This window comes from Streptomyces roseolilacinus (assembly GCF_014649335.1).
In the GTDB taxonomy this organism is placed as follows: Bacteria; Actinomycetota; Actinomycetes; order Streptomycetales; family Streptomycetaceae; genus Streptomyces; species Streptomyces roseolilacinus.
Genome location: NZ_BMSV01000001.1, coordinates 797,216 through 854,592, shown reverse-complemented (window position 1 = coordinate 854,592; position 57,377 = coordinate 797,216). Strand labels below are relative to the sequence as shown.

Annotated in this window: 51 protein-coding genes (2 of these 51 running past the window's edge); 36 read left to right on the top strand and 15 right to left on the bottom strand. The window is 73.6% G+C overall.

The window, feature by feature from the left end; all coding sequences use genetic code 11:
- Positions 1-490, bottom strand: partial view of an alpha/beta hydrolase gene (locus IE106_RS03920; protein ID WP_189529788.1) — the start only. Its footprint begins 575 nt before the window's first position; the window shows 490 of its 1,065 coding nt (coding positions 1-490); its start codon is at positions 488-490; its stop codon lies beyond the left edge, outside the window.
- A gap of 206 nt (positions 491-696) precedes the next feature.
- On the opposite strand from IE106_RS03920, the gene IE106_RS03915 reads away from it, so the two are divergent.
- The 5 genes from IE106_RS03915 (at position 697) to IE106_RS30645 (ending at position 7,554) form a co-directional block, all read left to right on the top strand.
- Positions 697-2,355 carry a serine/threonine-protein kinase gene (locus tag IE106_RS03915; RefSeq protein ID WP_189529787.1) on the top strand — a complete coding sequence of 553 codons (1,659 nt, stop codon included), beginning with the start codon at positions 697-699 and terminating at the stop codon, positions 2,353-2,355.
- Positions 2,356-2,418: 63 nt separating this feature from the next.
- Positions 2,419-3,618 (top strand): cyclic dehypoxanthinyl futalosine synthase, encoded by a 1,200-nt coding sequence (mqnC, locus tag IE106_RS03910; RefSeq protein ID WP_189529786.1) that lies wholly within the window; start codon positions 2,419-2,421, stop codon positions 3,616-3,618.
- A gap of 10 nt (positions 3,619-3,628) precedes the next feature.
- Positions 3,629-4,243, top strand: coding sequence for an imidazolonepropionase-like domain-containing protein (locus IE106_RS03905; protein WP_189529785.1), 615 nt, complete (start codon positions 3,629-3,631; stop codon positions 4,241-4,243).
- A gap of 41 nt (positions 4,244-4,284) precedes the next feature.
- Entirely contained in the window at positions 4,285-4,986 is a 702-nt protein-coding gene (locus tag IE106_RS03900) for a demethylmenaquinone methyltransferase (protein WP_189529784.1), read from the top strand.
- A 69-nt stretch (positions 4,987-5,055) separates the two neighbouring features.
- Positions 5,056-7,554: a serine/threonine kinase C-terminal domain-containing protein gene (locus tag IE106_RS30645; protein WP_189529783.1), complete on the top strand. Its 2,499-nt coding sequence runs from the start codon at positions 5,056-5,058 to the stop codon at positions 7,552-7,554.
- 60 nt (positions 7,555-7,614) lie between these two features.
- Here IE106_RS30645 and IE106_RS03890 read toward each other — a convergent pair whose 3' ends face one another.
- A complete protein-coding gene (locus IE106_RS03890) occupies positions 7,615-8,163 on the bottom strand; it encodes a GNAT family N-acetyltransferase (protein WP_189529782.1) in 549 nt (182 codons plus the stop codon).
- 95 nt (positions 8,164-8,258) lie between these two features.
- Between IE106_RS03890 and IE106_RS03885 the strand changes: the two genes are divergently transcribed.
- Positions 8,259-9,545 carry a geranylgeranyl reductase family protein gene (locus IE106_RS03885; RefSeq protein ID WP_189529781.1) on the top strand — a complete coding sequence of 429 codons (1,287 nt, stop codon included), beginning with the start codon at positions 8,259-8,261 and terminating at the stop codon, positions 9,543-9,545.
- Here IE106_RS03885 and IE106_RS03880 read toward each other — a convergent pair.
- Positions 9,511-10,593 (bottom strand): GlxA family transcriptional regulator, encoded by a 1,083-nt coding sequence (locus IE106_RS03880; RefSeq protein WP_189529780.1) that lies wholly within the window; start codon positions 10,591-10,593, stop codon positions 9,511-9,513. The two genes, IE106_RS03885 and IE106_RS03880, sit on opposite strands and share 35 nt — an antisense overlap.
- A gap of 122 nt (positions 10,594-10,715) precedes the next feature.
- On the opposite strand from IE106_RS03880, the gene IE106_RS03875 reads away from it, so the two are divergent.
- Entirely contained in the window at positions 10,716-11,594 is an 879-nt protein-coding gene (locus tag IE106_RS03875) for an NAD(P)-dependent oxidoreductase (protein WP_189529779.1), read from the top strand.
- A 116-nt stretch (positions 11,595-11,710) separates the two neighbouring features.
- On the opposite strand, the gene IE106_RS03870 is transcribed toward IE106_RS03875, so the two are convergent.
- The gene (locus tag IE106_RS03870; RefSeq protein WP_189529778.1) at positions 11,711-12,553 is read right to left on the bottom strand and encodes a C40 family peptidase; all 843 of its coding nucleotides are present in this window, start codon (positions 12,551-12,553) and stop codon (positions 11,711-11,713) included.
- Between the two features lie 718 nt (positions 12,554-13,271).
- Here IE106_RS03870 and IE106_RS03865 point away from each other — a divergent pair.
- The 14 genes from IE106_RS03865 to nuoN are packed head-to-tail and all read left to right on the top strand — an operon-like array spanning position 13,272 to position 29,318.
- Positions 13,272-13,631 (top strand): NADH-quinone oxidoreductase subunit A, encoded by a 360-nt coding sequence (locus IE106_RS03865; RefSeq protein ID WP_010470881.1) that lies wholly within the window; start codon positions 13,272-13,274, stop codon positions 13,629-13,631.
- A 19-nt stretch (positions 13,632-13,650) separates the two neighbouring features.
- Positions 13,651-14,205, top strand: a complete 555-nt coding sequence (locus IE106_RS03860; protein WP_189529777.1) for a NuoB/complex I 20 kDa subunit family protein — start codon at positions 13,651-13,653, stop codon at positions 14,203-14,205.
- Entirely contained in the window at positions 14,202-14,939 is a 738-nt protein-coding gene (locus tag IE106_RS03855; protein WP_189529776.1) for an NADH-quinone oxidoreductase subunit C, read from the top strand. Before IE106_RS03860 ends, IE106_RS03855 begins: the two co-directional genes overlap by 4 nt.
- Complete coding sequence (locus IE106_RS03850) at positions 14,936-16,282, top strand: NADH-quinone oxidoreductase subunit D (RefSeq protein WP_189529775.1); 1,347 nt, start codon at positions 14,936-14,938, stop codon at positions 16,280-16,282. The genes IE106_RS03855 and IE106_RS03850 overlap by 4 nt, the downstream gene beginning before the upstream one ends.
- A gap of 17 nt (positions 16,283-16,299) precedes the next feature.
- Positions 16,300-17,139 (top strand): NADH-quinone oxidoreductase subunit NuoE, encoded by an 840-nt coding sequence (gene nuoE / locus IE106_RS03845; protein WP_189530000.1) that lies wholly within the window; start codon positions 16,300-16,302, stop codon positions 17,137-17,139.
- Positions 17,139-18,488: an NADH-quinone oxidoreductase subunit NuoF gene (gene nuoF / locus IE106_RS03840; RefSeq protein WP_189529774.1), complete on the top strand. Its 1,350-nt coding sequence runs from the start codon at positions 17,139-17,141 to the stop codon at positions 18,486-18,488. The genes nuoE and nuoF overlap by 1 nt, the downstream gene beginning before the upstream one ends.
- The gene (locus IE106_RS03835; protein WP_189529773.1) at positions 18,485-21,013 is read left to right on the top strand and encodes an NADH-quinone oxidoreductase subunit G; all 2,529 of its coding nucleotides are present in this window, start codon (positions 18,485-18,487) and stop codon (positions 21,011-21,013) included. The genes nuoF and IE106_RS03835 overlap by 4 nt, the downstream gene beginning before the upstream one ends.
- Positions 21,010-22,377 carry an NADH-quinone oxidoreductase subunit NuoH gene (gene nuoH, locus IE106_RS03830; protein ID WP_189529772.1) on the top strand — a complete coding sequence of 456 codons (1,368 nt, stop codon included), beginning with the start codon at positions 21,010-21,012 and terminating at the stop codon, positions 22,375-22,377. Before IE106_RS03835 ends, nuoH begins: the two co-directional genes overlap by 4 nt.
- Positions 22,367-23,020 (top strand): NADH-quinone oxidoreductase subunit NuoI, encoded by a 654-nt coding sequence (nuoI, locus tag IE106_RS03825; RefSeq protein WP_189529771.1) that lies wholly within the window; start codon positions 22,367-22,369, stop codon positions 23,018-23,020. The genes nuoH and nuoI overlap by 11 nt, the downstream gene beginning before the upstream one ends.
- The gene (locus IE106_RS03820) at positions 23,017-23,844 is read left to right on the top strand and encodes an NADH-quinone oxidoreductase subunit J (RefSeq protein WP_189529770.1); all 828 of its coding nucleotides are present in this window, start codon (positions 23,017-23,019) and stop codon (positions 23,842-23,844) included. Before nuoI ends, IE106_RS03820 begins: the two co-directional genes overlap by 4 nt.
- On the top strand, positions 23,841-24,140 hold the full coding sequence (nuoK, locus tag IE106_RS03815) for an NADH-quinone oxidoreductase subunit NuoK (protein ID WP_189529769.1): 300 nt from the start codon (positions 23,841-23,843) through the stop codon (positions 24,138-24,140). The genes IE106_RS03820 and nuoK (IE106_RS03815) overlap by 4 nt, the downstream gene beginning before the upstream one ends.
- Positions 24,141-24,154: 14 nt before the next feature.
- Positions 24,155-26,095, top strand: coding sequence for an NADH-quinone oxidoreductase subunit L (gene nuoL, locus IE106_RS03810; protein WP_189529768.1), 1,941 nt, complete (start codon positions 24,155-24,157; stop codon positions 26,093-26,095).
- Positions 26,096-26,100: 5 nt separating this feature from the next.
- A complete protein-coding gene (locus tag IE106_RS03805) occupies positions 26,101-27,672 on the top strand; it encodes an NADH-quinone oxidoreductase subunit M (protein WP_189529767.1) in 1,572 nt (523 codons plus the stop codon).
- Entirely contained in the window at positions 27,669-29,318 is a 1,650-nt protein-coding gene (gene nuoN / locus IE106_RS03800; protein ID WP_189529766.1) for an NADH-quinone oxidoreductase subunit NuoN, read from the top strand. Before IE106_RS03805 ends, nuoN begins: the two co-directional genes overlap by 4 nt.
- A gap of 80 nt (positions 29,319-29,398) precedes the next feature.
- Here the strand turns inward: nuoN and IE106_RS03795 are convergent, their stop codons facing one another.
- On the bottom strand, positions 29,399-29,941 hold the full coding sequence (locus IE106_RS03795) for a hypothetical protein (protein WP_189529765.1): 543 nt from the start codon (positions 29,939-29,941) through the stop codon (positions 29,399-29,401).
- Between the two features lie 256 nt (positions 29,942-30,197).
- Between IE106_RS03795 and IE106_RS03790 the strand changes: the two genes are divergently transcribed.
- Both IE106_RS03790 and IE106_RS03785 read left to right on the top strand, forming a co-directional pair.
- Positions 30,198-31,283, top strand: a complete 1,086-nt coding sequence (locus IE106_RS03790) for a helix-turn-helix transcriptional regulator (RefSeq protein ID WP_189529998.1) — start codon at positions 30,198-30,200, stop codon at positions 31,281-31,283.
- 46 nt (positions 31,284-31,329) lie between these two features.
- Entirely contained in the window at positions 31,330-32,160 is an 831-nt protein-coding gene (locus IE106_RS03785; protein ID WP_189529764.1) for a dioxygenase family protein, read from the top strand.
- A gap of 89 nt (positions 32,161-32,249) precedes the next feature.
- On the opposite strand, the gene fahA is transcribed toward IE106_RS03785, so the two are convergent.
- On the bottom strand, positions 32,250-33,485 hold the full coding sequence (gene fahA / locus IE106_RS03780) for a fumarylacetoacetase (RefSeq protein ID WP_189529763.1): 1,236 nt from the start codon (positions 33,483-33,485) through the stop codon (positions 32,250-32,252).
- A gap of 499 nt (positions 33,486-33,984) precedes the next feature.
- Here fahA and IE106_RS03775 point away from each other — a divergent pair, with 499 nt between their 5' ends.
- Entirely contained in the window at positions 33,985-34,995 is a 1,011-nt protein-coding gene (locus IE106_RS03775; RefSeq protein WP_189529762.1) for a polyprenyl synthetase family protein, read from the top strand.
- Between the two features lie 169 nt (positions 34,996-35,164).
- On the top strand, positions 35,165-36,400 hold the full coding sequence (locus IE106_RS03770) for a DUF2092 domain-containing protein (RefSeq protein ID WP_189529761.1): 1,236 nt from the start codon (positions 35,165-35,167) through the stop codon (positions 36,398-36,400).
- A gap of 222 nt (positions 36,401-36,622) precedes the next feature.
- Here IE106_RS03770 and IE106_RS03765 read toward each other — a convergent pair whose 3' ends face one another.
- From IE106_RS03765 to IE106_RS03750, 4 genes are all read right to left on the bottom strand, one after another.
- Positions 36,623-37,939: a M28 family metallopeptidase gene (locus IE106_RS03765; protein ID WP_373295894.1), complete on the bottom strand. Its 1,317-nt coding sequence runs from the start codon at positions 37,937-37,939 to the stop codon at positions 36,623-36,625.
- Positions 37,940-38,156: 217 nt separating this feature from the next.
- The gene (locus tag IE106_RS03760) at positions 38,157-38,612 is read right to left on the bottom strand and encodes a VOC family protein (RefSeq protein WP_189529759.1); all 456 of its coding nucleotides are present in this window, start codon (positions 38,610-38,612) and stop codon (positions 38,157-38,159) included.
- 101 nt (positions 38,613-38,713) lie between these two features.
- Positions 38,714-39,694 carry an EamA family transporter RarD gene (gene rarD, locus IE106_RS03755; RefSeq protein ID WP_189529758.1) on the bottom strand — a complete coding sequence of 327 codons (981 nt, stop codon included), beginning with the start codon at positions 39,692-39,694 and terminating at the stop codon, positions 38,714-38,716.
- A gap of 172 nt (positions 39,695-39,866) precedes the next feature.
- Positions 39,867-40,730 (bottom strand): SDR family oxidoreductase, encoded by an 864-nt coding sequence (locus IE106_RS03750; protein ID WP_189529757.1) that lies wholly within the window; start codon positions 40,728-40,730, stop codon positions 39,867-39,869.
- Positions 40,731-40,819: 89 nt separating this feature from the next.
- Here IE106_RS03750 and IE106_RS03745 point away from each other — a divergent pair, with 89 nt between their 5' ends.
- Complete coding sequence (locus IE106_RS03745; protein WP_189529756.1) at positions 40,820-41,269, top strand: winged helix-turn-helix transcriptional regulator; 450 nt, start codon at positions 40,820-40,822, stop codon at positions 41,267-41,269.
- Here the strand turns inward: IE106_RS03745 and IE106_RS03740 are convergent.
- The 5 genes from IE106_RS03740 to IE106_RS03720 all read right to left on the bottom strand — a co-directional run bounded on the left by IE106_RS03740 (position 41,259) and on the right by IE106_RS03720 (position 48,060).
- Positions 41,259-42,311, bottom strand: coding sequence for a 2-oxoacid:ferredoxin oxidoreductase subunit beta (locus IE106_RS03740; protein WP_189529755.1), 1,053 nt, complete (start codon positions 42,309-42,311; stop codon positions 41,259-41,261). The two genes, IE106_RS03745 and IE106_RS03740, sit on opposite strands and share 11 nt — an antisense overlap.
- Entirely contained in the window at positions 42,301-44,292 is a 1,992-nt protein-coding gene (locus IE106_RS03735) for a 2-oxoacid:acceptor oxidoreductase subunit alpha (RefSeq protein ID WP_189529754.1), read from the bottom strand. Before IE106_RS03735 ends, IE106_RS03740 begins: the two co-directional genes overlap by 11 nt.
- Positions 44,293-44,569: 277 nt before the next feature.
- Positions 44,570-45,229, bottom strand: coding sequence for a response regulator transcription factor (locus tag IE106_RS03730; protein ID WP_506004939.1), 660 nt, complete (start codon positions 45,227-45,229; stop codon positions 44,570-44,572).
- 117 nt (positions 45,230-45,346) lie between these two features.
- Positions 45,347-46,669: a sensor histidine kinase gene (locus IE106_RS03725; protein ID WP_189529752.1), complete on the bottom strand. Its 1,323-nt coding sequence runs from the start codon at positions 46,667-46,669 to the stop codon at positions 45,347-45,349.
- 209 nt (positions 46,670-46,878) lie between these two features.
- Entirely contained in the window at positions 46,879-48,060 is a 1,182-nt protein-coding gene (locus IE106_RS03720) for a sensor histidine kinase (RefSeq protein ID WP_189529751.1), read from the bottom strand.
- 190 nt (positions 48,061-48,250) lie between these two features.
- On the opposite strand from IE106_RS03720, the gene IE106_RS03715 reads away from it, so the two are divergent.
- The 10 genes in view from IE106_RS03715 to IE106_RS03670 are tightly spaced (at most 11 nt apart) and all read left to right on the top strand, a layout consistent with a single transcriptional unit that may run on beyond the window.
- Positions 48,251-48,643, top strand: coding sequence for an NADH-quinone oxidoreductase subunit A (locus IE106_RS03715; RefSeq protein WP_189529750.1), 393 nt, complete (start codon positions 48,251-48,253; stop codon positions 48,641-48,643).
- Positions 48,634-49,263 (top strand): NADH-quinone oxidoreductase subunit B, encoded by a 630-nt coding sequence (locus IE106_RS03710; RefSeq protein ID WP_189529749.1) that lies wholly within the window; start codon positions 48,634-48,636, stop codon positions 49,261-49,263. The genes IE106_RS03715 and IE106_RS03710 overlap by 10 nt, the downstream gene beginning before the upstream one ends.
- The gene (locus IE106_RS03705; protein ID WP_189529748.1) at positions 49,260-50,579 is read left to right on the top strand and encodes an NADH-quinone oxidoreductase subunit C; all 1,320 of its coding nucleotides are present in this window, start codon (positions 49,260-49,262) and stop codon (positions 50,577-50,579) included. Before IE106_RS03710 ends, IE106_RS03705 begins: the two co-directional genes overlap by 4 nt.
- Complete coding sequence (locus IE106_RS03700) at positions 50,576-51,544, top strand: complex I subunit 1/NuoH family protein (protein WP_189529747.1); 969 nt, start codon at positions 50,576-50,578, stop codon at positions 51,542-51,544. The genes IE106_RS03705 and IE106_RS03700 overlap by 4 nt, the downstream gene beginning before the upstream one ends.
- On the top strand, positions 51,544-52,212 hold the full coding sequence (locus tag IE106_RS03695) for a NuoI/complex I 23 kDa subunit family protein (protein WP_189529746.1): 669 nt from the start codon (positions 51,544-51,546) through the stop codon (positions 52,210-52,212). Before IE106_RS03700 ends, IE106_RS03695 begins: the two co-directional genes overlap by 1 nt.
- Complete coding sequence (locus tag IE106_RS03690) at positions 52,209-52,781, top strand: NADH-quinone oxidoreductase subunit J family protein (RefSeq protein WP_189529745.1); 573 nt, start codon at positions 52,209-52,211, stop codon at positions 52,779-52,781. The genes IE106_RS03695 and IE106_RS03690 overlap by 4 nt, the downstream gene beginning before the upstream one ends.
- Positions 52,781-53,146: an NADH-quinone oxidoreductase subunit NuoK gene (gene nuoK, locus IE106_RS03685; RefSeq protein ID WP_189529744.1), complete on the top strand. Its 366-nt coding sequence runs from the start codon at positions 52,781-52,783 to the stop codon at positions 53,144-53,146. Before IE106_RS03690 ends, nuoK (IE106_RS03685) begins: the two co-directional genes overlap by 1 nt.
- Positions 53,143-55,134 carry an NADH-quinone oxidoreductase subunit 5 family protein gene (locus IE106_RS03680; protein WP_189529743.1) on the top strand — a complete coding sequence of 664 codons (1,992 nt, stop codon included), beginning with the start codon at positions 53,143-53,145 and terminating at the stop codon, positions 55,132-55,134. The genes nuoK (IE106_RS03685) and IE106_RS03680 overlap by 4 nt, the downstream gene beginning before the upstream one ends.
- 3 nt (positions 55,135-55,137) lie before the next feature.
- Positions 55,138-56,715 (top strand): complex I subunit 4 family protein, encoded by a 1,578-nt coding sequence (locus IE106_RS03675; RefSeq protein WP_189529742.1) that lies wholly within the window; start codon positions 55,138-55,140, stop codon positions 56,713-56,715.
- Positions 56,716-56,726: 11 nt separating this feature from the next.
- Positions 56,727-57,377, top strand: the 5' portion of a protein-coding gene (locus IE106_RS03670; RefSeq protein WP_229840003.1) for an NADH-quinone oxidoreductase subunit N. 885 nt of this gene lie beyond the right edge of the window; 651 of the gene's 1,536 nt are visible here — the first part of the coding sequence; it begins with the start codon at positions 56,727-56,729; the stop codon falls past the right edge of the window.

Below are 57,377 nucleotides of genomic sequence, written 5' to 3'. Positions count from 1 at the left end.
GCAGGCTCTTTCCCTCCCTCGACCACCTGCTGATGCTGCTCTGCAGTTTCAGGTCGGTGCCCATCCAGTAATTCTTCGGGTAGCCGTTGCCCCCGGGCAGGGCGATCAGGACCGGGAAGCCGCTGTTCGCGTACCGGGGCTCGAAGTACTGCGGGGGCGCCCAGACCCACACCTTGCCCGTGAAGCCGGACTTGCGGCCCTCCAGGGTGGTGACGCCGATCTTCGTCCCGTCGTCGACGGTGTTCTCGGTCGTGAACTCCGCCCTCGGGCCGGTCGGCATGAGCGTCCTCGCGGCGGCCCCGCCGTCCGCCGGGGCGTCCCCGCCGCCCCGGCCGGGGTCCGGGGCCCGGTCCCGGCCGCCGGGCGCGGCGGAGGCGGCGCCGGACGCGGGCGGCGTGTCGAACGAGACCGGTTCGCCCGAGCAGCCCGCGGCCAGGGTGAGGGAGCCGAGGACGGCGGCGGCCACGAGCGACGTGAGCGGACGTTTCATGGGAGGTACTCCGGTTCGGGAAGGGGCGGTTCTCGGCGGGTCTCCGGCAGGGGCGGGGGCGTCTGCGGATGACGGCCAGGTAGATGGCGGTACGGGCGGACCGGTTGCCCCCGCCGGCACGGGCGATCCCCGTGAACCGGTCCGCCGGGCCCTCTACGCTGCTCTCGGCGCGTCGTACGGGCACGGGAGCGGGGGGAGCGGGGCGGATGCATCCGCTGGAGACGGGGGAACCGCGGGCGATCGGCCCGTACCGGCTGCTGGGCAGGCTCGGGTCGGGCGGCATGGGCCGCGTCTACCTGGCCCGCAGCGGGGGCGGCCGCACCGTGGCCGTGAAGGTCGTGCACCCGCACTTCGCGCTGGACGAGGAGTTCCGCGCCCGGTTCCGCCGGGAGGTCGAGTCCGCCCGGCGGGTCGGCGCCCGCTGGACCGCGCCCGTCCTGGACGCCGACCCGGACGCGCCGGTGCCGTGGGTCGCCACCGGGTACGTCGCCGGGCCGTCCCTCACCCAGGCCGTCACCGCCCACGGGCCGCTGCCCGAGCGGTCCGTGCGGGTGCTGGGCGCCGGACTGGCCGAGGCCCTCGACGCGGTCCACGCGCTCGGGCTGGTCCACCGCGACGTGAAGCCGTCGAACGTGCTGCTCGCCCTCGACGGGCCCCGGCTGATCGACTTCGGCATCGCCCGCGCCACGGCCGGCAGCGCGTCGCTCACCTCCACCGGGGTGTCCGTCGGCTCGCCCGGCTACATGTCGCCCGAGCAGATCCTCGGCAAGGCCGGCGGGGCCGGGGTGACCGGGGCGTCGGACGTCTTCTCGCTGGGCGCGGTCCTCGCGTACGCGGCGACCGGCGCCGCGCCGTTCTCCGGCGACTCGTCGGCCGCGCTGCTGTACAAGGTCGTCCACGAGGAGCCCGAGCTGGACCCGGCGCTGACCGGGCCGCTGCGGGACCTCGTCACCGCGTGCCTCGCCAAGGACCCGGGCGCCCGGCCCGCGCCCGCCGACCTGGCCGCCGCGCTCGTGCCGGGCGGCGCGGCCGGGGCGGCGGGCGGGTGGCTGCCGGCCGCGGTGGTCGAGGAGGCCAGCCGGGCGGCGGTGCGGCTGCTGGACCTGGAGCCGGCGGAGGCGGACGCCGGGGCGTCGGGCCCGGTGCCGTTCAGCAGCCCCGCGGTCGCGCCGCCCGTGCCGCGGGGGACGGGCGCGGCGCCGGTGGCGGACGGGGCGGACCTCGCGTACGTGCCCACCATGGACGCCGTCCCGCCGCCCCGCAGGACCCCCGTCTCCGTCTCGGTCACCGCCGGTTCGGAGCCGGCCGGGCCGTCGGGCGGGCGGCGGGTCAGCTGCACCCTCGCCCTCGCCGTCGCGGGCGCCCTCGCCGCCGTGACCGTGGGCGCGGCCGTCCTGTTCGACCTGCTGCCGGGTGGTGGCACGAACGACACCGCCAACCCGCCGAGCACCGGGGCCAAGCCGTCGGCGTCCGCCTCGGCGCCGGTCCCCGGCTCCGGCGCGACGGTGCCCAAGGCGTTCGTCGGGACGTGGAAGGGCCGGGTCACGGCCGCGGTCGGCGGCGGCGTGGACATCCCGGCGGGCACGTTCACCGTGGTCGTCGAGGGCGGCAGGGCCGGGCAGGACGTCGGCACGGTCACCCAGTACGACCTCCTCGGCAACCGCATCTGCGAGGACACCCTGGTCCTGCGCACCGCCACCGCCGACACCCTCGTCACCGACGGCTCGGCGAGCGACGGCTCCACCGGCGTGTGCACCGGCGGCACCCACACCGTGACCCTGCGCCTGGCGGGCGGGAAGCTGCGCTACGCCTCCGACGACGCCGCCGCCGGGCGCCCGCGCGCCACCCTGGACCGCGCGGAATAGCCGTCGGGGCCCTGGCGTACGCTGGTCCGGTCCGTCCGCAAGCTGGCGAAAGGTACGCACCCGGTGACCGAGAAGGCCGACCTCCAGTCCGTTCTCGACCGCGCCGCCGCCGGTGGGCGGATCACCCCGGAGGAGGCGCTCGAGCTCTACCGCTCCGCGCCCCTGCACGCGCTGGGCGCCGCCGCCGACGCCGTCCGGCGCCGCCGCTACGCCGGTACGGAGCACATCGCGACGTACATCATCGAGCGCAACATCAACTACACCAACGTCTGCGTCACGGCCTGCAAGTTCTGCGCCTTCTACGCCCCGCCGAAGGACACCGCCAAGGGCTGGACCCGCGACCTCGACGACATCCTGCGCCGCTGCGCCGAGACCGTCGAGCTGGGCGGCACGCAGATCATGTTCCAGGGCGGCCACCACCCGGACTTCGGCGTGGAGTACTACGAGAAGCACTTCGCCGCCATCAAGGAGGCGTTCCCGCAGCTCGTCATCCACTCCCTGGGCGCCTCCGAGGTCGACCACATGGCGCGGATCTCCGGCGTGACCGCCGAGGAGGCCATCCGCCGCATCCACGCCGCCGGCCTCGACTCGTTCGCCGGCGCGGGCGCCGAACTCCTGCCGGAGCGGCCGCGCAAGGCGATCGCCCCGCTCAAGGAGTCCGGCGAGCGCTGGCTGGAGATCATGGAGCTCGCCCACAACCTGGGCGTCGAGTCGACGTCCACGATGCTGATGGGCACCGGCGAGACGAACGCCGAGCGCATCGAGCACCTGCGGATGATCCGCGACGTCCAGGACCGGACGGGCGGCTTCCGCGCGTTCATCCCGTACACGTACCAGCCGGAGAACAACCACCTGAAGGGCCGCACGCAGGCCACGCTCTTCGAGTACCTGCGCATGATCGCCATCGCGCGGCTGTTCCTCGACAACGTCGCCCACATCCAGGGCTCCTGGCTCACCACGGGCAAGGAGGTCGGCCAGCTGTCGCTGCACTACGGCGCCGACGACCTCGGCTCGATCATGCTGGAGGAGAACGTCGTGTCGTCGGCCGGCGCCCGGCACCGCTCCAACCGGCTGGAGATCATCGACCTCATCCGGAAGGCGGGCCGCGTCCCGGCGCAGCGCACGACGACCTACGAGCACATCGTCGTCCACGACGACCCGGCGAACGACCCGGTCGACGACCGCGTCGTCTCGCACATCTCCTCCACGGCCATCGAGGGCGGCACGGCGCACCCCGAGCTGAAGCTGCTGAGCACCACCTGAGCGGACCGGAGTGCTGACCCTTCACGTGGCCGCCGCCACCGGTGACGCCGTGCTGGTCGAGGGGGCGCGGATCGCCGCCCTCGGGCCGTACGGGGAGCTGGCCGCCGCCCACCCGGCCGCCCGCGTGCGGCGCTGGCCCGGCGTCCTCACCCCCGGGCTGCTCAACCCGCACGGCCCCGAACTGCTGGAGCGGACCTACCACCCCGACCCCCGCGAGGCCGGCGAGCTGGGCACCGAGCCGATCACCGACCCGGCGGTGCTGGCCTCCCCGGGCATGACCGACGCCCGCCGGGGCGCCGGCGCGCGGCGCGGCGCGCAGCGCCTGCTCGCCCACGGCACGGTCGCCGTGGCCGGCGAGCTCCGGGTGCGCGCGGTGGCGGACGCGGTGCGGCGCGCGGGACTGGAGACGGTGCCCCGCCCCGGGGGGCCCGCGGACACGCGGCCCTCCCTGGACCCGTTCGCCCCGGGGTGCGGCCCGGCGGTGTGGATGCCGGACCTGCGGACCGGCGGGCCCGCCCGGTTCGCCGTCTTCGACGTGCGGGACGCGGCCGAACTGCCCGAGCGGGGAGCCGCCGCGTGCGTCGCCACGGTCCTGGGCGGGCGACTCGTCCACCGCCGGGCGTGACCGCGCGCGGACGGGGCGGGGCCGCCTGCTTGAATGGGCCGGTGACCCGAGCAACGCTGGACAAGCAGCCGCACGAAGTCGCCTCGATGTTCGACCACGTCGCGGCGAACTACGACCTCACCAACGACGTGCTCTCCCTCTTCCAGGACCGGCGCTGGCGCCGGGAGGTGGCGCGGGCCGTCGACGCCCGGCCGGGACAGCGGGTCCTCGACCTGGCGGCGGGCACCGGCACGTCCTCCATGCCGTTCGTGGAGGACGGCGCGTACGTCGTGCCGTGCGACTTCTCCCTCGGCATGCTGCGCGAGGGCAAGAAGCGCCACCCGTGGATGCCGCTGACCGCCGGCGACGCGATGCGGCTGCCGTTCCGCGACGGCGCCTTCGACGCGGTGACCATCTCCTTCGGGCTGCGCAACGTCCAGGACACGGACGCGGCGCTGCGTGAGCTGTACCGGGTGACCAGGCCGGGCGGACGCGTCGTGATCTGCGAGTTCTCGCACGCCACGTGGGCGCCGTTCCGGAAGGTGTACGAGGAGTACCTGATGCGGGCCCTGCCGCCGGTCGCCCGCGCCGTGTCGTCCAACCCGGACGCGTACGTGTACCTCGCCGAGTCCATTCGGACCTGGCCCGGGCAGCGGGAACTGGCCGGGATGCTCCAGGAGGCCGGCTGGTCGAAGGTGGCCTGGCGGAACCTGTCGGGCGGGATCGTGGCACTGCACCGGGGCGTCAAACCGCTGGAGGCGTAACGGGTTTGACGGCGCGTGCCCAACCGGGAGGATGGGGGCCCGACCCGTCCCCGGCACCCGGAGCAGCCCATGGCGTCGCACTGCCCCCACTGCGGGACCCCCTCCCCCGAGGAGGCCCGCTTCTGCATGAACTGCGGCCGGGAGCGGCCGGTGGCCGCCACCGGGCCCGCGGAACCGGCCGCGCCCCCCGTGCCCGCCGGACCGCCCGCCGCGCCCCCCGGGCCGCCCGCCGTGCCCGCGGGGCCGCCCCCCGCCGGGCCGCCCGCGTACGTGCCGGGGCAGGCGTCCGCCCACCCGCCGGGGCCCGTGCACCCGCCCGGCCCCGGGTACGCGCCCCCCGGGTACGCGCCCGGGGCCGTGGCGCCCTCGCCCGCCGCCGTGTTCCTCCGCCGGGCGTTCCGGGGTGCCTGGGCGCCCGCCCTGCGGGCCGCCGCCTGGCCGACCGGCCTGCTCCTCGCCCTCGCGGTCGCGCTCGCCGTCCCCTCGTACGGCCAGGAGCCCGGCGACGAGGTCGTCGTCGGCTGGGGCGACCGGCTGCGGATCGCGCTCACCCTGCTCCTCCAGGCGTTCGGCGGCGGCTTCGAGGTCACCGCCGCCGCGCCCGTGCCGTCCCGGTTCGGCGACGGGTACGACTCCGGCTCCGGCGGCTACCGGTACGGCTCCGGGGACGCGCTCGCCCAGGGCGGCGCGGAACTGTCCGTCGTCCCGCTCACGGTGACGTTCCTGTGGGCCGGCGCGCTGTACCTGGCCGCCCGCGCCCTTCGCGCGCGCGGAGCCGGGGTCGACGCGGCCGTGCGGGTCTCCCTCCCCGCCGCCGGGGCGGTGCTGGTGCTCGGGCTGTTCGCCCAGCCGGAGGTCGCCGGGATCGCCGTGTCCGGTTCGCCCCTGACGGCCGCGCTCGTCGCGCTGGCGCTGACCCTCGCGGTCACCGCCGGGGTGCTCCAGCGCGACGACCTCGCGCGGTGGCTGTCCGTGCGGCCGGGGACCCTGGCGGCGGTCCGCGCGCTGGGGGCCGCGACGCGTGCGCTGGGGACCGTCCTGGCGGTCTGCGCGCTGGTCGGCTTCGTGACGTACGCGAACGTCGACGGGGTGGACGGCACCGCGCTGCTGCTCGCCCTGACGATCCTGCCGAACCTCGGCGCCGCCGTCCTGGGCGTCGCCTGGGGCGCGCCGGTCGAGTACGACCTGCGGGGGCGGTTCGGGCTGCTCGGTTCCGGCGCGGAGCACGGCGGCTTCGGACTGCCCGAGATCGGCGACGAGTGGGGCGGCTGGGCGGTGACCGGGCTGCTCGCCCTGGGCGTCGTCTGCGCGCTCACGGTCGGGCTGTGGGCGGTGCGCCGCGTGCCCGGCAGGGGCGGGCAGGCGCTGGCGGGCGGGCTGTTCCTCGGGCTGTACCTGTTCGTCGCCGGGGTCGGCGGGATCGGGGTCCGCGTGGCGGGCGAGTACGACGACTTCGGCGGCGAGGGGTACTTCGAGGTGGCCCCGAGCGTCCCGGACGCGCTGCTGTTCGGGCTGCTGTGGGTGGGGGGCGCGGTCCTCGTCGCGCCGTACCTCCTGCGGTCGGCCGGCGGGGGCGCGGGCGGGGGCGGTGGCGGGGTCACACTCCCGCCGGCACCACCGCACCCGGCCCACCCGGTGGCGCCCGTGCCGCACCCGGCCGCGCCGACGACCCCCGCACCCGCACCGGGCGCCACCGGCCCCGAGCCGCCGGCCCCGCCCGCACCGGCCGCGCCCGCCCCGGGTCCGGGCCCGAACCCCGGCCCCGCCGCGGGCCCCGGCACCCACCCCGCCGGCGGGACCGGCGCGTACGTCACGGCCACCGCGCCCACCGGGGCCTCCCGGGGACGGCGGCTGCTGCTCTGGGGCGGGGCGCTCGTCGTCGCGTTCGCCGTGGGCGGCGGGGTCACCACCGGGCTGCTGATGCTGGGGGACGAGGGGCCCGGAGTGACCGTCCACCCCCGCCCGGACGCCGAGCCCGTCGCCGGCACCGACCCCACGACACCGGCGCCGAAGGCCACGCCCGCGCCCACGGCCGCCCCGAGCGGCACGGCGGACGCCCCGGCGCCCGCACCCACCGGGGTGCCCACCGGCACGGCCGCACCCGCCGGGCCGCCCTCCGTGCCCGCCGGGTACGAACTGGTCAGCGACACCGCCGGGTTCGCCTTCGCCGTGCCCTCCGGCTGGGACCGGGTGTCCGAGAAGCAGGGGCAGATCACCTACGCCGGACCCACCGGCATGAGCCACTTCCTCGTCGGCGTCGTCCGCGACGCCCCGTACACCTCCCTGGAGAACCTCACCACCCTGGAGGCCGCCTCCCGCAAGCGGAACGCCGACTACCGGCGGGTGCGGCTGGAGGCCAACACCTTCCAGGGCCGGCCCGGCGCCATCTGGGAGTACACCTACACGGACGAGGCGGGCGAGACGGTCCACGCCGTCGACCAGGCGTACGTCGCCGACGACGGCACGGAGTACGCCGTCTACTTCACCGCGCGGGAGCGTGACTGGTCCGAGGCCCGCAGGACCTTCGACGTCGCGCTCTCCACCTGGATGCTCAACGACGTGGACTAGGTCGTGTCTTCACAGTCCCGTCTGCCGGGCGGGCGAACGACGCCACTTTGAAGGCACTCCCTAGGCCCCCCGCAGCTCCAGGCCGAAGCGGTGGCCCAGTTCGTCCTCCCGGCCGGGGATCGGCAGGGTGCCCTGGAGCGCCATGCCCAGGCGGCGGGTCACCGCGACGGACCGCTCGTTGCGCGCGTTCACCATGGCGACGACGCGCTCGACGCCCGCCGCCCGCACGCGTTCCAGCGTCTCGCGGGCGGCGGCCGTCGCGTACCCCCTGCCCCACGCCGGGCGGGCCAGGCGCCAGCCGATCTCGACCTCGCCCACGGGGCCCCACGGGTGCGGCCACGGCTGGGCGCCGGTGAAGCCGACGACCTCGTCCGCCTCGTCCAGCAGCGTCCACAGGCAGAAGCCGAGCTCGGCGTCGTGGCGCCGCTGCCGGGCGGTGAACTCCTGGTAGACGGACAGCTCGGCGGACCGGCCGCCGTGGAACTCCATCACCTCGGGGTCGTCGAAGACGCGGTGCCACGCGTACGCGTCCTCCTCCGTGGGCACGCGCAGGCGGAAGGCCGGCCCGCCGGCGGGCCGGTCCGCGGCGGCGTGGAGCAGCTCGGTCATCAGGGGTGCCCTTCGGATCGGTGGACGGCGGTCCCCATAGACTGCCCACGTCCCGTGCTTTCGGCACGCCATTTCGAGCCCCGGGAGAACTCGCCGTGACCGAGACCCCCTCCGAACACACCGCAGATGTGATCGTCGTCGGGGCGGGCCCGGCGGGCTCCACCACCGCGTACTACCTCGCGAAGGCGGGCCTCGACGTCCTGCTGCTGGAGAAGACCGCCTTCCCGCGCGAGAAGGTGTGCGGCGACGGGCTCACCCCGCGCGCCACCAAGCAGCTCGTCGCGATGGGGATCGACGTCTCCGAGGAGGCGGGCTGGCTGCGCAACAAGGGCCTGCGCATCATCGGCGGCGGCGTCCGGCTCCAGCTCGACTGGCCGGAGCTGGCCTCGTACCCGGACTACGGACTGGTCCGCAAGCGCGACGACTTCGACGAGCAACTCGCCCGGCAGGCACAGAAGGCCGGCGCCCGGCTGTACGAGCGGTGCAACGTCGGGGAGCCGATCACCGACCCCGGCACGGGCCGGATCACCGGCGTCCACGCCAAGCTGGGCGAGGAGAAGACGCCGGTCACGTTCCGCGCCCCGCTCGTCGTCGCCGCCGACGGCAACTCCAGCCGGCTGTCCCTCGCGATGGGGCTGCACCGGCGCGAGGACCGGCCGATGGGCGTCGCCGTCCGCACGTACTTCACGTCGCCCCGCCACGACGACGACTACCTGGAGTCCTGGCTGGAGCTGTGGGACCGCCGCGGCCCCGGCCCGGACCGCCTGCTGCCCGGCTACGGCTGGATCTTCGGGATGGGCGACGGCACGTCCAACGTCGGCCTGGGCATCCTCAACTCCTCCTCCGCCTTCCGCGAGCTGGACTGGCGCGAGGTCCTCAAGGCGTGGTGCGCGTCCATGCCGGAGGACTGGGGCTTCACGCCGGACAACATGACGACGCCGATCCGGGGCGCGGCCCTGCCGATGGCGTTCAACCGGCAGCCGCACTACACGCGCGGGCTGCTGCTCGTCGGCGACGCGGGCGGCCTGGTCAACCCGTTCAACGGCGAGGGCATCGCGTACGCCATGGAGTCCGGGCAGATCGCCGCCGACGTGATCGTCCAGGCGCACGCCCGCTCCACGCGGGACCAGCGCGAGCGGGCCCTCCACGCCTACCCCGCGATCCTCAAGGACACCTACGGCGGCTACTACACGCTGGGCCGCGCCTTCGTGAAGCTGATCGGCAACCCGAAGGTCATGAAGATCGCCGCGCAGCGCGGCCTGACGCACCCGGTGCTGATGCGCTTCACGCTGAAGATGCTCGCCAACCTGACGGACCCGACCGGCGGCGACGCCATGGACCGGATCATCAACGGCCTGTCGAAGGTCGCCCCGAAGGCCTGATCGCGCCGGCCACCCTCCCGCCGCGGGCCGGCCCGGCGGGCACGGCCCGCGGGAACGACCTGCGGTAGGCCGTGGGGGAGACCCCCACGGTCCGGGTGAAGTGGCGCCGCAGGTTCGCCGCCGTGCCCAGGCCGCTGCGCTCCCCGACCTGCTCGACCGGCAGGTCGGTGGACTCCAGCAGGCTCTGGGCCCGCGCGATGCGCTGCTGGAGCAGCCACCGCATCGGCGTCGTACCGGTGGCCTCCTGGAGCCGCCGGTGGAAGGTGCGCGGGCTCATCCGCGCGCGGCGGGCCAGGTCGTCGACGGTGAGCGGCTCCGCCAGGTGCTCGACCGCCCACTGGAGGACCGGGCCCAGGCCCTCCTCGCCGGTCGGCGGGAGCGGCGCGTCGACGAACTGCGCCTGCCCGCCGGCGCGGTGCGCGTGGACGACGAGCCGGCGCGCCAGCTGGTTGGCGACGTGCGCGCCGAGGTCGCGGCGGACCAAGTGGAGGCACAGGTCGAGGGCCGCGGTGGCGCCGGCGCTGGTGAGGACGTCGCCGTCGTCGGTGTAGAGGACGGAGTCGTCGACGATCACGTCCGGGTGGCGGGCGGCCAGCTCGGCGGTGTGCTGCCAGTGCGCGGTGGCGCGCCTGCCGTCGAGCAGCCCGGCCGCCGCGAGCGCGAACGCGCCGGTGCACAGCGACACCATGCGGGCCCCCGAGGCGGCCGCCTCGCGCAGCGCCGCGACCAGGTCGGCGGGGACGTCCCGGCCGTCGTCGACGCACGCCTCGGGCACGGACGGCACGATGACCGTGTCGGCGCCGACGAGCCCGTCGAGGCCGTGCTCGGTGCGGAGGGAGAGGCCCGGCCCGTACGGGCCGGGTGCCGCGGAGCCCCCGCCGTCCGGGTCCCGCGGCCCGTCGGAGCAGAGGCGGAGCCGGTACCAGGGGTCGGCGAGGTCCTCGTGCGGGATGCCGAACACCGCCAGCGCGATCGACAGTTCGTACATCTCCCACGCGGACATTCCGGCGTCCTGGAGGACGGCCACGGCGACGGTTCCGGCTCCCATGCCCCGGAGCGTACGGCAGGAACCTTGCGCACGCGGGCAGTCCCGCCCCTGTCCGCGCCCGGCGTCCGCTGCGAGGGTTGATCACGCACAGGCAATCCGTACGCAGAGGGAGAAACAAGGCGATGAGCCGTGAAAGCGTCACCGTGCTCGGACTGGGACAGATGGGATCGGCCCTGGCCGGGGCGTTCCTGGCGGCCGGTCACCCGACGACCGTCTGGAACCGCACCCCCGCCAGGGCGGACGCCCTGGTCGGCCGGGGCGCGCGCCGGGCCGGGACGGTCGCGGAGGCGGTGGGGGCGAGCGACCTGGTCGTGGTGTGCGTCCTGGACGACGCGGCCGTGCGGGAGCTGCTCGGCCCGGTCGCCGGGCGGCTGGCGGGCCGGACGCTGGTCAACGTGACGTCCGGGTCGCCGGAGCAGGCGCGGGAGACGGCCGGGTGGGCGGCCGGCCACGGGGCGCGGTACCTGGACGGCGGGATCATGACGACGCCGCCCGGGGTCGGGAGCGCGGCCAGCATGTTCCTCTACAGCGGCTCGCCCGAGGCGTTCGCGGCGCACCGGGAGACGCTCGCCGTGCTGGGCGACCCGATCGACCTAGGCCCGGACGCGGGGCTGGCCTCCCTGTACGACACGGGGCTGCTGGGGCTGATGTGGTCGGTGTTCGGGGGCTGGCTGCACGCCACGGCGCTGGTCGGCGCGGACGGGGTGGCGGCGGGGGAGTTCACCCCGGTCGCGGTGCGCTGGCTGTCGACGGTCGCGCTGTTCATGGAGCGGTACGCGGGGCAGATCGACGAGGGCCGCTACCCGGGCGACGACGCCACCATCGACGTGCAGGTGGCGGCCGTCGAGCACCTGCTGCACGCGGGCCGGGCGCGGGGCGTCGACGGCAGGCTCCCGGAGCTGCACCGGGAGCTGATGGCGAAGGCGGTCGCGGACGGGCACGGCGGGGACAGCTACGGGCGGCTCGTCGAGGTCTTCCGCGGCGCCGGCCGACCGGCGTAGGCGTGGGACGAGAGCCGGGCCGGGTGTAGGGCGAGGGCCGGCGCAGGCGTACGGCGAGGGCCGCCGCTCCCACCCCGAGGGGGGAGCGGCGGCCCTTCAGGCACGGGTCGGCCGCGTCAGAGGATGCGGACGGCGCCGGAGGGCGCGTCCCAGTCCATGGACTGCTCGACGACGCCGCTGCTGGGGTTCTGCGCCCCGACGAACTTGCCGCCGCCGACGTAGATGGCGACGTGGTACGAGCCGCTGCGGCTGCCCCAGTAGAGGATGTCGCCCGGCTGGAGGTTGTCCAGCGAGACGGAGGTGCCCATGCTCGACTGCGAGCTGGAGACGCGCGGCAGGTCGATGCCCGCCTGGCGGTAGGCGGCCTGGACGAGGCCGGAGCAGTCCCAGGCGTTGGGGCCGGTGGCGCCCCTGACGTACGCGTCGCCGACCTGGGCGCGGGCGAAGGCCACGATGGCGGCGGCCGAACCGGTCGCCGTGGAGTCGCCGTAGGAGCTCTCGGAGGAGCCGCCGCCGTCCTGGGACGACGACGACGCGGACAGGGAGGTGCGCTCGGAGGACCGGGAGGCGCGCTCCTGGGCCTCGGCGAGGGCCTTCTCCTCGGCCTCCTTGGCCTTGCGCTCGGCCTCGGCCTTGCGCTCCGCCTCTTCCTTGGCCTTCTTGGCGTCCTTGGCCGCCTTGGCGGCCGCCGCGTCCTCCTGCACCCGCAGGTCCTGGGCGAGGGCGTCCTGCTCGGTCGCCTCCGCGGAGGCGGCGACGGCGGTGGACAGCGCGCCCGACAGGTCCACGTTGGTGAGCGTGGGCATCTCGATGGTCTCGGTCACCGGCTCGGCCTGAGCCGGCGACGCGGCCACCGCGATGGTGCTGAGGACGCCACCGGCAACTCCGGCGCGCAGCGCGAGCTTCGACGAGCTGCGGCGCGGCTTCCGGTGGCTGGGTATGTGAGCGGTGTGGGACATGGGACAACCGCTATCAGGGCTCGCCGGTTCCCTTCAAGAAACGTGTGTTGCGCCACAGTTACGCCCGGAAGCGCCGAATCCGGTTCCTGAGGGCCCTTATTGACGCCGTAACGGACATTTCAGGCTCAGGTGATCACGCCGTGATCATGGGTTTTCCGCGAAACGTCCGAATTGCCGTTCACTTACCACTGGTTGACACAGTTGGCCAACCCCGCTTTTCCGGCCGCCCGTGGGGAGTGGTGCAGGTCACACGGGGACGCCCGTGCCTTGCGGTCCGCGTTCGTGAACGGGTGCACGCGTCCACCTCCGTCCCGCCGGACCCCCCGCACGGGTGGGGTGAGCTCCTTTATCACCCGGACGCGTCCAACTCGAATTTGCGTGTACGTGCCAGGATTTGATAGTGCAAGACCCCTCCGACCAGCGATGACCGGCACTGATGTCACATATCGTGGCTACTCGATCACGTCTGGTGTGAAGATCGGCGTTCATCCGTGTTCATGATCGTTCGCCAGGTGGTGGAGATCACAAAGTCGTTGTCGTACCCCGTGTCGCAGATCACAGATCGACGGGCATAGGATGCGTTGCAGTCGGGCTTGTGAACTGCCTCACATGTAAGCGATCTTCCGGGGGTCCCCGATCACCCGGGACTCCTTCGAGGCGGCGAGACGAATGCCCGGTGCGGTCCAACGGTCAAGGACGACTGGAAGGAGCGAGGAGCGTGAATGCGTACACGCCCATCCTCGTGCTCGGCGCCCTCGGGGCAGCGTTTGCGATCTTCTCCGTGGTCATGGCCACGCTCATCGGCCCGAGGAAGTACAACCGGGCGAAGCTCGAGGCGTACGAGTGCGGCATCGAGCCGACCCCGACGCCGGCCGGAGGTGGCCGCTTCCCGATCAAGTACTACCTGACGGCGATGCTCTTCATCGTCTTCGACATCGAGATCGTCTTCCTCTACCCCTGGGCGGTCACGTTCGACGCGCTGGGGCTTTTCGGGCTCGTGGAGATGCTCCTCTTCGTGCTCACGGTCTTCGTCGCCTACGCGTACGTGTGGCGGCGCGGCGGCCTGGAATGGGACTGAGGGGCTGAAGGGCACAGTCATGGGACTCGAAGAGAAGCTGCCGAGCGGATTTCTGCTGACGACGGTCGAACAGGCCGCGGGATGGGTGCGCAAGTCGTCCGTCTTCCCCGCGACCTTCGGCCTCGCCTGCTGCGCCATCGAGATGATGACCACCGGCGCCGGCCGGTACGACCTGGCGCGGTTCGGGATGGAGGTCTTCCGCGGCTCGCCGCGCCAGGCCGACCTGATGATCGTGGCCGGCCGGGTCAGCCAGAAGATGGCCCCGGTGCTGCGCCAGGTCTACGACCAGATGCCCAACCCGAAGTGGGTGATCTCCATGGGCGTCTGCGCCTCCTCCGGAGGCATGTTCAACAACTACGCGATCGTGCAGGGCGTCGACCACGTCGTACCGGTCGACATCTACCTGCCCGGCTGCCCGCCCCGCCCCGAGATGCTGCTGGACGCGATCCTCAAGCTCCACCAGAAGATCCAGTCGTCCAAGCTCGGCGTCAACGCGCGCGAAGCGGCCCGCGAGGCGGAGGAGGCGGCGCTCAAGGCCCTCCCGACGATCGAGATGAAGGGGCTGCTCCGGTGACCGACCAGTCGAGCCAGCCGAACCCCGAGAAGGACCTCAGCGCGCAGAACCTCCCCGGGCAGCGCGGCGACCACGGGGAGGAGATCCGCGTCCAGCGCGGCATGTTCGGCGCCGCGCACGGCGGGGACACCACCGGCTACGGCGGCCTCGTCCGCTCCGTCCGCCTCCCCGGACCGTCCACCCGGCCGTACGGGGGCTACTTCGACGAGGTCGCCGACGAGCTGGAGGGCGCCCTGGAGGAGCAGGGGGTCGTCCCCGGCAACGCCATCGAGAAGACGGTCGTCGACCGGGGCGAACTCACCTTCCACATCGCGCGCGAGCACCTCGTCCGCGTCGCCCGCACCCTGCGCGACGACCCGGCCCTGCGCTTCGAGCTGTGCACGGGCGTCAGCGGCGTCCACTACCCGGGCGACCGGGGCCGCGAGCTGCACGCGGTCTACCACCTGCGCTCGCTCACCCACGGGCGGCGCCTGCGCCTGGAGGTCGGCGCGCCCGACGACGACCCGCACGTCCCGTCGCTCGTCGCCGTCTACCCGACCAACGACTGGCACGAGCGCGAGACGTACGACTTCTTCGGGCTGGTCTTCGACGGCCACCCCGCCCTCACCCGGATCATGATGCCGGACGACTGGCAGGGCCACCCGCAGCGCAAGGACTACCCCCTCGGCGGCATCCCCGTCGAGTACAAGGGCGCCCAGATCCCGGCTCCGGACCAGCGGAGGTCGTACTCGTGACCACCCCCCACGCACCCCTCTCCGACGCGGCCGAGGCCGAGGCCCGCGAGACGACCGAGGGCACCGTCTACACCGTCACCGGCGGCGACTGGGACGAGGTCGTCCAGTCCGCGGCCAAGGCCGACGACGAGCGGATCGTCGTCAACATGGGCCCCCAGCACCCGTCCACCCACGGCGTGCTGCGGCTCATCCTGGAGATCGACGGCGAGACCGTCACCGAGGCCCGCTGCGGCATCGGCTACCTCCACACCGGCATCGAGAAGAACCTCGAGTACCGGACCTGGACGCAGGGCACCACCTTCGTCACGCGCATGGACTACCTGACGCCGTTCTTCAACGAGACGGCGTACTGCCTCGGCGTGGAGAAGCTGCTCGGCGTCGAGGACCAGATCCCCGACCGGGCCACCGTCATCCGGGTCCTGCTCATGGAGCTCAACCGGCTCTCCTCGCACCTGGTGTGCATCGCCACCGGCGGCATGGAGCTCGGCGCCACCACGATCATGATCTACGGGTTCCGGGACCGCGAGATGATCCTGGACCTCTACGAGCTGATCACCGGCCTGCGCATGAACCACGCGTTCATCCGCCCCGGCGGCCTCGCCCAGGACCTGCCGCCCGGGGCCGTCGAGCAGATCCGCGAGTTCGTCAGGACGATGCGGAAGAACCTGCCGGAGTACGACAAGCTCGCCACCGGCAACCCCATCTTCAAGGCCCGCATGCAGGACATCGGCTACCTGGACCTCGCCGGCTGCATGGCCCTCGGCGCCACCGGGCCCGTCCTGCGCTCCGCCGGGCTCCCGCACGACCTGCGCCGGGCCGAGCCGTACTGCGGCTACGAGACGTACGAGTTCGACGTGCCGACCGCCGACACGTGCGACGCCTACGGCCGGTTCCTGATCCGGCTGGAGGAGATGCGCCAGTCGCTGCGCATCGTCGAGCAGTGCCTCGACCGGCTCGCCCCCGGCCCCGTCATGGTCGCCGACAAGAAGATCGCCTGGCCCGCCCAGCTGGCCCTCGGCCCGGACGGCCTCGGCAACTCCCTCGACCACATCAAGAAGATCATGGGCACCTCCATGGAGGCCCTGATCCACCACTTCAAGCTGGTCACCGAGGGTTTCCGGGTCCCGCCCGGCCAGGCGTACGCCGCGGTCGAGTCCCCCAAGGGCGAGCTGGGCGCACACGTCGTCTCCGACGGCGGCACCCGCCCGTACCGGGTCCACTTCCGCGACCCGTCCTTCACCAACCTCCAGGCCATGGCGGCGATGTGCGAAGGCGGCCAGGTCGCCGACGTCATCGTCGCCGTCGCGTCCATCGACCCCGTGATGGGAGGCGTCGACCGGTGACCGACGTCCAGCTGGGGATGCCCGAGCTCCCCGCCCCCGACTACCCCGCCGACGTGCGCGCCCGGCTCGAAGCGGACGCCCGGGAGGTGATCGCCCGCTACCCGGACTCGCGCTCCGCGCTGCTGCCGCTGCTGCACCTGGTGCAGTCCGAGGAGGGGCACGTCACCCGCACCGGCATGCGCTTCTGCGCCGAGGTGCTGGGGCTGACCACCGCCGAGGTCACCGCCGTCGCCACCTTCTACACGATGTACCGGCGCAAGCCGAGCGGCGACTACCAGGTCGGCGTCTGCACCAACACGCTCTGCGCCGTCATGGGCGGCGACGCCATCTTCGAGGAGCTCAAGCAGCACCTCGGCGTCGGGAACAAGGAGACCACCGAGGACGGCAAGGTCACCCTCGAACACATCGAGTGCAACGCCGCCTGCGACTTCGCGCCCGTCGTGATGGTCAACTGGGAGTTCTTCGACAACCAGACGCCCGAGAGCGCCAAGCGCCTCGTGGACGACCTGCGCGCCGGCCGCCCCGTCACCCCGACCCGCGGCGCCCCCCTGTGCACGTTCCGGGAGACCGCCCGCATCCTCGCCGGCTTCCCCGACACGAGGCCCGGCGCGGTCGAGGCCGGCGGCGGCGCGGGACCGGCCTCCCTCATCGGCCTGAAGCTCGCCAAGGGCGAGGCCCTCCCGCCGCGCGTCGTCCACCCGCGCGGCGAGACGGCCGAGGAGCCCCCCCGGGACCGGGCGCCCCACGACCGGCCCATCGCGGGCTCCGGCCACCTCAGCTCGCACGACGCACCACAACAGACCTCCGCGTCCGACCCGAAGCACCCAGCGGGCCCGGTCAGTGAGGAGGGGGAGTGATGACCTTGGCACCCGCCATCGGGGAGACCAGCCCCGAGAAGCTGCTCTCACCGGTCCTGTCGGCCTTCTGGGACGACCCCCGTCCCTGGAGCCTGGACACCTACCGGCGCCACGAGGGGTACGAAGGGCTGCGCAAGGCCCTCGCGATGACGCCCGACGAGGTCATCGCGTACGTCAAGGAGTCCGGCCTGCGCGGCCGCGGCGGCGCGGGCTTCCCCACCGGGATGAAGTGGCAGTTCATCCCGCAGGGCGACGGCAAGCCGCACTACCTCGTGGTCAACGCCGACGAGTCGGAGCCCGGCACCTGCAAGGACATCCCCCTCCTCTTCGCCAACCCGCACGCGCTCATCGAGGGCATCGTGATCGCCTGCTACGCGATCAGGTCCTCGCACGCCTTCGTCTACCTGCGCGGCGAGGTCGTCCCCGTCCTGCGCCGCCTCCACGAGGCCGTCCGCGAGGCGTACGAGGCGGGCTACCTCGGCCGGGACGTCCTCGGCAGCGGGCTGGACCTCGAACTGACCGTGCACGCCGGAGCCGGCGCGTACATCTGCGGCGAGGAGACCGCCCTGCTCGACTCGCTGGAGGGCCGCCGCGGCCAGCCCCGGCTGCGGCCCCCCTTCCCCGCCGTCGCCGGCCTGTACGCCTGCCCCACCGTGGTGAACAACGTCGAGTCCATCGCGTCGGTCCCCGCCATCCTCCACCGGGGCAAGGACTGGTTCCGTTCGATGGGCAGCGAGAAGTCCCCCGGCTTCACGCTGTACTCGCTGAGCGGGCACGTCGCCGCCCCCGGCCAGTACGAGGCCCCCCTCGGCATCACGCTGCGCCAGCTGCTCGACATGAGCGGCGGCATGCGGCCCGGCCACCGCCTCAAGTTCTGGACGCCGGGCGGCTCGTCGACGCCGATGTTCACCGACGAGCACCTCGACGTGCCCCTCGACTACGAGGGCGTCGGCGCCGCCGGGTCCATGCTCGGCACCAAGGCGCTCCAGTGCTTCGACGAGACGACCTGCGTGGTGCGCGCCGTGACCCGCTGGACCGAGTTCTACGCCCACGAGTCCTGCGGCAAGTGCACCCCCTGCCGCGAGGGCACGTACTGGCTGGTGCAGCTGCTGCGCGACATCGAGGCGGGCAAGGGCAGGCCCTCCGACCTCGACAAGCTCGCCGACATCGCCGACAACATCAACGGCAAGTCGTTCTGCGCCCTCGGCGACGGCGCCGCCTCGCCGATCTTCTCCTCCCTGAAGTACTTCCGCGAGGAGTACGAGGAGCACATCACCGGCAGGGGCTGCCCCTTCGACCCGGCCAGGTCGACCGCCTGGGCGGACAACCACGTGGAGGTGACGGCATGACCGTCATGGCATCGAACCCCGCCGGCGGCGGGGCCGCCCCGGTGCCGCCGGAGGACCTGGTCACGCTGACCGTCGACGGCATCGAGGTCTCCGTCCCCAAGGGGACGCTGGTCATCCGGGCCGCCGAGCAGCTCGGCATCGAGATCCCCCGGTTCTGCGACCACCCCCTCCTCGACCCGGCCGGCGCCTGCCGCCAGTGCATCGTCGAGGTCGAGGGCCAGCGCAAGCCGATGGCCTCGTGCACGATCACGTGCACGGACGGCATGGTGGTGAGGACCCAGCTCACCTCCCCGGTCGCCGAGAAGGCCCAGGTCGGGGTGATGGAGCTGCTGCTCATCAACCACCCCCTGGACTGCCCCGTCTGCGACAAGGGCGGCGAGTGCCCGCTGCAGAACCAGGCCGTCTCGCACGGCCGGGCCGAGTCCCGCTTCGAGGGCCGCAAGCGCACCTACGAGAAGCCCGTCCCGATCTCCACGCAGGTCCTCCTCGACCGCGAGCGGTGCGTGCTGTGCGCCCGCTGCACCCGCTTCTCCCAGCAGATCGCCGGCGACCCGATGATCGAGCTGGTCGAGCGCGGCGCCCTCCAGCAGGTCGGCACCGGCGAGGGCGACCCGTTCGAGTCGTACTTCTCCGGCAACACCATCCAGATCTGCCCGGTCGGCGCGCTCACCTCCGCCGCGTACCGGTTCCGCTCCCGCCCCTTCGACCTGGTCTCCAGCCCGTCCGTGTGCGAGCACTGCGCCGGCGGCTGCGCCACCCGCACCGACCACCGGCGCGGCAAGGTCATGCGGCGGCTCGCCGCCAACGACCCGGAGGTCAACGAGGAGTGGCTGTGCGACAAGGGGCGCTTCGCGTTCCGGTACGCGCAGCAGCGGGACCGCCTCACCACGCCCCTCGTGCGCGGCGGCGACGGCGCCCTGCGGCCCGCGTCGTGGCCGGAGGCGCTCCAGGCGGCGGCGCGCGGCCTGGTCCGGGGCCGCACCGGCGTCCTCACCGGCGGCCGGCTCACGGTGGAGGACGCCTACGCGTACGCCAAGTTCGCGCGCGTGGCGCTCGACACCAACGACGTCGACTTCCGCGCGCGGGTGCACAGCGGCGAGGAGGCCGACTTCCTGGCCGCCCGGGTCGCCGGCCACGGCCGCGACCTGGACGGCGGCGGCGTCACGTACGGCACGCTGGAGAAGGCGCCCGCGGTGCTGCTCGTCGGGTTCGAGGCCGAGGAGGAGGCGCCCGGCGTCTTCCTGCGGCTGCGCAAGGCGTGGCGCAAGCACGGCCAGCGCACCTACGCCGTCGCCCCGTACGCCACCCGCGGCCTGGAGAAGGCGGGCGGCACGCTGCTGCCCGCCGCGCCCGGCACGGAGACCGAGTGGCTGGACGCCCTCGCGGCCGGCACCGACCTCGACGGTCCGGGCGCGGCGGCGGCCCAGGCCCTGCGCGCGCAGGGTGCCGTCATCCTCGTCGGCGAGCGCCTCGCGGGCGTGCCGGGCGCGCTGACCGCCGCCGTACGGGCCGCCACCGCGACCGGCGCCCACCTGGTGTGGATCCCGCGCCGGGCCGGCGAGCGCGGCGCGGCCTGGGCGGGCGCCCTCCCGTCGCTGCTGCCCGGCGGCCGCCCGGCCACCGACCCGCGGGCCCGCGAGGAGACGGCGACGGCCTGGGGCGTGCGGGAACTGCCGCACCGCTACGGGCGCGACACCGGCCAGATCGTGGAGGCCGCCGCGACCGGCGAGCTGGGCGCGCTGCTCGTCGGCGGCGTCGACGTGGCGGACCTGCCGGACCCGCAGCGCGCGCGTGAGGCGCTCGACGCGGCGTTCGTGGTGTCGCTGGAGCTGCGGCCCGGCGAGGTCACCGAGCGGGCCGACGTGGTCCTCCCGGTCGCGGCGGTCGCGGAGAAGGCCGGCACGTTCCTCGACTGGGAGGGGCGGGTCCGGATGTTCGAGGCGGCGCTGAAGCCCGAGCACATGACGAAGGCGCTGCCGCCGGCCGACGCGCGCGTCCTGCACATGCTCGCGGACGCCATGGACGTGCACCTCGGCCTGCCCGACCTGCGGACCGTGCGGCGCGAGATGGACCGGCTCGGCGCCTGGGACGGCGAGCGGGCCGCCGACCCCGCCGAGGCCCGGCTGCCGCTGCCCCGCGCCGGTGAGGGCGAGGCCGTCCTGGCCGGCCACCGGATGCTGCTCGACCTGGGCCGCCTCCAGGAGGGCGACGAGGCGCTCGCCGGCACCCGGCACGCCGCGCTCGCCCGGCTGTCGCCCGCCACGGCCGCGGAGACCGGCGTCAAGGACGGCGACCTGCTCAGGGTCACCGGCCCGGCCGGGTCCGTGCGGCTGCCGCTGCGGGTGACCGAGATGCCCGACCGGGTGGTGTGGCTGCCGCTCCACTCGACCGGCGGCGGCGTCCTGTCCGACCTGGGCACGCTCCCCGGCCGCCTGGTCCGCATCGCCCCGGAGGCCGGCTCCCCGGCCGCGCCGGCCGCCCCCCACTCACCGGACTCGACGGACCCCTCGGAGGTGCGCGCATGAACCCGGCCCTCCTCGCGGCCGAGGACCTCTCCATGTTCGGCCGCGACCCCTGGTGGCTCGTGGTGCTCAAGGCGGTCTTCTGCTTCGCCTTCCTCATGGTCACCGTGCTGGTCTCCATCGTGATGGAGCGCAAGGTCGTCGCGTGGATGCAGCTGCGCATCGGCCCGAACCGGCACGGCCCCTGGGGCCTCCTCCAGTCCCTCGCGGACGGCGTCAAGCTGATGCTGAAGGAGGACGTCGTCGTCAAGCGGGCGGACAAGGTCGTCTACGTCCTCGCCCCGATCGTCGCCGCCGTCCCCGCCTTCATGGCGATCGCCGTGATCCCCTTCGGGCCGGCGGGCAACGAGGTCTCGATCCTCGGCCAGCGCACCACGATGCAGCTGACCGACCTGCCGATCGCGATGCTGTACATCCTCGCGGTCGCCTCCGTCGGCATCTACGGCATCGTCCTCGCCGGCTGGTCGTCCGGCTCGACGTACCCGCTGCTCGGCGGGCTCCGCGCGTGCGCGCAGATGATCTCGTACGAGATCGCGATGGGCGCGGCCTTCGCCTCCGTCTTCCTCTACTCCGGGTCCATGTCGACCTCGGCGATCGTCGACGCGCAGGCGGACCGCTGGTTCGTGGTGCTGCTGCCGGTGTCGTTCCTGATCTACATGGTGACGATGGTCGGCGAGACCAACCGGGCCCCGTTCGACATGCCGGAGTCCGAGGGCGACCTGGTCGGCGGCTTCAACACCGAGTACAGCTCGATCAAGTTCGCGATGTTCATGCTGGCCGAGTACATCAACATGGTCACCGTCTCGGTCGTCTCGGTCACCCTCTTCCTGGGCGGCTGGCGCGCCCCGTACCCGATCTCGGGGCTGTGGGAGGGCGCCAACCACGGCTGGTGGCCGATGCTCTGGTTCGTCGGCAAGGTCGTGGCCCTGCTGTTCCTCTTCGTGTGGCTGCGCGGCACGCTGCCCCGGGTCCGCTACGACCAGCTGATGAAGCTCGGCTGGAAGGTCCTCATCCCCGTCTCGGTCGTCTGGCTGATGCTCGTCGCGACCGTGCGGGCCCTGCGCAACGAGAACGTCGCGTTCCAGTCGATCGTGCTGTACGTCGCCGCCGCGGTCCTGGCGGTGCTGCTGCTGTCCTTCGTCGCCGACATGTTCCGCGAGCGGCGGGCGGAGGCCGAGGAGGGCTCCGGGGACGACGCGGAGGCCGGCCGGTTCGACCCGATGGCCGGCGGGTTCCCGGTGCCGCCGCTGCCCGGGCAGACCCTCCCGCCGGTACCCCGGCGACGGCCGCGCGGTGAGCGCGAGTTGATTGCCAGCGGCCCGGCGGACACGGCGGGCGACGGAAAGGAGACGGACGGTGTCTACTGAGTCATCCCGGGGGGACACCCCACGGACCCCCTTCCAGAACCCGGTGGCCGGCTTCGGCGTGACCTTCAAGGCCATGTTCAAGAAGCGGCTGACGGAGCAGTACCCGGAGCAGCGGAAGACGACGGCGCCCCGCTTCCACGGCAGGCACCAGCTCAACCGCCACCCGGACGGGCTGGAGAAGTGCGTCGGCTGCGAGCTGTGCGCCTGGGCGTGTCCCGCCGACGCCATCTACGTGGAGGGCGCGGACAACACCGACGAGGAGCGCTACTCGCCCGGCGAGCGGTACGGCCGCGTCTACCAGATCAACTACGCCCGCTGCATCCTGTGCGGGCTGTGCATCGAGGCGTGCCCGACGCGCGCGCTGACGATGACGAACGAGTTCGAGCTCGCCGACAGCTCCCGCGAGAACCTGATCTACACCAAGGAGCAGCTCCTCGCGGGCCTGACGGAGGGCATGGTCGACACGCCCCACGCCATCCACCCGGGGATGGACGAGCAGGACTACTACCGGGGCCTGGTGCACGAGGCGGCGCCGGGCACGGTCCGGCAGGTCGCGGCCGGCAAGGGCGAGCAGCCCCCGCAGGAGGCCGCGTCGGACTTCGGCGGGAACGAGCCCGCGTCCGGGAAGGTGGTCGGGGCATGACCGCGAGCACGCTGGCCGCCGCCTCCACCACCTCGACCGGTGAGGCCGTGCAGTTCTGGCTGCTCGGCACGGTCGCGGTGATCGGCGCGCTGTGCACCGTACTGATGCGCAAGGCCGTGCACAGCGCGCTGTGCCTGGCCGGGACCATGATCATCCTGGCGGTCTTCTACCTCGCCAACGGCGCGTACTTCCTGGGCGTCGTGCAGGTCGTGGTCTACACGGGCGCGATCATGATGCTGTTCCTCTTCGTCGTGATGCTCGTCGGCGTGACCGCCGCCGACTCGCTGAAGGAGACCATCAAGGGCCAGCGCTGGCTGGCCCTGCTGTGCGGGCTGGGCTTCGGCGCGCTGCTGGTCGCCGGCATCGGCCGCGCCTCGCTGGACACCTTCAACGGACTGGGCGCGGCGAACGCCGGCGGCAACGTCGAGGGCCTGGCGGCGCTGCTGTTCACCAAGTACGTCTTCGCCTTCGAGATCACGGGCGCGCTGCTCATCACGGCCGCGGTCGGCGCGATGGTGCTGACGCACCGGGAGCGCACCGAGCGGGCCCGCACGCAGCGGGAGCTGTCGGAGCAGCGGGTGCGCGAGGGCAAGCAGCTCCCGCCGCTGCCGGCACCCGGCGTGTACGCCCGGCACAACGCCGTGGACATCGCCGGCCTGCTGCCGGACGGCACCCCGTCCGAGCTGACCGTGAACCGCACGCTGCGGGCGCGCGGTCAGGTCCGCGACGTCTCGACGCAGGCGCTGGAGGACCTGCGGGCGCTGGAGCAGCGTTCCGAGGAGCGGCTGGGCCGCCGGCGGGACGGAGAGGAGGCGGCCAAGTGAATCCCGTCAACTACCTGTATCTCGCCGCCTTGTTGTTCACCATCGGCGCGGCCGGGGTGCTGATCAGGCGCAACGCGATCATCTTGTTCATGTGCGTGGAGCTGATGCTCAACGCCTGCAACCTGGCGCTGGTCGCGTTCTCCCGGATGCACGGCAACCTGGACGGCCAGATCATCGCCTTCTTCACGATGGTCGTCGCCGCCGCGGAGGTCGTGGTCGGGCTGGCGATCATCGTGTCCCTGTTCCGTGCCCGCCATTCGGCCTCGGTCGACGACGCCAGCCTGATGAAGCTGTAAGGGGTCGCTGAATCGTGGAGAACCTGATCGCGCTGCTCGTCGCGGCGCCCCTGCTCGGAGCGGCCGTCCTGCTGTGCGGCGGCCGGCGGCTGGACAAGGCCGGGCACTGGCTCGGCACGCTGCTGGCCGCCGCCTCCTTCGTCGTCGGCGTGGTCCTCTTCGCCGACATGCTGGGGAAGGGCCCGGAGGAACGGGCCGTGCACCAGCGGTTGTTCAGCTGGGTGCCGGTCGAGGGCTTCCAGGCGGACGTCGCCTTCCAGCTGGACCAGCTGTCGATGACGTTCGTCCTGCTCATCACCGGTGTCGGCACGCTCATCCACGTCTACTCCATCGGGTACATGGAGCACGACGAGCGCCGCCGCCGCTTCTTCGGCTACCTGAACCTGTTCCTCGCGGCGATGCTGCTGCTCGTCATCGCCGACAACTACCTGCTGCTGTACTTCGGCTGGGAGGGCGTGGGCCTCGCCTCGTACCTGCTGATCGGGTTCTGGCAGCACAAGCCGAGCGCGGCGACGGCCGCGAAGAAGGCGTTCCTGGTCAACCGCGTCGGCGACATCGGCCTCTCCGTCGCGATCATGCTGATGTTCACCACGTTCGGGACGTTCGCCTTCGGGCCGGTGCTCGGCTCGGCGGGGGAGGCGTCCGAGGGCATGCTGACGGCGATCGGGCTGATGCTGCTGCTCGCCGCGTGCGGCAAGTCCGCGCAGGTGCCGCTGCAGTCCTGGCTCGGCGACGCGATGGAGGGCCCGACCCCGGTGTCGGCGCTCATCCACGCGGCGACGATGGTGACGGCCGGCGTGTACCTGATCACCCGTTCCGGCGCGATCTTCAACGCGGCGCCGGACGCGCAGCTCGCCGTCGTGGTGGTCGGCGCGGTCACGCTCCTCTTCGGTGCGATCGTCGGTTGCGCGAAGGACGACATCAAGAAGGCCCTCGCCGGTTCGACGATGTCGCAGATCGGCTACATGATCCTCGCGGCCGGCCTCGGCCCGATCGGCTACGCCTTCGCGATCATGCACCTGGTGACGCACGGCTTCTTCAAGGCCGGCCTGTTCCTCGGGGCCGGATCAGTCATGCACGGCATGAACGACGAGGTCGACATGCGCAAGTACGGCGGCCTGCGGACGTACATGCCCGTCACGTTCGTGACGTTCGGCCTCGGCTACCTGGCGATCATCGGCTTCCCCGGCCTGTCGGGCTTCTGGTCCAAGGACAAGATCATCGAGGCGGCGTTCGCGAAGGGCGGCACCGAGGGCTGGATCCTCGGCGCGGTCACCCTGCTCGGCGCCGGGATCACCGCGTACTACATGACCCGCGTGATGATCATGACGTTCTTCGGTGAGAAGCGCTGGCAGCCCGCGCCCGACCCGGACACGACGGCCGGGGTCGAACCGGGCGTCGAGGCGGCGCCCGGCGAGATGCCGCACCCGCACGAGTCCCCGAAGTCCATGACCGTCCCGATGATCCTGCTGGCCTTCGGGTCGGTCTTCGCGGGCGGGCTGTTCTCGCTGAACAGCGCGTTCGTGCACTGGCTGGAGCCCGTCACGGACTTCCAGCACGGCCACCCGCCGGTCAGCGCCGCGGTCGTCACCACGGCGACGGTCGTCGTCCTGCTGATCGGCGTCGGCATCGCGTACGCGCAGTACGGGCGCAGGCCCGTGCCCGTGGTCGCGCCGCGCGGCTCGCTGCTCACCCGGGCGGCCCGCCGCGACCTCCTCCAGGACGACTTCAACCACGTGGTCCTCGTGCGCGGCGGCGAGCACCTCACCCGCTCGCTGGTCTACGTCGACCACTCCCTCGTCGACGGCGTCGTCAACGGCACGGCGGCGGCGATGGGCGGTCTCTCCGGCCGGATGCGCAAGCTGCAGAACGGCTTTGCCCGCTCCTATGCGGTCTCGATGTTCGGAGGTGCTGCGGTGCTGATCGCCGCGACCCTGCTGATGAGGGCGGTGTGACCGCGATGTCCTTTCCCCTCCTGACCGCGGCGGCGGCGCTGCCGGCGGCCGGTGCGATCGTCACCGCCGCCGTCCCGGCCGCCCGGCGCACCACCGCCAAGTGGCTGGCGCTGCTGTTCTCGCTCGGCACGCTCGCGCTCGCGGTGGCCGTCATGGTCCGCTTCGACCCCGGCGGCGACCGGTACCAGCTCACCGAGTCGCACGCCTGGATCAAGGACTTCGGGGTGCGGTACGAGCTGGGCGTGGACGGCATCGGCGTGGCGCTGATCGCGCTCACCGCGCTGCTCGTGCCGTTCGTCGTCCTCGCCGGTTGGCACGACGCCGACCCCCTGGAGACCCACTCGAAGCGGTGGCGGCCCACCCAAGGCTTCTTCGCCCTGATCCTCATGGTCGAGGCGATGGTGATCCTCTCCTTCGAGGCCACCGACGTCTTCCTCTTCTACGTCCTCTTCGAGGCCATGCTCATCCCGATGTACTTCCTCATCGGCGGCTTCGGGGACCGCGCCCACGCGGGCGGCGACGACAGGGCGGCCGCCCAGCGGTCGTACGCCGCGGTGAAGTTCCTGCTCTACAACCTGGCCGGCGGGCTCGTCATGCTCGCCGCGGTGATCGGGCTGTACGTCGTCGCGGGGAACTTCTCGCTCACCGAGATCGCCGCCGCCCGGGCGAGCGGCGAGCTGGACATGGCGACGAACACGGAGCGGCTGCTGTTCCTCGGCTTCTTCTTCGCGTTCGCCGTGAAGGCCCCGCTGTGGCCGCTGCACACCTGGCTGCCCAACGCGATGGGCGAGGCCACGGCACCGGTCGCGGTGCTCATCACGGCCGTCGTCGACAAGGTCGGCACGTTCGCGATGCTCCGCTTCTGCCTCGGCCTGTTCCCGGAGGCGTCGCGGTGGGCCACGCCCGTGATCATCGTCCTCGCCCTGGTCAGCATCGTGTACGGGGCGCTGCTCGCGGTCGGCCAGCGGGACATCAAGCGCCTGATCGCGTACGCGTCGATCTCCCACTTCGGCTTCATCGTCCTCGGGATCTTCGCGATGACCAGCCAGGGGCAGAGCGGCGCCACGCTCTACATGGTCAACCACGGCATCTCGACGGCCGCGCTGATGCTGGTCGCCGGCTTCCTGATCTCGCGGCGCGGCTCGCGCCTGATCGCGGACTACGGCGGCGTGCAGAAGGTCGCCCCGGTCCTGGCGGGCACGTTCCTCGTCGGCGGCCTGGCCACGCTCTCGCTGCCCGGCCTCGCGCCGTTCGTCAGCGAGTTCCTGGTCCTGGTCGGCACGTTCGCCCGGTACCCGGTCGCGGGCGTCGTCGCCACCACCGGCATCGTCCTGGCCGCGCTCTACACGCTGGTGCTGTACCAGCGGACGATGACCGGCCCGGTGAAGGAGGAGGTCCGGGCCATGCCCGACCTGCGGCCGCGCGAGCTGGCCGTGGTGGCCCCGCTGATCGCGCTGCTGCTCCTCCTCGGCGTCTACCCGAAGCCGCTCACCGACATCGTCAACCCGGCGGTGCGGCACACCATGTCCGACGTACAGCAGAAGGACCCCCGGCCCGATGTGGAGGCGGCCAAGTGAGCACTACGGACTTCCACAGCCTGTGGACGGCGGCCGCCGAGCCGCTCGGTGAGATCCCCACGCCGGAGATCGAGTACGTCCAGCTGGCCCCGGTCCTCATCGTGGTCGGCGCGGCGGTGCTCGGCGTCCTCGTGGAGGCCGTCGTCCCGCGCCGCGCCCGGTACCACACGCAGCTCTTCCTCAGCGGTGTGGCGCTGGCCTGCGCGTTCGCCGCGGTCGTCGGCCTCGCCCTCAGCGGGCACGCCACGACGAAGGCGCAGATCTCCGCGATGGGCGCCATCGCCGTCGACGGGCCGGCGCTGTTCCTGCAGGGCACGATCCTGCTGACCTCGCTCGTCGCGGTGTTCACCTTCGCCGAGCGGCGGCTCGACCCGGCCCACCACGGCCACCGCGTCGACTCGTTCGCCGCCGAGGCCGCCGCCGTGCCGGGCAGCGACCACGAGAAGGCCGCGGTCAAGGCCGGGTTCACCACCACCGAGGTGTTCCCGCTGGTGCTGTTCGCCATCACGGGCATGCTCGTCTTCCCGGCCGCCAACGACCTGCTGACGCTCTTCATCGCGCTGGAGGTCTTCTCGCTGCCGCTGTACCTGCTGTGCGCCGTCGCCCGCCGCAAGCGGATGATGTCGCAGGAGGCCGCGGTCAAGTACTTCCTGCTCGGCGCGTTCGCCTCCGCGTTCCTGCTGTTCGGCATCGCCCTGCTGTACGGCTACGCGGGCTCCGTCTCGTACGCCCGGATCGCGGACGTCGTGGACGGCGCGGTCGGCACGGTCGACCCGGCGCTCGCGGCGACCATGAGCAACGACGTGCTGCTGCTCATCGGTTTCGCGATGGTGCTGATGGGTCTGCTGTTCAAGGTGGGCGCCGTGCCGTTCCACATGTGGACGCCGGACGTCTATCAGGGCGCCCCGACCCCCGTCACCGGCTTCATGGCGGCGGCCACCAAGGTCGCGGCGTTCGGCGCGATGCTGCGCCTGCTCTACGTGGTCCTGCCGGGTCTGCGCTGGGACTGGCGGCCCGTCATGTGGGGCGTCGCCATCGTCACGATGCTGGCCGGCGCGATCGTCGCGATCACGCAGACCGACATCAAGCGGCTCCTCGCCTACTCGTCGATCGCCCACGCCGGGTTCATCCTGGCGGGCGTCATCGCCGCGACGCCGGACGGGGTCTCGTCGACGCTGTTCTACCTGGCGGCGTACTCCTTCGTGACGGTCGGCGCGTTCGCGGTGGTCACGCTGGTGCGGGACGCGGGCGGCGAGGCGACGCACCTGTCCAAGTGGGCGGGCCTGGGACGGCGCTCGCCGCTGGTGGCGGCGGTGTTCGCGGTGTTCCTGCTGGCCTTCGCCGGCATCCCGCTGACATCCGGCTTCTCCGGCAAGTTCGCCGTCTTCAAGGCGGCGGCCGAGGGCGGCGCGGGCGTGCTGGTGGTGGTCGGCGTGATCGCGTCGGCGATCGCCGCGTTCTTCTACATCCGAGTCATCGTGCTGATGTTCTTCAGCGAGCCGCACCCGGAGGGCCCGACCGTCGCCGTGCCGTCGCCGCTGACGACGACGGCGATCGGCGTGGGCGTCGCGGTGACGCTGGTGCTGGGCCTCGCCCCCCAGTACTTCCTGGACCTCGCGGGCCAGGCGGGGGTGTTCGTCCGGTAGCCGGAGGCGTACCGGGCGCGCGTACGACACGGCCGGGCGGGGTGCGGTGGCGCACCCCGCCCGGCCGCGTCGCGCGCGGCTCAGCCCTCCGCGGGGCAGCGCACGTCGGGGTTCCACTCGTGGAACATCCCCTTCGGGTTGGGCTTGTGGAGCCAGACGTGCAGGTCGTAGTGGGCCCGCACGCCGGCCTCGACCCCGGGCGACGGCCCGAGGAAGGGCTGGCCGAACATCGTCGGCCGGTCGTCGTCGGTCGTCAGGTCCTGGTCGGCGTCCTCGACGAACCACTCCACCCCGACCAGCCGCAGCATCCCGTCCTCGGACTTCTCGTACATGAGGGCGGCGGGCTTCGTCGGGTCGGTGGTGTTGTTGTACGCCTTGTTGACGTAGTGGTACCCCATGCCGCCCTCCCCGGCGCGGGCGATGCAGCCGCGCAGGGGCAGGTAGCCGTCGGCGACGGCCCGTTCGACCCGGTGGTACTTCTGCGTCGCGCTGTACGCCTTCCTCAGGTCGGCGCGCACGGCGTCGTCGTCGGGGGCGGCCGCCGCGGGGGCGGGACCCGCCAGGAGCGTCAGGGGGACGAGGGCGGCGACGGCGACGGCGGACAGGGGCCCTTTCGGGTTCATGCGGTGCTCCTCGGGGGACGGAGGGCGGGCGTTCTCGGGCACCCGCGGGTCCGGGCGGGCCCTCTCCTCGTCCCGCCCCCAGCAGCATGTGCCGCGCCGCCCCCGCCCGCACCCGGAGACGGCCATAGGGCGGAAAGCGCTCTGTCCCGGGGGGCACGGCCGTGGCATGGTGCCCTGGGTGACTGGTTCAGACCAGTCGGCGGGCCGCGGGGCACCACGGTCCGCCGCGGCGGCGACGAGGAGGGGCGCGGACGCGATGCGCGGCACGACGGTCTTGTCCGGGGACGACGACGTGGCCGGGCGGCCGGGGGCGCTGCCGATGCACCGCCTGGAGGTCCCCGTGGCCGACGCGGTGCCGTTCGCGATCGGCACGTTCGACACGATCGGCCCGATGGCCCGGGCGGCCTTCCCGCACCGGCACACCTTCTACGAGATCGTGCACGTCACCGACGGGCGCGGCGTCCACGTGACCGACCTCGCCCACTGGCCGCTGCGCCCGCCCCACCTGGGCTTCCTCGTGCCCGGCCAGGTCCACCACTGGGAGGACGCGGCCGGGGTGGACGGCTCCGTCGTCCTGTTCACCGAGGACTTCCTGCTCGACCACCCCGGCGACCGCGCCCTGCTGCGCCTCCTCGCCGAGCGGCCCTGGCCCACCCTCGACGAGCGGTCCGCCGGCCAGGCCGGGCGGCTGCTCGCCGACCTCCACGACGAGTACGCCCGCGGCGCCGACGGCTGCCCGTCCGTGCTGCGCGCCCTGCTGCACGTCCTCGTCGTCCGCGCGTCGCGGCTGTACGGCGTCGGGTCCGCCGCCCACGACCGGCCCGGCACCCGGCCGGGCGCCGTCGCCGAGGAGTTCACGCGGCTGATCGGCGGCGGCGACCCGGCCCTGTGGTCGGTGGGGGCCTGCGCCGCGCGCATCGGCGTCACCCCCGGCCACCTCGCCGACGCCGTCAAGGCCGCGACCGGCCGTACTCCGGGACAGCTGGTCCGGGAAGCCCGCGCCCACGAGGCGAAGCGGCTCCTCGCCCGCACCGAACTGACCGTCCGCCAGGTGGCGGGCCGGGTCGGCTTCGACGACGCCGCGTACTTCTGCCGCTTCTTCCGCCGCGAGACCGGCGCCAGCCCCGGCGACTTCCGGCGCGGTGCCGAGGTGCGCGGCGGGGGAGCGGCCCCGCAGGACGGCGGCGCGGGGGACGGCCGGACGGAGGGCGGCGGCGCGGGGGACGGCCGGACGGAGGGCGGTGGTGCGGAGGGCGGTCGGGTGGAGGGCCGGGGGAGGGCCCGCGATATTCACCACGACGACCGCGTCCAGTCCATCGCCCGCCCGCGGCGGCGTGCGTAGGTTCGGTGCCGTTCCCCTGACCCCCCCTCCCCTACGAGGAGCAGGCATGGACGACCACGACGAGCCCCGTCCCGGGCACCCCTCCCGCAAGACCGTGCTGCGCGCCGCCCTGGCGGCCGGCGTCGCCGCACCCGCGGTGCTCATGGGCGTACCGGCGCTGGCCCGCGCCGGCGCCGCGTCCCCCGGCGCCCGCCCGGCCCTGACGCCCACCTGTGACGACGGCGACGACCCCACCCCGCCGCAGATGGAGGGCCCCTACTTCAAGCCCAACTCCCCCCGCCGCACCTCGCTGCTGGAGTCGGGCACCCCGGGCGTGCGCCTCACCGTCACCGGGTACGTCTTCGGACTCGGCTGCCAGCCGATGTCCGGAGTGCTGCTGGACTTCTGGCAGGCCGACAACAACGGCGCCTACGACAACACCGGGTTCCGCTTCCGCGGCCACCAGTTCACCGACGCGCAGGGCGCGTTCCGCCTCACCACGATCGTGCCGGGGCTGTACCCGGGGCGCACCCGCCACATCCACGTCAAGGCGCAGGCGCCCGGCCGTCCGGTGCTGACCACGCAGCTGTACTTCCCGAACGAGCCCCGCAACGCGACGGACTCGCTGTTCGACCCGCGGCTGCTGATGACCGTGCACGACGTGAGCGGCGGCAGGGAGGCGGCGTTCGACTTCGTGCTGAACGTGCCGCAGTCGCCGGGCCCGAGCCCCACCCCGACGACCCCGCCCCCCGGCGGCGGCACCTGGGCGGTGGGCACGGCCTACCGGGCGGGCGACCGGGCCACGTACGGCGGCCGCGGCTACGTCTGCCTCCAGGCCCACACGGCCCAGCCCGGCTGGGAGCCGCCGACCGCGCCCGCGCTGTGGCGGGCCGAGTGACCACTGCGGGGTGCGGCTGACCCGGTGGGGGAGGCCGCACGGGCCCGGCACCCGGAGCCGGGGTGCCGGGCCCTTCGCCGTCCGGCGGGTCAGACGGCGGGCGTGATCCGGCCGGTGACCTCGCCCAGGCCGACCCGCGTGCCGTCCGGGCCGGGCGCCCACGCGGTGAGCGTGACCTCGTCGCCGTCCTCCAGGAACGTCCGCTTCCCGGTGGACAGGTCGAGCGCGTCCCGCCCGTTCCACGTCAGCTCCAGCAGGGAGCCGCGCTGGTGCACCTCGGGCCCGCTGACCGTGCCCGAGCCGTACAGGTCGCCGGTGCGCAGCGACGCGCCGTTGACGGTCATGTGCGCCAGCTGCTGCGCGGCCGTCCAGTACATGGTGGAGAACGGCGGCTCGGCGACGACCTCGCCGTTGATCCGCACGGTGATGTGCAGCTCGTACCCGCCCGGCTCGTCCTCGTCCGAGTCGTCCAGGTAGGGCAGCAGCGGGACGTCGCGGGCCGGCGGGGCCACCCGGGCCGCGTCCAGGGCCTCCAGCGGCGTCACCCACGCCGACACCGACGTGGCGAACGACTTGCCGAGGAACGGCCCCAGCGGCACGTACTCCCACGCCTGGACGTCGCGCGCCGACCAGTCGTTGAGGAGCGTCAGGCCGAACACGTGCTCCCGGAAGTCGCCGAGCGCGACCGGGCGGCCCTGCTCGGACGGCGTGCCGACGACGAAGCCGACCTCCGCCTCGATGTCCAGCTTCACGGACGGCCCGAAGACCGGCGCCGGGTCGGCCGGGGCCTTGCGCTGCCCGGAGGGGCGCACCACGTCGGTGCCGGAGACCACGACGGTGCCGGACCGGCCGTGGTAACCGATGGGCAGGTGCTTCCAGTTGGGCGTGAGGGGCTCGCCGTCCGGGCGGAACATGCGGCCCACGTTCGACGCGTGGTGCTCGCTGGCGTAGAAGTCGACGTAGTCGGCCACCTCGTACGGCAGGTGCAGCGTCACCGCGTCCAGCGGGTGCAGCAGCGGTTCGACGTCCGCGCGGTGCGCGGGCGACGTCAGCCACGCCGTCAGCGCTCGGCGCACGTCCCGCCACACCGTGCGGCCCGCCGCCATCAGCGGGTTGAGGGACGGCTGGGCGAGCAGGCCGGCGTACGAGGAGCCGAGCGCGTGCGCCGCGGCCCCGGCGTCCAGGACGTGGCCGCCGATCCGTACGCCGACCCTGCGGCGGTCGGGTTCGGCGGCGGTCGAGAACACGCCGTACGGGAGGTTGTGCGGGCCGAAGGGGTCGCCTTCGGCCAGGTCGAGCGGGCTCGGTGAGGGCTGCTCGGGCATCGGTGCTTGCCTCGCTTTCCACGTGTGTGGGGGACACGTTACGGCTGGGGCGCACGCTTCTCCCAGGTGCGGGGGGAGAGGGCCTCGTCACCCCCGCGGCACACCGGTCCCGCCGGGCCGGGGCGTGTCGCCGGGCGGGCGCCGCCGGGCCCCGGCGGCGCCCGGTGGAGGTGCGCGCGCCCGTGCCCGGCGGCGGCGCCCGCCCGGGTGGCGCGGGGGCGCCGGCGGCGTCCCGGGCGCCGTGTGCGCGCGGGGTCCGGAACCGGCCGGGAACGGAAGAGGGACGTCCGTGTGATCCGTCTCATACGGGAAGGGGGCGCGGACGCCCTGGAAGGCCCCCTTCCGGGGTCGGGTTCCGGCCGTACACGCCCCTCGGGAGCCCGCCGGGGTGGCGGGAAGGTGCCCACGGTGATCCAAACGGGACCGGATACGCTGACGTGAGTGAATCCAGCGACACGTCGACAATCCGTGTGATCGTCCGCAGACAGGAGACCCCCTCGTGACCGCAGTCGGGCCGTTCGGGCTGAGCGTGCGGGACCAGGCTCTCGAAGCCGATGTCCAGACCGGGCTGGCGGCTGTCGAGGCCGGACTGCTCGACGCCACCAAGAGCGACGTCCCGTTCATCACGGAGGCGGCGCAGCACCTGGTGCGGGCGGGCGGCAAGCGGTTCCGTCCGCTCCTCGTGATGCTCGCCGCGCAGTTCGGCGACCCGCACGCGCCCGGCGTCGTCCCCGCGGCCGTGGTCGTGGAGCTCACCCACCTGGCCACGCTGTACCACGACGACGTGATGGACGAGGCGCTCGTACGGCGCGGGGTGGAGAGCGCCAACACGCGCTGGGGCAACTCGGTCGCCGTCCTCACGGGCGACTTCCTCTTCGCGCGGGCGTCGCACATCCTGGCGGACCTCGGCCCCGAGGCGGTACGCATCCAGGCGGAGGCGTTCGAGCGACTGGTCACGGGCCAGATCCTGGAGACCGCGGGCCCCCGCGACGGGAACGACCCGGTCGAGCACTACCTGGACGTCATCGCCGGCAAGACCGGCTCCCTGGTCGCCGTCTCCGGCCGGTTCGGCGCGATGACGGCGGGCGCCGAGGAGCGGTTCACGGAGATCCTCACGCAGTACGGCGAGCGGCTGGGCGTGGCGTTCCAGCTGGCCGACGACGTCCTGGACATCGCCTCGGACTCCCACGAGTCCGGCAAGACGCCCGGCACCGACCTGCGCGAGGGCATCGCCACCCTGCCGGTCCTGCACCTGCGCGCCCTGGCGGAGCAGCACGGCCGGGCCGAGGACGTGGAGCTGGTCGAGCTCCTCGAGGGCGACCTGACGGACGACGCCCGCCACGCCGAGGTGCTGCGCCGGCTGCGCGTCCACCCCGCGCTGGAGCTGGCCCGCCGCGACACGGTGCGCTACGCGCAGGAGGCGCGGGCGATGCTGGCCCCGCTGCCGGACGGGTACGCGAAGGCCGCGCTCGTCGAGCTGTGCGACCTGGTGGTGCACCGGGCGGGCTGAACCCGGTGCCCGCCGCGCGTGCGGGTACGGGGCGGTCCGGGGCCGCATGGGGGAGGACCCTGATGCCGGGTCATCCCAGAGAGGTACGGCAGGTTGATGCCGCGGTCTGACGCTTTCCCGGTGCCGGTCGGGTGGAATGGTCACACCAGACCACGGAGGTAGCGCAGACATGGCACCGAACGACAGCGACGCACAGACCCCGCGGCCCGCGCGCCGGACAGTGGCGCGGTACGCGGTCCCGGTCGCGGTGGCGGGAGTGGCGGCGGCGACCATCGGGCTCGTCCCCGCGCTCGCGGCTTCCGGCGACCCCGACCTGCCGAAGATCACCGCGCAGCAGCTCGTCGAGAGGATCGCCGCGTCGGACGTGCAGCACGTGTCCGGCACGGTGAAGGTCACCACCGACCTCGGCCTGCCGTCCATAGCCGGCCTCGGCGACCTGATGGGCGACCGGGCCTCGGCCGAGTCCGCCGAGGCGCAGCTGATGCGGCTCGCGTCCGGCACGCACACGCTGAAGGTCGCCGCGGACGGCCCGGACCGGCAGCGGCTGACCGTCCAGGACGGCGACGACGAGTACACCCTCGTGCGCAACGGCGCGGAGACCTGGGCGTACGACAGCGCGTCCGGCGAGGTCCACCACGAGAAGGGCGACGCCACCGGCCGCGACGCGGACGGCCGGGACGCCGAGGGCGCCGACGGGCCCCCGGTCACGCCGAAGGAGCTCGCGGCCCAGGCGCTGGCGGCGGTCGACAAGACGACGTCGGTCACCGTCGAGGGCACGGCGCGGGTCGCCGGGCGCGACGCGTACCAGCTGGTCGTGAGGCCCGAGCAGAGCGGGTCCACGATCGGTTCGGTGAAGGTCGCGGTCGACGCGGAGAACGGCGTCCCGCTGAAGTTCACGCTCACGCCGAGCAGTGGCGGCGCGGCGGCGGTCGACGTCGGCTTCACCAAGGTCGACTTCGGGAAGCCGGACGCGTCGGTGTTCACGTTCACGCCGCCGAAGGGCGCCAAGGTCACCGAGGCGGACGGGGCGCGCGGGCCGGCCGCCGAGCTGAAGGAGAAGGACCGCAAGGCCCTGGAGGAGGGCCTGAAGGACCTGGAGGGCCGAGGCGGCGAGCTGGGCCCGAACGTCATCGGCGAGGGCTGGACCACGGTCGTCGAGCTGGCCGGACCGGGCGGCGACGCCCCGGCGAAGGCGCCCGAGGGCGGCGCCGGACCGGAGGAACTGCCCGCCGAGGCGCAGCAGTTCCTGGACGGCCTGGGTGACCGGGTCACCGGCGAGTTCGGCTCGGGCATGGTCTTCAAGACCCGCCTGGTCAACGCCCTGATGACGGACGACGGCCGGGTGTACGCCGGTGCCGTGACCGAGAAGGCGCTGGTGGCGGCGGCGAACGACGCCGCGAAGTAGGCCGCACCGCGGGACGCGGCCCGGGGCCCACCGCATCGGCGCGGTGGGCCCCGGGTCGTCCGCGCGCCGCCTTCCGGCCCGGAAGGCCGGAGACTCTCAGGGTCTGGAGCCCCGCAGGCCCCGCAGGCCCCGCAGGCCCCGCAGGCCCCGCAGGCCCCGCAGGCCCCGCAGGCCCCGGAGGCCCGCAGGCTTCCAGGGTCCGGGGGCCCGGGGCCCGGTGGGTCAGAAGGTCAGCGAGAAGCCGCTGATGTAGCCGGTGTCGTACTGCGCCACGTCCTGGACCCGCAGCCGCCAGGTGCCGTTCGCGGGCTCGCTCGACGCGTCGACGGTGTACGTCTCGCGGACGTTGTCGGCCGAGTCGTTGCCGCTGGAGTTCTTCAGCCGGTACGCCGTGCCGTCCGGGGCGACGAGGTCGACGACGAGGTCGCCGCGCCAGGTGTGGACGATGTCGACGCCGACCTTCAGCGCGGAGGGCGCGTTGCCGGTGCGGCCGCTGACGGTGACGGAGGAGGTCGCGGCGGTGCCGTTGTCCGGGATCGTCACGTCGGCGGTGTTCTCGTACGTGTCACCGGTCGGCGGCTCGGTCGTCCCGGCGGACAGCGTCCACACGGCGTGCGCGAGGGCGTCGCTGTTGCGGTCCAGCGCCGTGTCGCTGATGTTGGCCGTCGTGTCGCACGACGAGTGGTAGCAGCGGTCGAAGGCCTGGCCCGCCGTGCCGCCCCACTTCTGCGCCTGCGCCGCGGTCTTCGTCCGGCTGGCGCCGGTGAACAGCCCGCCGACCGGGATGCCGACGTTCTTGAACGAGGCGTGGTCGGAGCGCCCGTCGCCCTCGGTCTCGATCTCCGTGGCGACGCCGATGCCGGCGAAGTAGTCCTTGAAGGTCTTCTCGATGACCGGGTCGTCGTCGTAGACGAAGTAGCCCGGGTTGGGCGATCCGATCATGTCGAAGTTCATGTAGCCGCTCAGCTTGGAGCGCTCGGTGGTCGGCAGGTTGGCGACGTAGTACTTCGAGCCGACGAGGCCCAGCTCCTCGGCGCCCCACCAGGCGAACCGCAGGTGCTTGGCGGGCTTGAGCCCGGCGCGGGACACGGCGAGCGCGGTCTCCAGGACGCCGGCGGAACCGGAGCCGTTGTCGTTGATGCCGGGTCCGGAGGAGACCGAGTCCAGGTGGGCGCCGGCCATGAGGACCTGGTTGGCGTCGCCGCCCGGCCAGTCGGCGATCAGGTTGTAGCCGGTGGCGCCGTTGGACGTGAACTGCTGGACGCTGGTGGTGAAGCCGGCGGCGTCCAGCTTGGCCTTCACGTAGTCGATGGACGCCTTGTAGCCGGGGCGGCCGTGGGCGCGGTTGCCGCCGTTGGCGCCGGCGATCGACTGGAGCTGGGTGAGGTGCGCCTTGACGTTCGCCAGCGGGATGTCCGGCGCGGCGGCCGTGGCGGCGGGCGCCGTGCGGGCCGTGGTGGGCGCGGTGGCGGCGGGCGCGGCGGTGGCGAGCAGGCCCGCGAGGGCGAGGGCGGTGACCGCGGCGGTACGTCTGGGCATGCGGGACACGGAGGGTGTCATCGTGGGGGCTCCGGATTCCGTGCGGGGATGGGGACGGAACGTGCGAGACGCCCCGCGATGGCTGTGTCGCGGGGCGTTGGAGCTGTGGTGCGTGACCGGTCTGCTCATCGTGCGCTGTTGAATGTACAGCGACAATTCATCCGCGCGTCAAGGGCGGTTTCCGGTCACCGGAGTCCGCATATCGGAGGGATCGGTGCTACTGCACGCAGAACTCGTTGCCCTCCGGGTCCGCCATGACGGTCCACCGGCCGCCCGGTTCGTCGACCTCGCGCAGCACGGACGCGCCCAGCGCCTCCAGCCGGACGACCTCCGCGGCCCGGTCCCGCCCCGGTCCCGCGTGCACGTCGATGTGGAGGCGGTTCTTGGTCGTCTTCGCCTCCGGTACGCGCTGGAACAGCAGCCGCCTGCCCAGCCCGGTGCCCGACTCCTCCTCGTACGGGTCGTCCGGATGGCGGACGGCGGCCAGATCCCGCCATGCCCGGCGGCCGTGCGCCTCGACCGTCACGTCGGCCGGTACGTGCCCCAGGCCGAGGAGCCGCTCGACGAGCGCGCTGTGGTCCTCGACCGCGTAGCCCAGCGCCCGCGCCCAGAAGTCGGCCTGGGCGTGCGGGTCGGCCGCGTCGATCACGAGTTTCCAGTGGAGTGTCGTCATGCGACCGTTCCTATGCGCCGCGTGACCGCGTCCGCAACGGATTTCCCCCCGTACGGTGCCGGGGGAGCCCCGAAGGAGGCCGCGGGCGGGCGCCGGGCCCTTCAGGGGCGGGGCGCCTCGACCGGGGCGGGCGCCGGGGCGGGGGTCTTCGCCGCCGCGCGGGCCGCCAGCCGCGCGGCCTCGCCCCGCGTCCGCCGCGCACTGCGCAGGGCGTCCCAGGTGAGCAGCGTCAGCGCCACCCACACCAGCCCGAAGCCGGCCCACCGCTCCGGCGGCATGGCCTCCCGGAAGTACAGCACCCCCACCAGGAACTGGAACACGGGCGCCAGGTACTGCAGCAGGCCCAGCATCGACAGCGGCACGCGGATCGCCGCCGCGCCGAAGAACACCAGCGGCACCGCCGTGACCAGCCCCGTCGACGCGAGCAGCGCCATGTGCCCCACCCCCGCGCTGCCGAACGAGGCGGACCCCTGGAAGCCCAGCCACACCAGGTACCCGACGGCCGGCAGGAACAGGACGGCCGTCTCGGCGCCCAGCGACTCCAGGCCGCCCAGGTTGACCTTCTTCTTCATCAGGCCGTACGTCGCGAAGGAGAACGCCAGCACCAGGGAGATCCACGGCGGCCTGCCGTACCCGACCGCCAGCACGACCACCGCCGCGAAGGCGATGCCGACCGCCGCCCACTGCGCCGGGCGCATCCGCTCCTTCAGCAGGACGACGCCCATGGCGATGGTGACCAGCGGGTTGATGAAGTACCCGAGGGACGACTCGACGACGTGGCCGGCGTTCACGGCCCAGATGTAGACGCCCCAGTTCATGGTGATCACCGCCGCCGCGACCGCGATGAGCCCCAGCTTCCTCGGCTGCCGCAGCAGCTCGGGTATCCACGCCCAGCGCCGTGCGACCAGCAGGGCGAGCACCACGGCCACCAGGGACCAGGCCATGCGGTGGGCGAGGATCTCCACCGCGCCCGCCGGTTCCAGCAGGGGCCAGTACAGGGGGAAGAGCCCCCAGATGCCGTAGGCCCCGATCCCGTAGAGAAGTCCCGTCCTCTGGTCGCCGTCGCCGCTCCTCGCCGCCACCCCTCGCCCCACTTCCTGTCCCGGACGTCATCGTCCCGCGCCGCGCTGTCCGCTCGACGGTAACGCCGCACGGGACGGCATGTCATGCCCGTATCGCCATACGGTCATGACGCGTCCGCCGCGGGGGGCGCCCGGGGAGACGGCCGGGGGGAGGGCCCCCGCGGCCCGCCCGCTACCGGGAGCGCAGCGCGGCGGCCACCGTCTCGGCGAGCGGCGTCGTCGGCCGGCCGATGAGCCGCGACAGGTCGCCGCTGGTCCCGGCCAGCCGGCCGCGGGCGATGGCCGCGTCGACGTCGACGAGGATCGAGGCGAACGGCCCGGGGACGCCCGCGCCGGTCAGGATCCCGTGGTGGGTCTCGGCGGGCACGTCGTCGTACGCGATGTCCCGGCCGGTCTGCCGGGCGACCTCCGCCGCGTACTCGGCGAGCGACCACGCCGTGTCCCCGCTCAGCTCGTACGCCTTGCCGAGGTGGCCGTCCTCCGTCAGGACCACGGCGGCCGCGGCCGCGTAGTCGGCGCGGGCCGCCGAGGCCACGCGGCCCTCGCCCGCGTTGGCGACGACGGCGCCGTGGGCGAGGACCGGGGCGAGGTTCTCCGTGTAGTTCTCGGTGTACCAGCCGTTGCGCAGGAACGTGTACGGCAGCCCCGAGTCGAGGATCGCCCGCTCGGTGGCCTTGTGCTCGTCCGCCAGGACGAAGTCGGCGTCCGGCCCGCCGAGCAGGCCGGTGTACGCGAGCTGGGCGACGCCGGCGGCCTTCGCCGCCGTGATCACGGCGGTGTGCTGCGGCACCCGCTGCCCGACCGCGTTGCCGGAGACCAGCAGCACCCGGTCGCCCGCCTCGAAGGCGCCGGCGAGGGTCTCGGGGCGGTCGTAGTCGGCGACGCGCAGTTCCACGCCGCGCTCCGCCAGGTCGGCGGCCTTCGCCTTGTCGCGGACGACCGCGGCGACGGACGCGGCCGGCACGCCGCGCTCCAGCAGGGCGCCGATGACGAGACGGCCCAGGTGGCCGGTGGCTCCGGTGACGACGATGCTCATGGTGTTTCTCCCTTTCGAGCGGGTGAGACACCCACGTTATGCACAGCGCTTTCTCTTAGAAAGTACCCACTTTGAAGTAAGCTACTGGCATGCAGGTAAGTGCGAAGGGGCGCGCGAGCGCCACGAAGCCCGACGTCAACGCCCCCCTGTGTCCCTCGCGGCTCGTCCTGGAGCACGTCACCAGCCGCTGGGGCGTGCTGGTCCTCGCCGCGCTGCTGGAGCGGCCCCACCGCTTCGGCGAACTGCGCCGGACCGTCGGCGGCGTCAGCGAGAAGATGCTCGCCCAGACCCTCCAGACCCTGGAGCGCGACGGCTTCGTCCACCGCGACGCCCACCCCGTCATCCCGCCGCGCGTCGACTACTCGCTGACCGGCCTGGGCCGGGAGGCCGCCGAACAGGTGTGGGCGCTGGCCCGCTGGTCCGAGCGGTCCGTCGGCGCCGTCGAGCGGGCCCGCCGGGCCTACGACGAGGCCCGGCCCCGAACCCGCGCGGGGTCCGGGACCGGGCCTGCGGCCGGCCGGGACGGCGTCAGCCGATGACCGTCCAGGTGTCGCCGCCGGCGAGCAGGGCGGACAGGTCGCCCTTGCCGCGCTGCTCGACGGCGGTGTCGAGCTGGTCGGACATCAGCGCGTCGTAGACCGGCCGCCGGACGCTGCGCAGGACGCCGATCGGCGTGTGGTGCAGGGTGTCCGGGTCGGCCAGCCGGGAGAGCGCGAAGGCCGTGGTCGGGGACGCGGCGTGCGCGTCGTGGACCAGCACCCGCGCCTCGTTCTCCGGCGTGACGGCGACGACCTCCAGCTCGCCCGTCGCCGGATCGCGGACGACGCCCTTCGACCCGTCCGGGCCGAAGCGGATCGGCCGGCCGTGCTCCAGCCGGATCACCGCGTCCTGGGCCCGCTCCTTGTCCTTGAGCGCGTCGAAGGCGCCGTCGTTGAAGATGTTGCAGTTCTGGTAGATCTCCACCAGGGCCGTGCCGGGGTGGTCGGCGGCCTGCCGCAGGACCTCGGTGAGGTGCTTGCGGTCCGAGTCGACCGTCCGGGCGACGAAGCTCGCCTCCGCGCCCAGCGCCAGCGACACCGGGTTGAACGGCGCGTCCAGCGAACCCATCGGGGTCGACTTGGTGATCTTGCCGACCTCGGAGGTGGGCGAGTACTGGCCCTTGGTCAGGCCGTAGATCCGGTTGTTGAACAGCAGGATCTTGAGGTTGACGTTCCGCCGCAGGGCGTGGATCAGGTGGTTGCCGCCGATGGACAGCGCGTCGCCGTCACCGGTGACGACCCAGACGGACAGGTCGCGGCGCGAGGCGGACAGGCCCGTGGCGATGGCGGGGGCGCGGCCGTGGATGGAGTGCATCCCGTACGTGTTCATGTAGTACGGGAAACGGGAGGAGCAGCCGATGCCGGAGACGAAGACGATGTTCTCCTTCGCCAGCCCCAGCTCGGGCATGAAGCCCTGCACCGCGGCGAGGATCGCGTAGTCGCCGCAGCCCGGGCACCAGCGGACCTCCTGGTCCGACTTGAAGTCCTTCATGGACTGCTCGCCCTCGGCCTTGGGCACCAGGGTCAGGGCTTCACTGGGCATCGATGGCCTCCTTGAGGGCCGCGGCGAGCTGCTCCGCCTTGAACGGCATGCCGTTGACCTGCGTGTGGCTGCGCGCGTCGACCAGGTACCTCGCGCGCACGAGCGTGGCGAGCTGCCCGAGGTTCATCTCGGGGACGACGACGGTCTCGTACCGCTTCAGGACCTCGCCGAGGTTCGCCGGGAAGGGGTTGAGGTGGCGCAGGTGGGCCTGCGCGATGGCGTCGCCGGCCGTGCGGAGCCGGCGTACGGCGGCGGTGATCGGCCCGTACGTCGAACCCCAGCCGAGGACGAGCGTCCGCGCGGCGCCGCCCGGGTCGTCGACCTCCAGCTCCGGGACCGCGATCCCGTCGATCTTGGCCTGGCGGGTGCGGACCATGAAGTCGTGGTTGGCCGGGTCGTACGAGATGTTGCCCGTGCCGTCCTGCTTCTCGATGCCGCCGATCCGGTGCTCCAGGCCGGGCGTGCCGGGCAGCGCCCAGGGCCGCGCCAGGGTCTCCGGGTCGCGCTTGTACGGCCAGAAGACCTCGGTGCCGTCCTCCAGCGTGTGGTTCGGGCCCGCCGCGAAGGTGACGCCCAGGTCCGGGAGGTCCTCCGGGTCCGGGACGCGCCACGGCTCGGAGCCGTTCGCCAGGTACCCGTCCGACAGGAGGAACACCGGCGTCCGGTACGTGAGCGCGATCCGCGCGGCCTCCAGGGTCGCGTCGAAGCAGTCCGCCGGCGTCCTCGGCGCCACCACCGGCACCGGGGCCTCGCCGTTCCGCCCGTACATCGCCTGGAGCAGGTCCGCCTGCTCGGTCTTGGTCGGCAGGCCCGTGGAGGGGCCGCCGCGCTGGATGTCGACGATCAGCAGCGGCAGCTCCAGCGACACCGCCAGGCCGATCGTCTCGGACTTCAGCGCCACACCCGGCCCGGAGGTGGTCGTCACCGCCAGCGAACCGCCGAACGCCGCGCCCAGCGCCGCGCCGATGCCGGCGATCTCGTCCTCCGCCTGGAAGGTCCGCACGCCGAAGTTCTTGTGCCGGCTCAGCTCGTGCAGGATGTCCGAGGCCGGCGTGATCGGGTACGAGCCGAGGAACAGCGGCAGGTCCGCCTGGTGCGCGGCCGCGATCAGCCCGTACGACAGGGCCAGGTTCCCGGAGATGTTCCGGTACGTGCCCGCCGGGAACGCCGACGTGGCGGGGGCGACCTCGTACGAGACGGCGAAGTCCTCCGTCGTCTCGCCGAAGTTCCAGCCCGCCCGGAACGCGGCGACGTTCGCCTCCGCGATCTCCGGCTTCTTCGCGAACTTCCGCCGCAGGAACTGCTCGGTGCCCTCGGTCGGCCGGTGGTACATCCACGACAGCAGGCCCAGCGCGAACATGTTCTTCGACCGCTCCGCCTCCTTGCGGGACAGGCCGAAGTCCTTCAGCGCCTCGACCGTGAGGGTCGTCAGCGGCACGGGGTGGACGCGGTAGCCGTCCAGCGACCCGTCCTCCAGCGGCGAGGTCGCGTAGCCGACCTTCGCCATCGCCCGCTTCGCGAACTCGTCGGTGTTGACGATGACCTCGCCGCCGCGCGGCACGTCCGCGATGTTCGCCTTCAGCGCGGCCGGGTTCATCGCGACCAGCACGTTGGGCGCGTCGCCCGGCGTGAGGATGTCGTGGTCCGCGAAGTGCAGCTGGAAGGACGACACGCCCGGCAGCGTCCCGGCGGGCGCCCGGATCTCGGCGGGGAAGTTCGGCAGCGTCGACAGGTCGTTGCCGAACGTCGCCGTCTCCGACGTGAACCGGTCACCCGTGAGCTGCATGCCGTCACCCGAGTCACCCGCGAAGCGGATGATCACCCGGTCCAGCCGGCGGATCTCCTTCTCGGGGACGCGCTGCACCGGCGTGCCGCGCTGCTCCCCGGCGCACTGTTCCCCTGCGGCCGCCTCGTCGGCCCCTCGGGCCTCGCGCGCCGCCTCGCCTGTCCGCTCGGCCGGGCTACTGACCTGGCTGGTCACTGAACTGGACCTCCCTCGAGACAAGGGGTCTCCCCGCCGTCGGCGGGAGAACGCTCGGAAGACAGCCGGACGACCGGCCGTCCCAAGGCCCACCCTACGTCGGTAAGGGTTCCCTTCCTTGGACAGCTCGCATAGTGGACGCTCCGATGAGACATCCGTTTGTCCTGGAACATCATGCTTCGCCTCCCCCTGTGTTCCACCGGAACGGCACTCCCGGCCCGGTCTTTGGTCCTAGGCCCTCCGAGGGGCCGGGGCTGGATCAGGAGTCGCCGGCGGTTCAGGAGTTCAGGTAGGTCAGCACCGCGAGCACCCGGCGGTGGTCCCCCTCGCTCGGTGAGAGCCCCAGCTTCAGGAAGATGTTGCTGACGTGCTTCTCGACCGCCCCGTCACTCACCACCAGCTGTCGCGCGATCGCCGAGTTGGTCCGGCCCTCGGCCATCAGACCGAGGACCTCCCGCTCGCGCGGCGTCAGCCCCGCCAGCACGTCCTGCCGGCGGCTCCGCCCCAGCAGCTGCGCCACGACCTCCGGGTCGAGCGCCGTGCCGCCCCGGGCGACCCGCACCACCGCGTCCACGAACTCGCGGACCTCGGCGACCCGGTCCTTCAGCAGGTAGCCCACGCCCCGGCTGCTGCCGGCCAGCAGCTCCGTCGCGTACCGCTCCTCGACGTACTGCGACAGCACCAGCACCCCGACCCCGGGGTGGTCCCCGCGCAGCCGCACGGCGGCCCTGACCCCCTCGTCGGTGTGGGACGGCGGCATCCGCACGTCCGCGACCACCACGTCGGGTGCCGCCCCGTCGGCGGCCAGCGCGTCCACCGTCTTGAGCAGGGCGTCCGCGTCCCCGACCCCCGCGACGACCTCGTGCCCGCGGTCGGTCAGCAGCCGGGTCAGGCCCTCCCTGAGCAGTACGGAATCCTCCGCGATGACCACCCGCACCCTGTCGTCCACGGTCTTGCAGCCCCCACTCCCGATCGGCTCCCGACGGCGATGTCCACCGTCGCCACCAGCATCGCAGCAACTTCGGCCGTGTGGGCGAACACCGTTCAACTGTGTTCAACCGCGCCAGGGCAGCTCGGCGGTGACGGTCGTCGGCCCGCCCTCGGGGGAGTGGACGGCGAGGACCCCGTCGACGGCGTCGAGGCGTTCGGCGAGGCCGGCGAGGCCGGTGCCGCGGGTGGGGTCGGCGCCGCCGCGTCCGTCGTCGGTGACCTGGATGAGGAGGCGGTCGCCGGTGCGCCAGACGTCGACGGTGGCGTGGTGGGCGCGGGCGTGCTTGGAGACGTTCTGCAGCAGCTCCGACACCGTGAAGTACGCGATGCCCTCGACCGCGGCGGCGGGCCGCTCGGGCAGGTCCACGCCGACCGTGACGGGCACCGTGCAGCGCGACGCGACGGCGGACAGGGCGGCGTCCAGGCCCCGGTCGGTGAGGATCGCCGGGTGGATGCCGCGGGCGAGGTCGCGGAGTTCCTGGAGGGCGAGCTTCACCTCGTCGTGCGCCTCCTCCACCATCCGGGCCGCCGCCCGCGGGTCCTCGGTCGCCTTCTCCTTCGCCAGGCCCAGGTCCATGGCGAGGGCGACGAGGCGGGCCTGCGCGCCGTCGTGCAGGTCGCGCTCGATGCGGCGCAGGTCCGCCGCCGCCACGTCCACCACCACCCCCCGGTCCGACTCCAGCTCGACGACGCGCGTGGCGAGCCGCGACGGGCCGAGCAGCCCCCGCACCAGCGCCCGGTCGACCGCCGCCAGGCCCCGGACCAGCCACGCCCCCAGCAACACGAGCACCAGGCCGACGCCGCTGGTCACCGCCAGCTCGGCACCGGAGTCCAGGACGTAGGCGCGCGTCCCGTCCCCGTACACCTGGATGCCGTCGGTACCCGCGTGCAGGGGCAGCGACCACCGCCACAGCGGGTACGTGAACAGCGCCCACGCCGTGCTCCAGACGGTCACCGCGAGGGAGAACGCCACCACCGCCCAGGGCATGTGCAGCACCGCGTACAGCAGGTGCCGCCACGAGGCGCCGCTCTTGAGCACCGCCCACACCGCGCCCGTGAGGCCGGTGCCCGGCTCGGCCCGCGCCGGCTCCGGATCCCCGACCCGCGAGCCCAGGAAGGCGCGCGCCCTGGCCCGTTCGACGACGCCGAAGCCGCGGCACATCGCCAGGCCCAGGGCCAGTACGGGGATGCCGACGAAGGTGACGACCAGCCCGGCGCCGACCGCGAGGGCCGTCACCGACAGGGCGAAGTAGCACAGGCTCAGCGGCAGGCCGAGCAGCAGGTGGCAGAACTCCCGCCAGGTGCGGGCCGCCAGGGGGGCGCCCAGCCAGGCGGGGAGGCGCGGTGCGCGCGGGTGGCCGGTGTCCGGCCCGTATGCCATGGCCATGGGAAGGGTCCGTCTCCGCTCGTTCGGGGTGGGATGTCGGTCGGGGAGCGCGCGCCCCCTGCTCGGAGGCGCACGCGGCGGGGCGCGCCCGCCGCACCCGGCGGCGCGCGCCGCCTAGGTCCGCGGGGTGCTTCGCCGGGGTCGGCGGGAGGCGCCGCCGGGGTCGGCGGGAGGCGCCGCCGGGGTCGGCGGCGGGTGCGGTCGCGGGGTCAGCGGTGTGCGGCCGTACGGCTCCGCCAGGGCAGCTCGGCGGTCGCGGTCGTCGGCCCCCCGGGCGGGGAGTGGACGACGAACAGCCCGTCGACGGCGTCGAGGCGTTCGGCGAGGCCGGCGAGGCCGGTGCCGCGGGTGGGGTCGGCTCCGCCGCGTCCGTCGTCGGTGACCTGGATGAGGAGGCGGTCGCCGGTGCGCCAGACGTCGACGGTGGCGTGGTGGGCGCGGGCGTGCTTGGAGACGTTCTGCAGCAGCTCCGACACCGTGAAGTACGCGATGCCCTCCGTCGCCTCCGCCGGACGCTCCGGCAGGTCGACCGTCACGGTCACCGGCACCGTGCAGCGCGACGCGACGGACGACAGGGCGGCGTCCAGGCCCCGGTCGGTGAGGACGGCCGGGTGGATGCCGCGGGCCAGGTCGCGGAGCTCCTGGAGGGCGAGCTTCACCTCGCCGTGCGCTTCCTCCACCATCCGGGCCGCCGCCCGCGGGTCCTCGGCGGCCTTCTCCTTCGCCAGACCGAGCCCCATGGCGAGGGCGACGAGGCGGGCCTGCGCGCCGTCGTGCAGGTCGCGCTCGATGCGGCGCAGGTCCGCCGCCGCCACGTCCACCACCACCCCCCGGTCCGACTCCAGCTCCGCGACCCGCCGCTCCAACTCGTCCGACGGCCCCAGCAGCCCCCGCACCATCGCCCGGTCGGCGTTGGTCATCGCCCGTACCAGATAGGGCAGCGCGGGCCACAGCACCACCAGCGCCACCAGGGTCACCGCGAACGTCAGCACGCCCCACGGCAGCCGCACGAACCCGTACAGCACCGTCCGCCACGCCACCGCGTCCCCCAGCACCGACCAGACCGCGTCCGCCGCGCCCCCGCCCGGCCGGCGCGGCGGACGGCTCGGCTCCTCGATCCGCACGCCCAGCAGCCCCCGGGCCCGCGCCCGCTCCACCCGCCCGACCAGCCGCGCCCCGGCCAGCCCGGCCGCCAGCAGCGGCAACCCGACGACCGTCACGGACAGGGCCGCCCCCACCGCCACCGCCACCGTCACATAGACGAACGCGACGAGGGATACTGGCAGGTTCGACAACAGATGGACGACCTCCTTCCACATGGCCGCCCCGAACCCGAGGCGTCCCGTGCGGGAGGAGGGAGCCGGAGCCGGACGGTCGCTGCGCGTGGTCATGGCGCCCAGCCTGCCGGGCCGTGACCCGGCCGCGCCATGGGGTACGTGGGTGGCGTCCGGTGGGGATAACCCCACCTCGGGTGCGACACGGCTGATTACCCGGGCTTTGCCAGGGCCTAGACTCCCGTGCGTACAGATCGCCGGATCGCCGGATCGGCGCCCACGGGGGCAGGAAGAGAGAGGGACGGACGTGCCGGAACAGACCGGGCTCGCGGCCGACTACTTCCAGAGCTACTCGGCCGTCGGACTCCTCGCCGCCATCGGCGTGCTCTTCGTGGCCGTCGCGTTCGCGGCCGGGCGGTTGCTCCGCCCCGTCGTGCCGACGCCGGAGAAGCTCCTGACGTACGAGTGCGGCGTCGACCCCGTGGGGGAGGGCTGGGCCCACACCCAGGTCCGCTACTACGTCTACGCCTTCCTCTACGTGATCTTCGCGGTCGACTCGATCTTCCTCTTCCCGTGGGCGACCGTCTTCGCCGAGACGGGGTACGGCGCCACCACGCTGGTCGAGATGTTCGTCTTCCTCGGCTTCCTGGCCGTGGGACTTCTCTACGCGTACAAGAAGGGCGTCCTGACATGGACGTGACTCCCGGCGCCACCGGCGCCACCCGCGTGCCGTCCGAGCCGGTGCCGCTGCCCGAGCCGCAGAGACTGGGCGTGCTGTCGCGGCTGGCGCCCGAGCCGATGAAGGTGGTCCTGAACTGGGGCCGCCGCTACAGCCTGTGGGTCTTCAACTTCGGGCTGGCCTGCTGCGCCATCGAGTTCATCGCGGCGTCGATGGCCCGCCACGACTTCATCCGGCTCGGCGTGATCCCCTTCGCGCCCGGCCCGCGCCAGGCCGACCTGATGGTCGTGTCCGGCACGGTCACCGACAAGATGGCGCCCGCCGTGAAGCGCCTGTACGAGCAGATGCCCGAGCCGAAGTACGTGATCTCCTTCGGCGCCTGCTCCAACTGCGGCGGGCCCTACTGGGACTCGTACTCCGTCACCAAGGGCGTCGACCAGATCATCCCGGTCGACGTGTACGTACCGGGCTGCCCGCCGCGGCCCGAGGCGCTCCTCCAGGGCATCCTGAAGCTCCAGGAGAAGATCGCCCGCGAGTCGCTCCACGAGCGGTACGGCCGGGGGGCCTCCCGCCCCTCCACCGCCGCCCTGCGCAGCGGCCTCGTCACCCCGCCGCCCGCCCCCGGGGGCGGTGCGCAGTGAACGCGTACGACACGCTGCCCGACGCCGTCACCGACGTCTTCGGCCCGGAGACCACCGCCGAACGGGCGTACGACCTGCTGACGGTCGACGTCCCCGCCGGCTCGTGGATCGCCGCCCTGGAGACCGCCCGCGACGAGCTGGGCTGCACCTACTTCGACTGGCTGAGCGCCGTCGACGAGCCCGGCACGGGCTTCCGCGTCTGCGCCCACGTCGTCGCGCTGGAGGGCGGACGGGTGCGCCGCCTCCTCCTGCGGACGACGGTCCCGCACGGCGCCCCCGCCCTGCCCACGGCCGTGGACGTGTACGCGGGCGCCGCCTGGCACGAGCGCGAGACGCACGAGATGTTCGGCGTGACCTTCGAGGGCCACCCGAACCCGGCGCACCTCCTGCTCCCCGACAACTTCGAGGGCCACCCCCTCCGCAAGGACTTCGTCCTGGCCGCCCGCGTCGCCAAGGCGTGGCCGGGCGCCAAGGAGCCGGGCGAGTCCGAGCACGGCGGCCCCAAGCGGCGCCAGATGCTGCCGCCCGGCGTCCCCGACCCCAACGAGTGGGGGCCGCTGAAGGGCCAGCTCCCGCCGGCCCCGGCCCGCCCGGCCCGCACCCCGCGCGCGGGGGCGGCCGAGCGCCCGCCGCGCCGCACCCGTACGGCGGGCGAGGGCTCGGCCGGCCAGACGGCCACTCCGCCCACGGAGGCCCCGGCCGCGAGTGCGGCCACCGGGGCCCCGGCCGCGGGTCCGGCACCGGAGACGGCCGCTCCCCGTCCCCGTCGCACCCGTACGGCCGGCGAGGGCTCCGCCACGCAGCGCCGCAGCCGCACGGCCGGCGAGGGCTCGGCAAGCCAGCGCGAGGAGACCGCGTCCCGGGGCGGGGACACCGCGCCCCGGGGTGAAAACGTCCCCTCCCGGAGCGAGGACAGCGCACCCCGAACCGAGGGCACCGCATCCGGAACCGAGGGTTCGGCGCCCGAGCGACCCGCACCCGCCCCGGCGGCGCCCCCGCGCACCCGCAGCGCGGACGCCCCCTGGAACAACCCCCGCCCCGCCTTCGACGACGGAGCGGCCGAACCCGCGCGGGCCCCCCAGGCCCCGCCGGCCGGCACGGGCCCGGAGCCGTCCGGGAGTCCCGAGCCGCCGGCGACCCCGGAACCCCGCCCCGCCACGGGCCCCACACCCGCCCCGGACGCCGATCCGGCTCCCGCCCCGGACGCCACCCAGGCTCCCGCCCCGGACCCCGACCCGGCCTCCGCCCCGGATCCCGACCCCGCACCCGGGTCCGGCTCCGCCCCCGACCGACGACGCCCCGAAGGAGACGCGTGAACGACGCACTCGACGTCGCCCTCCGCCTGGTCGTCGTCTTCGCCGTGTTCCTCGTCCTGCCCCTCGTCGTGGGGCAGACCGAGCACAAGGTGATGGCGCACATGCAGGGCCGCCTCGGCCCCATGTACGCGGGCGGCTTCCACGGCTGGGCGCAGCTCGTCGCGGACGGCGTGAAGTTCGCGCAGAAGGAGGACGTGGTCCCGGCCAACGCCGACCGCCGCATCTTCCAGCTCGCCCCCGCCGTCGCGCTCCTCCCGTACCTCCTCGTCCTCGTCGCCATCCCGATCGGCCCCGGCGAGGGCGCGGTCGGCGTGGTCGTCAACGCGGGAATCTTCTTCGTCCTCGCCGTCATGGGCGTGGGCGTGCTCGGCTCGCTCATGGCGGGATGGGCGTCCGCCAACAAGTTCTCCCTCCTCGGCGGCCTGCGCACCGCCGCACAGCTCCTCGCGTACGAGCTGCCGATGCTGCTCGCCGCCGCCTCGGTCGCCATGGCGGCCGGCACGGTGTCGCTGCCGGGCATCCTCGACGCGTTCGAGTGGTGGTGGCTGCCCTGGCAGATCGTCGGCGCCCTGGTCTTCTTCGTCGCCGGCCTCGCCGAACTCCAGCGCCCGCCGTTCGACATGCCGGTCGCCGACTCGGAGATCATCTTCGGCGCGTACACCGAGTACACCGGCCTCCGCTTCGCGCTGTTCCTGCTCGCCGAGTACGCGGGCATCGTCGTCCTGTGCGGTCTGACCACCGTCCTCTTCCTGGGGGGCTGGCACGGCCCGTTCGGCGCCGACGGCCTGGGCTGGGTGTGGACGCTCCTGAAGACGGCCGTGCTCGCCTTCGTCGTGATCTGGCTGCGCGTGAGCTACCCGCGGTTGCGCGAGGACCAGCTGCAGAAGCTCGCCTGGACCACGCTCGTGCCGCTCGCCCTCGCCCAGATCGCCCTCACCGGCGTCGTCAAGGTGGTGATCCAGTAGTGCCTCCGTTCCCCGGATCCGGCCTCGCCAAGGGGCTGGCCGTCACCCTCCGGACGATGACGAGGAAGAGCCACACCGCGCAGTACCCCGACGTCCAGCCCGAACTGCCGCCGCGCTCCCGCGGCGTCATCGGCCTGTTCGAGGAGAACTGCACGGTCTGCATGCTCTGCGCCCGCGAGTGCCCCGACTGGTGCATCTACATCGACTCCCACAAGGAGACGGTGCCGCCCGCCGCGCCCGGCGGGCGCGAACGCAGCCGCAACGTCCTCGACCGCTTCGCCATCGACTTCTCGCTCTGCATGTACTGCGGCATCTGCATCGAGGTGTGTCCTTTCGACGCGCTGTTCTGGTCGCCGGAGTTCGAGTACGCGGAGACGGACATCCGCGACCTCACCCACGAGCGGGACAAGCTCCGCGAGTGGATGTGGACCGTCCCGGAGCCGCCCGCCCTGGACCCGGGCGCGGAGGAGCCGAAGGAGCTGGCCGCCGCGCGCAAGACGGCCGACAAGCTCGCCGCCCAGCGGGCCGCCGAGCAGGAGGCCGAGCGGGCCACCGAGCAGGCCGCCGCCCAGGCCTCCGGTGAGCCCCCCGCCCAGGCCCCTGACGAGGCCCCGGGCCGGAACGGCGCCGACGGCACCCCCGGCACCGCCGAGGGAGGCACCGCATGACGTCCGTCCTGTCCCTCGCCGGCCCCGCCGGCCCCGGCTTCCTCTCGCCCACCGGCACGGAGATCGCGTTCCTCCTCGTCGGCGTCGTCACCCTCGCCGCCGCGGTCGTCACGGTCACCACCCGCCAGCTGGTGCACGCCGCCCTGTGGCTGGTCGTCGCCCTCGGCGGGATCGCCGTCGAGTACCTGCTCCTCACCGCCGAGTTCATCGCCTGGGTGCAGGTCCTCATCTACGTCGGTTCCGTCGTCGTCCTCCTCCTCTTCGGCCTCATGCTCACCAAGGCGCCCATCGGCCGCTCCCCGGACGCCGACTCGGGCAACCGGCCCGCCGCCCTCGTCGTGGCCGCCGCCGCGGCGGCGGCCCTCGTCTGGGTCGTCGTCGACGCCTTCCGCACCACCTGGATCGACCTCGACGGCCCCGCCCAGGGCACCACCCGCGTCTCCGGCGAGATGCTGTTCCGGAACTGGGTGCTCCCCTTCGAGGCGCTGTCCGTCCTGCTGCTCGCCGCGCTGGTGGGCGCGATCGTCCTCTCCCGCAAGGGCGACGAGGACGCGGAGGGGAAGCGCTGATGCACCTCGCCTACCCGGCCGTCCTCGCCGTGCTCCTCTTCTGCACCGGCCTGTACGGCGTCCTCGCCCGCCGCAACGCGATCCTCGTCCTGATGTCCGTCGAGCTGATGCTCAACGCCGTCAACCTCAACCTCGTCGCCTTCGACGTCTGGCTCCGCGACACCCTGCACGCCGGCCAGGCGCTGACCCTGTTCACCATCGCCATCGCCGCCGCCGAGATCGGCATCGGCCTCGCGATCGTGCTGATGGTCTACCGCAACCGCGGCACCGCCGACATCGACCGGCTCCGCGACAACGCCGAGACCCCCGGCGGCGACGAGGCCGACCACGAGCAGACCGGCAAGAAGGCTGAGGCCACCGCGTGACCACCACGACCCTCGCCGTCCTCGTCCCCCTCCTCCCCTTCCTGGGCGCCGCCGCCGGCCTCCTTCTCGGCCGCACCGCGCCCGGCTTCGTACGCCCCCTGGCCGTCCTGCCGACGGTCGCCGCGCTCGTCCTCGCCGTCCTCGTCGCCGTACGGCAGGGCGGCGGGAAGGCCGTCGACGCGGCCACCCAGCTCACCCCGACCGGCTCCGTCCCGATCGAGCTGGCCCTCCACCTCGACGGGTTCGCCGCCCTCACGGCCGTCCTCGTCGGCGTCGTCGCGTCCTGCGTGCAGATCTACTCCACCGGCTACCTGCGCGACGACCCCCGCTACCCCTCCTACGCGGCGCTCGTCTCCCTCTTCACCTCCGCGATGCTGCTCGTCGTCTACTCCGGCGACCTGATGGTGCTGCTGGTCGGCTGGGAGGTCATGGGCATCTGCTCGTACTTCCTCGTCGGCCACTACTGGGAGACCCCCGAGGCACGGGCCGCCTCCCTCAAGGCGTTCCTCGTCACCAAGCTCGGCGACGTCCCCTTCCTCATCGGCCTGTTCGCCCTGGCCGCCGACGCCGGCACGTTCCGGATCACCGGCGTCCTCGGCGCCGTCACCGCGGGCGGCATCGACCACCCCACCCTCGTGGCGCTGCTGCTCCTCGCCGGGGTCGCGGGCAAGTCCGCCCAGTTCCCGCTGCACACCTGGCTCCCCGACGCGATGGCCGGCCCCACGCCGGTCTCCGCGCTCATCCACGCCGCGACGATGGTCGCCGCCGGTGTCTACTTCGTCGCGCGTCTCCTCCCCGTCTTCGCGGCCTCCGCCGCGGCCATGACCGTCCTCGCCGTGATGGCCGCGCTCACCATGGTCGGCTCGGCCCTCGCCGCGCTCGCCCAGGACGACATCAAGCGCGTCCTCGCCTACTCGACCATCGGCCAGCTCGGCTACATGTCGGGCGCCCTGGCCGTCGGCGACCGCGGCGCCGCCGTCTTCCACCTCCTGTCGCACGGCGCGTTCAAGGCGCTGCTGTTCCTCGCCGCCGGCGTGGTCATCCACGCCGCGGGCACCAACTCGCTCGCCGCCATGTCCCGCATGAGCGGCCTCGCCCGGCGCGTCCCCGACGCGTACTGGACGATGACGGTCGCCCTCCTGGCGCTCGCCGCCGTCCCGCCGTTCGCCGGCTTCTTCTCCAAGGAGGCCGTCCTCGTCGCCGCCGAGCACACCGCCCTCGGCGACCGGGACGTCGCCCCGGCCGGCGCCGGCTGGATCGTCTTCGCCGCCGGACTGCTCACGGCCCTCCTCACCGCCGCCTACGCGGCCCGCCTGTGGCTGCTCGCCTTCCACGGGAAGGGCGCCGAAGCCCCCGACCACGGCCGGCAGCCCGTCGCCATGAACGCCGTGCTGTGGGTGCTCGCCCTCCCCTCCCTCGCCTTCGGCCTGGCCGTCACCTCCCTCGACGACTGGTTCGACGGCAACGCCCTCACCCCGACCACCACCACCGCGGTCCTGGGCACGGGCCTCGCCCTCGCCGGCGGCCTGGTCACCTACGCCGCCTGGCGCCGGGCCGTCCCCCGCGCCGCGCACGTGCCGATCGGCGCCGTCGCCGCCCACCCCGACGCCGAACCCGCCGTCTCCGAGGCCGAGGCCATCGCCACCCACGCCCCGGCCTACGGGTCGATCGCCTCCGCACCCGACCCGGCCGACCCCGGACGCCTCCTCCTCGGCCCGCTTCACCGGCACGCCGCGACCGGCTTCCACCTCGACGCCGTGTACACCGCCCTGTTCGTACGCCCCGTCCGCGCGGCGGCCTCACTGGTCCGCTTCCTCGACCGCGAGGTCGTCGACACGTACGTCCGCGGGGCGGGCGCCACGACCGGCCTCCTCGGGGCGGCCGTGCGCCGCGCCCAGACCGGCAACGTGCAGACCTACCTCAGCGTCCTGCTCGCCGGTTCCGTCGTCCTGGCGGTCGCCGCCGTCCTCGTCGCCGCCGGAGCGTGAGCCGTGATCGATATCAGCGAATCCGTGATGCAGTTCCTTCTCGCGTTCACCGTCGCCGCCCCGCTCGTCGGCGCCGCCGCGGCCCTCCTGCCGGCCCCGCCCGGACTGAGGGGGAAGTCGCCCGACCAGGCCGTGCTCCGCCACGGCGTGACCGTCACCGGCGCGGTCCTCGCCGCCGCCCTCGTCCTCACGCTCGGCTTCGACCACGGCCGGTCGTCGATGATGCAGGCCACGACGGACGTCAGCTGGATCCCCGCACTCGACGTGCGGATCCACCTCGGTGTCGACGGCATCTCGCTCCCCCTCCTGGTCCTGACCGCGCTGCTGACCTTCCTCTGCGCGCTGTACAGCTACTTCAAGCCGCCCGCCGGCCCCTCCCCGAAGGCCTTCGTCGCGCTGCTCCTGGTCCTCGAGTCCGGCACGCTCGCGACCTTCGCCGTCCTCGACCTGCTGCTGTTCTTCCTCGCCTTCGAGATGGTGCTCATCCCGATGTACTTCCTCATCGCCCGCTGGGGCGGCGAGGGGCGGCAGGGCGCCGCCTGGAAGTTCATCCTCTTCACCCTCCTCGGCTCGGTCGTCATGCTGCTCGGCCTGCTCCTCGTCGGGCTGAAGGCCGGCACCTTCGACATGCTGGCACTCGCCACTGACAACGGCCGTGACCTCAGCACGTCACTGCAGGTCATCGCCGTTCTGGCGATCGGTGTCGGGCTCGCGGTGAAGACCCCGATGTGGCCGCTGCACAGCTGGCTCCCCGACGCGCACACCGCCGCCCCCACCGTCGGCTCGGTCCTCCTCGCCGGCGTGCTCCTCAAGATGGGTACGTACGGGTTCGTCCGGATCGTCCTTCCGATCGCCCCCGAGGGCATGCACGTCCTCGCCCCGTACCTCGCCGCCTTCGCCGTCGTCGGGATCATCTACGGGTCGCTGGCCTGCCTCGCCCTCGCCCGGGCCGGCGCCAAGGGCGACCTGAAGCGGCTCATCGCCTACTCCTCCGTCGGCCACATGGGCTTCGTCCTCCTCGGCATCGCCACCATGACGCCCACCGGCGTCAACGGCGCGCTGTTCGCCAACGTCGCCCACGGCCTGATCACCGGCCTCCTCTTCTTCCTCGTCGGCGCGATCAAGGACCGCCACGGCACGGCGGACCTCGACGCCCTCGCCGGCACGACCGGAGCCGCCCTGTACGGCCGCGCGCCCCGCCTCGGCGGCCTGCTCGCCTTCGGCGCCGTCGCCTCCCTCGGCCTGCCCGGTCTCGCCGGGTTCTGGGGCGAGATGCTCGCCATGTTCGGCGCGTTCCAGCCCGCCGAGGGCCTCAGCCGTCCCGCGTTCCTCACCTACACGGCCGTCGCCGGCCTCGGCACGCTGCTCACCGCCGCGTACCTCCTCGTCGTCGTGCGCCGCGTCTGCATGGGCGCCGCTCCCGCCGCCGACCAGCCGCCGCTCGCCGACGTCCAGGCGTACGAGTTCGCCGCCTGGACCCCGCTGGCCGTCCTCACCGTCCTCGCCGGACTCTGGCCCGCGGTCCTCCTCGGCCTCACCGACCCGGCCGTGCAGCAGCTTCTCGCAGGAGGCAAGTCGTGACCGCCGCAGCCGTGACCGCCGCCCCCACCGCCCTGGCCGCGGCGCCCGCGAACGGCGACCTCGTCCAGGCCGTCGACTGGGTCGCCATCGCCCCGCCGACCATCGCCGCGGTCGTCGCCCTGGCCGTCCTCGTCGCCGACCTGTTCCTCCCGCAGGCCCGCAAGGCGCTCCTCGCCTGGGCCGCCACGGCCGGCCTCGCCGCCGCGCTCCTGGCGCTCGTACCGCTCCGCGCCGGCGACCGGTCGACGTTCTGCCTCACCGGGGACCCCGGCGCGTGCAGCTACACCGCCGACCACTTCACCCTCGCCATCCAGCTCCTCGTCCTCGGCGGTGCCCTCCTCACCGCCCTGCTGTCCGTCACGGACACCAGGCGGGAGCTCCCCGCCGGCGAGTTCTGGTTCCTGCTGCTGTCCTCCGCGGCCGGCGCCGCCCTGCTGCCCGCCTCCCGCGACCTCGCCACCCTCGTCGTCGCCCTGGAGGTCGCCTCCCTCCCCGCCTTCGCGCTCGTGGGGCTCCGGCGCGGCGACCGCATGTCCGGCGAGGCGGCGCTGAAGTTCTTCCTCTCCTCGGTCACCGCGACCGCCGTCACCCTCCTCGGCGTCAGCTTCGTGTACGCCTCGACGGGCACCCTCCACCTCACGGAGATCGCCCAGCAGCTCGAC

What these genes read in the sequence shown, in the direction of transcription:
- IE106_RS03790 (WP_189529998.1), top strand. Translation starts at nt 30,198, where the DNA reads ATGCGCGGCACGACGGTCTTGTCCGGGGACGACGACGTGGCCGGGCGG.
- IE106_RS03870 (WP_189529778.1), bottom strand. Translation starts at nt 12,553, where the DNA reads ATGTCCCACACCGCTCACATACCCAGCCACCGGAAGCCGCGCCGCAGC.
- nuoE (WP_189530000.1), top strand. Translation starts at nt 16,300, where the DNA reads ATGCCCGAGCTCCCCGCCCCCGACTACCCCGCCGACGTGCGCGCCCGG.
- IE106_RS03750 (WP_189529757.1), bottom strand. Translation starts at nt 40,730, where the DNA reads ATGAGCATCGTCGTCACCGGAGCCACCGGCCACCTGGGCCGTCTCGTC.
- IE106_RS03915 (WP_189529787.1), top strand. Translation starts at nt 697, where the DNA reads ATGCATCCGCTGGAGACGGGGGAACCGCGGGCGATCGGCCCGTACCGG.
- IE106_RS03770 (WP_189529761.1), top strand. Translation starts at nt 35,165, where the DNA reads ATGGCACCGAACGACAGCGACGCACAGACCCCGCGGCCCGCGCGCCGG.
- IE106_RS03835 (WP_189529773.1), top strand. Translation starts at nt 18,485, where the DNA reads ATGACCGTCATGGCATCGAACCCCGCCGGCGGCGGGGCCGCCCCGGTG.
- nuoH (WP_189529772.1), top strand. Translation starts at nt 21,010, where the DNA reads ATGAACCCGGCCCTCCTCGCGGCCGAGGACCTCTCCATGTTCGGCCGC.
- IE106_RS03690 (WP_189529745.1), top strand. Translation starts at nt 52,209, where the DNA reads ATGACGTCCGTCCTGTCCCTCGCCGGCCCCGCCGGCCCCGGCTTCCTC.
- IE106_RS03765 (WP_373295894.1), bottom strand. Translation starts at nt 37,939, where the DNA reads ATGCCCAGACGTACCGCCGCGGTCACCGCCCTCGCCCTCGCGGGCCTG.
- IE106_RS03795 (WP_189529765.1), bottom strand. Translation starts at nt 29,941, where the DNA reads ATGAACCCGAAAGGGCCCCTGTCCGCCGTCGCCGTCGCCGCCCTCGTC.
- IE106_RS03710 (WP_189529749.1), top strand. Translation starts at nt 48,634, where the DNA reads ATGGACGTGACTCCCGGCGCCACCGGCGCCACCCGCGTGCCGTCCGAG.
- IE106_RS03875 (WP_189529779.1), top strand. Translation starts at nt 10,716, where the DNA reads ATGAGCCGTGAAAGCGTCACCGTGCTCGGACTGGGACAGATGGGATCG.
- nuoK (WP_189529744.1), top strand. Translation starts at nt 52,781, where the DNA reads ATGCACCTCGCCTACCCGGCCGTCCTCGCCGTGCTCCTCTTCTGCACC.
- IE106_RS03760 (WP_189529759.1), bottom strand. Translation starts at nt 38,612, where the DNA reads ATGACGACACTCCACTGGAAACTCGTGATCGACGCGGCCGACCCGCAC.
- IE106_RS03880 (WP_189529780.1), bottom strand. Translation starts at nt 10,593, where the DNA reads ATGGGAGCCGGAACCGTCGCCGTGGCCGTCCTCCAGGACGCCGGAATG.
- IE106_RS03785 (WP_189529764.1), top strand. Translation starts at nt 31,330, where the DNA reads ATGGACGACCACGACGAGCCCCGTCCCGGGCACCCCTCCCGCAAGACC.
- nuoF (WP_189529774.1), top strand. Translation starts at nt 17,139, where the DNA reads ATGACCTTGGCACCCGCCATCGGGGAGACCAGCCCCGAGAAGCTGCTC.
- IE106_RS03725 (WP_189529752.1), bottom strand. Translation starts at nt 46,669, where the DNA reads ATGGCCATGGCATACGGGCCGGACACCGGCCACCCGCGCGCACCGCGC.
- IE106_RS03890 (WP_189529782.1), bottom strand. Translation starts at nt 8,163, where the DNA reads ATGACCGAGCTGCTCCACGCCGCCGCGGACCGGCCCGCCGGCGGGCCG.
- IE106_RS03805 (WP_189529767.1), top strand. Translation starts at nt 26,101, where the DNA reads ATGTCCTTTCCCCTCCTGACCGCGGCGGCGGCGCTGCCGGCGGCCGGT.
- IE106_RS03745 (WP_189529756.1), top strand. Translation starts at nt 40,820, where the DNA reads ATGCAGGTAAGTGCGAAGGGGCGCGCGAGCGCCACGAAGCCCGACGTC.
- IE106_RS03860 (WP_189529777.1), top strand. Translation starts at nt 13,651, where the DNA reads ATGGGACTCGAAGAGAAGCTGCCGAGCGGATTTCTGCTGACGACGGTC.
- IE106_RS03720 (WP_189529751.1), bottom strand. Translation starts at nt 48,060, where the DNA reads ATGACCACGCGCAGCGACCGTCCGGCTCCGGCTCCCTCCTCCCGCACG.
- IE106_RS30645 (WP_189529783.1), top strand. Translation starts at nt 5,056, where the DNA reads ATGGCGTCGCACTGCCCCCACTGCGGGACCCCCTCCCCCGAGGAGGCC.
- IE106_RS03740 (WP_189529755.1), bottom strand. Translation starts at nt 42,311, where the DNA reads ATGCCCAGTGAAGCCCTGACCCTGGTGCCCAAGGCCGAGGGCGAGCAG.
- fahA (WP_189529763.1), bottom strand. Translation starts at nt 33,485, where the DNA reads ATGCCCGAGCAGCCCTCACCGAGCCCGCTCGACCTGGCCGAAGGCGAC.
- IE106_RS03820 (WP_189529770.1), top strand. Translation starts at nt 23,017, where the DNA reads ATGACCGCGAGCACGCTGGCCGCCGCCTCCACCACCTCGACCGGTGAG.